Raw genomic sequence first — 57,671 nt, forward strand, 5'->3', positions numbered from 1 at the left:
CTGCGAGCGTTCCTCGATCTGGCGGACATGCACCTTTTCGGCGGTCAGGCGGCGGGCGAGGTTGACGTCGCGGCTGAGAAACACCGATTGCGCCAGTTCGAGGTTCAGCAGCGTCTGGCGGTAGAGCTCGCCGATCTCCTCCTCGCCGGCGGTCGAGAACTTCACCTGCCGGTCGGTTTTCTTGCGCGCCATTTCCGAAAGGTCGCGGTCGATGATATCGCCGATATGCTCCAGATTGATGGCGTAGGACAGGACCTCGCGCATGCGCGCGTTCTCGTCCTTGCTGAGGTCCGTGCGGCCGAGACGGGCGAAATAGAGCTTCAGATCGGTGAGCGCGGCGTCCACGCGGTCGTCGAGCTTGGAGATATCGCGCGCGGCATCAGGATCGTCGACCAGCAGCGAGCGCAGGTTCAGCTCCATCATCAACGCCACCTTGTCGCCGATGCGCAGCGCCTCGCGCGCAGCACCACCAATCGCAAGGGCGGGGGTCTCGAGCGCCGCGTCATCCAGATAGGAGGTCTCGCCCCGCTCCGTGGCGGGGTCGGGCCAGAGCAGGCGGCAGAGACGGTCGAGCGGGCCGAGCAGTGGCAGGAACAGCGCGAGAAGTATGGCGTTGAAGGCCAGGTGCGCGGCGATGGCGAGCCGGGCATCGGGCGGCATCAGGCCAGCGAGATAGGGTCCGGCGATGCCGGCGGTTGCCAGCACCAGCAGCGCGCCGATGCCGCGCACGGCCAGGTTGCCGCGCACGAGACGCCGCGCCTTGGGTCCATCGCCGGCAACCGCCAGGCAGGGCGGCACAGCGCCGCCGAGATTGGCGCCGGCCACCAGCACCAGCACCAGCGCCGGCGTGACCGCGCCGCTCTGGGCGAGCATCGAAATGAACAGCACGACGGCGAGGCTTGAGGACGACGCGAAGGCAAGCACTGCGGCAAGCAGCAGGCCGAAGATCAGGCCCTGATCGAGCGCCGAAAGGATCGCGCCGGTCACCTCCGCCGCCCGCAGCGGGGCCGTCGCCGCGCCGAGGAGTTCGAGCGCCAGCAGCATCAGCCCCAGCCCGATCAGCGCCTTGCCGATGCCGCGCCCGCGCGCCAGCCGGCTGCGGCCATGGGTAATGACGCCGCAAAGGATGAGCGCGGGCGCCAGCCAGTGCAGGTCGCGCACCAGGATGGCAGCGGTGAGCGCGGTGCCGAGATTGGCGCCCAGAAGAACCGCCTGCGCCATGCGCGGGGCGATGATGTTGCGCGACACGAAAGAGCCCGCGATCACGGCAGTGGCGGTCGAGGATTGCACGGCGATGGTGACGAACATGCCGGAGATCGCAGCGAACACGCGGTTGCCGGTGCCCTTCGCAATGCCCTGCCGCAGCGAAGCGCCGAAGCCGGAAAGCACGCCGGACTTGATCATGCGCAGCGCCCAGAGAACCAGCGCGCCTGCGCCGAGCAGATCAATGAGCTGGATGGTCGAGTTCATGCGGCTCCTTCCCGCCGTTTGCCTTGTCACCTTTTGCTTGAGCCGCGACGAGCAAGGCTTTACCGTGGCCAGTGTACATTTTTGCACTCATTTGCAAAGGCTTTGCATGACCGGATCGAGCGCGCCCCGCAGCGAAAGGGTGTCTTATGTCAGCGCCAATGAGGTGGCCGAACGCGCGGGCGTGTCCCGGTCGGCAGTATCGCGTACGTTTTCCGGCGCGGGCAGCGTGGCGCCCGCCACGCGGCGCAAAGTGCTGAAAGCGGCCGAGGAATTGGGCTATCACGCCAATCTCCTCGCGCGCGGGCTGGTCGGCGAGCCGTCGCGGATCGTGTGCCTGATCGCCGCCGATGTCGGCCAACCCTATCATAGCGCGATGATCGACAAGGTGACGCGCCAGCTTCAGCTCCACGGCAAGGTGGCGATGATGATCAATACCGCCGGCGACGATGACAGCGTCAGCCAGGCGTTGCGGCAGAGTTTGCACTTCCGTGCAGAGGCTTCGGTGGTGCTGAGCGGCTCGCCGCCGGCGAAACTGGTGCAGAGCTGTCTTTCGAACGGCCAGCGCGTGGTGCTGGTCAACCGCGACGACGATGCCGAGGGCGCCGCGCGCATCCGCATCGACAATCGCTCGGCCTGTCGCGAGGCGCTGGCGCTGCTCAGGCGGGCGGGCTGCACACGGTTGGCCTGCGTGTCGTCGCAGGCGCGCACCTCGTCCATGACCACGCGCGAAAGCGCCTTTGCCGCCGCCGCCGCCGAGGTCGGGGTCGAGATCGATGTCGTCCGGGTCGGTCCCACCAGCTATGAGACGGGGCAGGAGGCTGCGCGCGTCCTGCTCGGGCGGTCGAACCCGCCGGACGGCGTGTTCTGCGTGACCGACCTTCTGGCCTTCGGCTTCATCGATGCCGCGCGCACTATATTTGGCGTCGAAATCCCGCGCGATCTCTGCGTGATCGGCTTCGACGACGTGCCGCAGGCGCGCTGGTCGGGCTATGAGCTCACCACGTTCCGCCAGCCCATGGACGAGATGGTGGCGCGCATCGCCGAGATCCTGACGTCCGATACCAGCGGCAGCGATTCCGCCTTCGAGGCGCTGCCGGTCTGGCGCAAGACCGTGCGCATGGGATAGCGCGTGTGCGGGCTCTGAGGCTGCTGACGACCTCCGCTTTCCGTAGCCTCCGTCATGCCGGCCTTGAGCCGGCATCCGGGGACGCTTGTGTCGAAGTTCAGAAAAGCGTCTGCGCGCTGTCTCTCCGATTTTACGCAACCTGGGACGGAAGACCGGTATCGGCTTTTCCTGAAGCTGCTCTAGCACGGCACAAAGGCCTCCTTCAGCCGGTCGAGGGCCGTGCGTTTCGCGTCATTCCCGTTCAGCAGAAGGCCGAGCGTGCGCAGGAACACCGCCAGAATGGCGGCGTCGGAGCCTGGCGGGTCCTCCCTGCTGGCGCAGTCTCGCGCAAGCCCCGCGTAAAGCGCGCGGCGCTCCTTCGATATGCCGGCCGCAGCACCTCCGCCGGCCTCGCGCAGGCGGTACCAGTCGACGAAGATATCGGCGAGGGGAATGTCGGGAAGCCCGGCTTGCGGCAGCGACAGAAGGTCGGCGATCACGGGCAGGCGCGCCGTCTCGACCATGGCCTGCATGCGCGGCGGCCAATCCTCGGGCAGGCGGCGTTCAAGAACGATTGCGCGGAAGTGATTGTCGAGAAACGCGCGGTAATCCGCGACGGAAAGGATTGAGCCGCTCTGCCCCGTGCGGTCGGCCTCGGCGGCATAGCGGGCGAACCAGGCATCGAAACCGGGGGCATCGGAAACGGTGCGGTCCGATATCTCCATGCCTTCGGAGCCGATCTCAAGGCACTTCCAGCCGGCCGGATAGGCAACCGTAGAGGGAACGGAGACGTTCACAAGCCCGGCTTCGGCGGCGGTGGCGTCCACATGCCAGTGGCCGCTGAAATGGAGCGGAATGCCGGTGGCGGCGATGGCGGTGACGACATCCGGCGTCGGCATCCGCCGCGCGCCGGCGCGCGAGCCGGGCAGGGTCTTGAGCGCCGCCGTCAGCCCGCGAAAGATATCGGCGACGGGGTAGTGCGAAAAGGCGACGAGCCGCTTGTTTGCGGCCTGGGCTCGGCGAGCGACATCGCGCATCCAGTCGAGCAGATAGGGCTTGTGCCGGATTGCCGCATTCCAGCCTTCCTTGCTGCAGTCTTCATAGCCGCCATCCGCATTCGGCAGATAGACATTGGCGTCGATCGAAAGCAGCCACAGCCCCTCGACCGGCTCGACCAGATAGGACATGTCGCTGACGAGGGCGCTCTCGCCTCCTTCAACGGTGATCCGCGCCCTGCGTTCCGCCATCTCGGGCGATGTGCCGAAAGGGGTTTCAAAGTGGAGGTCGGAGGGCTGCGGGCAGTAACCGAACCGGGCGGCATAAGGCAGCGTTTCATCATAACCGACCATGCGCATCCCGAGACAGAGCTGCGCTCCGTTGGCGCGCGCCAAACCCTCGCCCGCCTGACGCTGAACATGACCGTCCGGGTCCACGAAATTCTTCGCCAGCGGCTTGCCGGTCATCGACCACTGGTCGTGGTTGCCGGGCGTGGCGAAGAAGCGGATGCCATGCCGGCGGCTATAGTCCGAAAGCAAATCCGAGACGGCCTGCCAGTTCGCGGGCTGGCCGTCATCCGTCAGATCGCCGGCGATGATGCAGAGCTTGATTCCCTCCGCCGCGACGGCATCGAGCGCCGCGCGAAACGCCGCCTCGCTTTCGTTGAAGATGCGGGTCGAATGCAGGCTGTCGGCAAGCGAGCGCACGAAAGGCGCCTCGGCGGTCGCGCTGCCGAAGTGGACGTCATGCAGATGCGGATCGGCGAGGACGGCAATGCGGATCATTGCGGCTCCCTGTCCGCCTCTTCGGGGTCGCGGTGGTCGATCCTGTCGATCCAGTCGGATGCCATGCGGGTGGCCTCGACCAGCATCGGCTTCGGCGCCTCGAACCATTCGTCCGGTCGCAGTTCGCGCCGCGTTCGGACATGGTCGAGCGCCGCCTCCAACGTCGGGTAGCGATCGGGCATCTGCTTGTGCAAGAGCAGCGCCACCAGCGCCACGGAGCGGCTGCGCCCGCCGCGGCAGTTCACCAGGAGGTTGCCGCGTTCGCGCAGCGGATAGGAGGCCCGGTTCGGCAGGATCTGCGACAGAGCGCCGAGCAACTGGTAATAGCCGGCAAGGATCATGGTTTCGGCATTGCCGGCGCCATCGACAAGGCCGAGCTTGTAATAGCGATAGGCGCCATGACCATAGATCAGATGACCTTCTTCCACCGCCGGATCGGGCGCGTCGACGACGTTGATGTCGAGATTAACGGCGCAGTTCACCACGGTGGTGATGTTGTGTTCGCGCAGCAGCGGCAGGTTCGACATGCCTTCGCGGCCGCCGACATAGACGGCGATGCCATAGGGCTCCAGCCGCTCCTCGATCAGGCTGATTTCGGGGCGGTCATAGCGGGGCGATTTGGGCATCGGGCTGGCGTGGTTCATGCGATCATCCTTGCACGGTCTGTTTCGTTCGAGAGCGATGCCAGCTTGATGCCGGTCGCGGCGCTGACTTCCGAGGCGAGCGCCGGCACGACGGCCAGCACCGGGCCGCCCTGGCCGAGGCCATCCTCCGGCAGATCGCTGACCCGCCCGCCGGCCTCTTCGACCAGAAGCAGGCCGGCAAGGCAATCCCAGGCATTCATGTGCAGCTCGGCATAACCATCCGAGCGGCCATCGGCAACATAGGCAAGCCCCAGCGCCCCCGATGCGCCCCGGCGGATATTCGCGCCATGATCGAGCAGCCGGTTCATCACCGTCAGATAATCCTTCTGCGGCCGGCGGTTGCTCCAGCCGAGCTCCAGGCATGCGGCGGAGAAGCTGCGGGTTCCGGCAACATGGATCGGCCGGTCGTTGCAGGTCGCGCCCGCGCCGCGCCGGGCAAACCAGAGTTCTTTCGTCGCCGGGGCGTAGATCGCGCCAATCTCGGTGATGCCGTCGCGCACATAGGCGATCGAAATGCAGAAATGCGGGATGCCGCGGGCAAAATTGGCGGTGCCGTCGATCGGATCGACGACCCAGACCGAGCGTCCGGAGACCGCGCCGCCGGTCTCTTCGCCAAGGAATTCGTCTGCCGGCAACGCTTCCGCGAGCCGCTGTTTCAGATGGGCTTCAACGGCGGCGTCGGTCTCGGTCAGGAAATCCTGCGATCCCTTCATCGCGATCTCCTCGGTTTCGCGGCGGCGAAAACCGTCGAGCGCGATCCGGCCGGCGCTTTGGGCAATGGAAAGGCACAACTCGGCGCGATCGAGAATTTGCTGGTCTGCGGGTTTGACTGCTTGGTTCATGCAGGAGTAACTCCATTCAAGAGATGGCGCGCGGGCGCCGGTGTGTTGGTATGTGCCGGACCGTCACAGGGCGGGGGCAAGCGCGCTTGCGCGGCGGCGGAAATCGATGGCGTCTGCAACCCGGTTGAGCGTCGGAAAATGGCCGCCGCGGCCGTGCGCGACATAGCCCGGGCAATGATGCGCCGGCGCGCCGTCGTGCTCTCTGCCGAGCGTCAGCGGGCGATAGCTGCCGCCGGCGCGCTCCAGAATCAGGATCGCGGCGGTGACGTCCCAGGCATTGACGCCGAAGCCGGCGGCCGCATCCGCCCAGCCGGCCGCGACATGGCAGAGGCTGAGCGCCGCGCTGCCGGGGCGGCGCAGGCACGAGAAGGCGGAAATCAGGTCGCCAAGTCCGGCAAGTGCGGCCTCGCGGCCTTCGAGGCGGAAGTCGCGCTGCACCGGATAGCCGGTGATCAGTGTCGCGCGCGCCTCTTCGCGGGCTTCGGGGCAGCTGAGCGGCGCGCCGTTGACAAAGGCGCCATCGCTGTCTGCGGAAAACATGGTGTCGGACATCGGGTCATAGACAGCGCCGGCGACGATCTTCCCGTCGACCACGGCCCCGATCGAGACGCACCAGAAGGCAAGTCCAGCGGCGAAGTTCGAGGTGCCGTCGATCGGATCGACGAACCATTTGACCGGGCCATTGCCGATCTCGCCGCCTTCCTCGCCGACAATCGCGGAGTTAGGCACCTCGGCCAGCAATTGCTCGCGAATGATCGCCTCGGTCCGCTTGTCGTGCACCGTTACCGGATCGTGCAGGTCGACCTTGTAATCCACGGTCATGTCGACGCGGAAAACGGAGGTCAGCGGAGCTCCCGCAGCGCGGGCCACAGTTTCGGCGACTGCGCGCAGACGGGCGGGCGAGGGGATCGCGGTATCGGCGATGGCGGTCATTGGGGCTTGTCCTTCATTGTCCTGTCCCCGGGCCCAGCAAGGGCCCGGGGTTTCGCGGCTTGGGAGATCAGCGGCTGTAGTGGATGCGCCAGAAATCCTGCCAGTCCTGGCGGGTGTCCCAGTCTTCCAGGCCGGTCGTGGAATCATAGGCCTGCAAATTGTCCCAGAGATCGACAATGCCGGATGGCTCGTCGGCGGGCATGGCGATCGTGGTGTTGGTCGGCACCTTGCCGTCAACCATCTGCGGCGCGATGCCTTCTTCCGTCAGGACGTAATGGACGAACAGCTTGGCCGCGTTCGGGCTGTCGGTGCCGGTCGCGATCAGCGCCAGCTTGGAATAGGTCCAGCCCACCCACGGCTCCAGCGTGTCGCAGATCGCCATAGCGTGGCCCTTGTCCTCGACATCGCGGAACTTGGCCGACGACATCAGTCCGATGAAAGGTTTCTCCTGGCCGGGCGCGCCGACGGCGGCGGAGGTGTTGTCGTCGCCTTCGGTCACCAGCGGCGCGTTTGCCCCGATCGCCGCGACCCAGGCCTTCGTGGCGCTGTCGAACTCGGTTTCCAGCGGCTTGCCGTAATGCGCCTCATAGGCGGCGCGAACCTCGTCGTCGTGGTGGCTTTCCATCTGGCTGAACCAGTCGGTGTAGCTCGACTTGGAAAGCGGGTCGATCATGGCGAAGCGACGGTTCCATTCCGGGTCCGTCAGCGCCCAGATATTGTCCACCGGGCAGGCGTCATAGACTTCGGTGTTATAGGCGAAGACGTTGGCGTTCGTGGTCGCGGTCAGCGGGTCCTGGTAGCTTTCCGGGATCACGTCGGCCATGTCCGGCGGCAGGTAGCTGTAGACGAAGTCCTCGGGAATAAGCTGAGCAAGTGCTGCCGGCGCGTCGGTGATCATCAGCACATCGCCCTGCACATTGCCTGCCTGCGATTCCCGGATCACCATTTCAAGCTGCGAGGTCGCGCTGACCTTCTGGCCGATGGCATCGATGCCGTATTTGTCCGAGAAGGCTTCGACCATCTCGACGATCTTGCCGGTGCTGTCATAGACGGTGAGCTGCGGTTCGCCCTTTGCCGACTCGACAAGCGCATCGAGGCTGGAATCCTGTGCCAGCGCCGGCGTTGTGAGCGCCGCGACGAGGGCCAGGGCTGTCATGCTCGTTTGCATCTGCGTCATTCTCTTCATTTCGGGTCTCCTCCCCTTGAGATGGCCGGGCGGTTGGCCCGCCCGGCCGAAACGGTCACCGCTCGTAGTTCAGGCGCCAAAAATCCTGCCAGTCCTGCCGCGTGTCATAGTCCTCGGCGGCGGTGGAAAGGTCGTAGGTCAGCAACTGGTCCCAGGCGGCGCCGATGCCGGAGGGTTCGTCGTCAGGCAGGCCAACTTCGGTATTGGCGGATTTCTTGCCGTCATCGGCCTGCGGCGCGATGCCTTCAGCGGTCATCACGTAGTGGATGAAAAGCTTCGCCGCGTTCGGGCTGTCGGTGCCGGTCGCAATCAGGCCGACGCCGGCATTGGTGAAGCCGAGCCAGGGCTGAATGCCCTCGCAAAGCCCGAGCTTGTAATCGGAATCCGCATTGTCGCGGTACTTGGCCGAGCTCATCAGCCCCATGAAGCCTTCCTTCTGGCCCGGTGCGCCCACGGCCTCGGCCGCATTGCTGTCGGAACCGCCCAGAAGCGGTGCATTGGCCGCAAGCATGGCGACCCACTGTTCTGTCGCGCTTTGTTCGGAGGTGTCAATCGGCTTGCCGAAGAAGTCCTCATAGGCGGCGGCGAGCGCGTCATCGCCGTGGGATTCCATCTGGTTGAACCAGTCGGTGTAGACCGACTTGTTCAAGGGGTCCTGCATGGCAACCTTGCCCCGCCATTCCGGCTGGGTCAGTTCCCAGACGTTGGAGACCGGGCAGCTATCATAGAGCTCGGTATTGTAGGTCCAGACATTGGCCATGGTGACCACGACCAGCGGGTCCTGATAGCGCGCCTCGATCACGTCTGCGAGATCCGGCGGCACCCAGCTCACGGCGAAATCGTTCGGCAGAAGCTCGGCGATCGCAGCCGGCGCATCCGAAATGATCGAGACGTCGCCCTGCACGTTTCCGGCCATCGCCTCGCGCGCCATCATCTCGAGCTGGGCATGGGCCTTAACCTTCTGGCCCACCGCGTCGACGCCGTATTTCGCGGAAAAATTCTCCGCCATGGTCACGATCTTGCCGGTGCTGTCGAACACTGTCAGTTGCGGCTCTCCCTTCGCCGCCTCGATCAGCACGTCGAGATCGAATTCCTCGGCCTGAGCGCCCATCGCCGTCAGGCAAAGGGCGATCGCGCCGGTGGCTTTCAACATCATCAGTCTCATGTCTTTCCTCTCCTCCCGTTGAAATGGTTGCGGCCCGCTCCTCCGGCGGGCCGGCAATTTATCGGCTGTAGTGAATGCGCCAGAAATCCTGCCAGTCCTGGCGTTTGTCGAAGTCTTCCGCAGCGGTGGCGGTGTCGTAGATCATCAACTCGTCCATGTAGTCCGCGACGCCCGATACTTCCTCCGGATTGGCCGGCACGGCGCCGTTGGACGAGACCTTGCCGTCGACCGACATCGGGGCGATACCCTCTTCGCTGAGCAAATAGTGGACGAACAACTTCGCCGCGTTGGGGCTTTCCGTTCCGGTCGCCATCACGGCAAGGCCCGGATAGAGCCAGCCGGCAAAGGGCTGCATGCCGCCGCAAATGCCGAGCGCGGTTTCGCCGCTCTCATTGGAGCGGAACTTGGCGGTGGACATGATGCCGAAGAACGGTTCCTCCTGCCCGACCGCGCCCACGGCCTCGGCGACCGATGTGCTGTCGCCGAGAAGTGGCGCGTTCTCGCCATACATCCGCACCCATTGCTGGGTCGCGCTTTCCTCGGAGCGGTCGATCGCCTTGCCGAAATGGGCCTCGTAGGCTTCGGCCATGGCGTCGTCGTGATGGGTTTCGAGCTGGTTGAACCAGTCGGCGTAGTTGGGCTTCACCAGCGGGTCGAGCATGGCGACCTTGCCGTGCCATTCCGGCTCGGTCAGCGCCCAGATATTGTCGACCGGGCAGGTGTCATAAGCCTCCGTTGAATAGGCCCAGACATGCGGGTCCGAGACCACGACCAGCGGGTCCTGCTGACCTTCGGGAATGTCGCCCGCAAGGTCCGGCGGCAGCCAGCTTATGACGATGCCTTCCGGAATCAACTGCGCCATGATCGAGCCGACATCGGCGGCAACGCTCAGATCGCCGACGATGTTGCCGGCCTGGTATTCGCGGATCATCAGGTCGATCTGGTCGGCCTCGTTCACCTTCTTGCCGGTGGCCTCGACGCCGTAGGCCGCGGTAAAGGCCTCGGCGGTGCGCACGATCTTGCCGGTGACGGCATAGACGGTGATCGGCGGTTCGGCCCGCGCGGCCTCGATGAGCGCGTCGAGGTTGAAATCGCTTTCCTGGGCCTGCGCTGCGCCTCCCAGCGCGATTCCTATCGCAAGCGTGGTGAGCGCGGTGGCGGGTTTGAGTTTGATGGTCAAGTGTTTCTCCTCCCTTTGAAACAGTGATTTAGGCGGCCGCGGCCAGAACCTCGTCCGCCGCGCGGATGCGGTCGCCCTTGGCGTCGAAGACGTTGAGCGCGCGGGCCGGAACGCGGAAATACATCCGGTCGCCCTCGCGCACGGTGGGCGCTACATGCGTGTTCATGAAGATCACCTCGTCGCCGGTCTCGAGCTCGATGATCCAGCTTCCGCCGGTGGGCAGGATTGCGGCCACGCGCGCCGGCGCGCCGAAATCGCTGTCGGCGAGGTCGTCCTTGCCGGCGACCAGCGAAATCGCCTCGGGTCTTATGCCGACGGAGCCGATGCCGGAAATCTCCGGGTGACGCCGGCCAAGGAAGCGCATCACGTTCTGGACCAGCTCGTCCTTGCTGTCGAAATCGAGGATGTTGATCGGCGGCGAGCCCACGAATTCCGCCACGAAGCGGTTGGCGGGCCGCTCATAGATGTCGTCGGGCGTGCCGAGTTGCTGCAGCGTGCCCTCGTTCATCACCGCGATCGTGTCGGCAAGCGTCATCGCTTCCCACTGGTCGTGGGTGACGAACACGATGGTGGTCGAGAACTGGTTGTGGATGCGCTTCAGTTCGGCGCGCATTTCAAGACGCAGGCGGGCGTCGAGGTTCGACAGCGGCTCGTCGAGCAGCAGGACGCTCGGGTTCACCGCCAGCATGCGGGCAAGCGCCACGCGTTGCTGCTGGCCGCCCGAAAGCTGCGAGGGGTAGCGTTTGCCGTATTTGCCGATGCCGAGCGCCTCCATCACCTCGGCGGTGCGCTTCTGGCGCTCGGCCTTGGCGACCTTGCGCAGCTTCAGACCGAATTCGACATTCTGCTCGATCGTCAGATGCGGCCACAGCGCGTAGCTCTGGAACACCAGGCCCATGCCGCGCTTTTCGGGTGCTATGAAGGTGGCGGTCTCGGGGCAATCGACCACGCGGTCGCCCACTTTCAGTTCGCCGCTGGAGAGGTTCTCCAGCCCGGCGATCATTCGCAGCGTCGTGGTCTTGCCGCAGCCGGATGGGCCCAGCAGGCAGAGGAACTCCCCGTCGGCGACCGAAAGGTCCAGCTTGTGGATCGCCTCATAGGCGCCGTAGCTCTTCTTGATGTTCTTCAGCGTAATTCCCGGCATGGCTTATCCTCCCAGGCCTTCGGCGAGATTTGTCTTGGTGAGTTTTTGTGCCGCGAGCGTGCCGAAATAGGCGAGCCCGGCGACGATCAGGACCACCGCATTGGCGGCCTGGGTGTAGTTGTAGTCGACGAGCCGCAGCGAATAGGTCGTCAGCACGTCGGTGGAAGGCACGGCCAGCACCACGAACAGGCTGAGGCCCTTGATGCCCGAGATGAACGGCAGCAGCACGCCGGTCACCAGCGATCCCTTCTGGATCGGCACGACGATGCGGGTCATCCGGTGGAACCAGCTCGAACCCGCGACCTGGGCGGCCTCCTCCGGCTCCTTGCCGAGCTGCATCATCGCCGAGATGCCGGCGCGCGAGGCATAGGGCATCTGGTCGGCGATCAGCGCCAGGATCAGGATCGCCATCGTGCCGTAAAGCGCCGGTATCGGGCCGCGTTGCACGGCAAACAGCGACAGATAGGCGGCGGCAAAGGCGATGCCCGGCACGAGATAGGGGAAGAACGTCACCTGCCGGAGGAAAGTGCCGAGCGGGCGCAGCGGCGTGCGCACCACGGCGTAGCCGACAAGCAGACCGAGGAGCCCCGAGACGACCGAGGCCGAGCCGACGATCCACAGCGTGTTCCACGCCGCGCTCCACAGTTCCGGCGTCAGCAGGATGCCCTGCTGCAGCGCGACCGTGTCCAGATTGGTGCCCAGCCAGTAATCGAGCGTGAAATTGTCCCAGGTGAAGCGCGCGGGAACGTGCATGACGGTTGAAAGGAACAGGGTCAGAACCGGCAGGCCGACGCTGATCAGGAAGATGAAGGCGGCGAAACCGGTCGCCGGCAGGCGCAGGCCGCGCAGCCGGCTCAGCCGGTTCATCGAACCCTTGGAGCCGACGGTGACGAACCTGCGAGCCTCGCGGATCAGATAGGCGTCGATCAGGAGCGTCATGATGCCAAGCAGCATGATCGAGGCGGCGAGCACGCCGGCAACGCCGGTCTGGCGCGAGCCGAGATTGCGGTAGAGCGAGGTAGCGAGCACATCGAACTTCACCGGCAGGCCCAGTACATAGGCCACGCCGAATTCGCCGAGGCATTTTGCGAAGATCAGCACGATCGCCGAGATCAGCGCCGGCTTCATCAGCGGCAGCACGATCGACCACGCGATCCGGCCGCGGCTGGCGCCCAGCATCCGGGCGCTGTCCTCGAGCTGGCTGTCGAAGCGGCGGAGCGCGCTGCCGAACAGCAGGATGATGAAGGGGGTATAATGCAGCGCCAGGATGATGGTGATCGGCACCTGACCATAGGCGAGCCAATCCGGCGGCGAGAAACCCATCGCCTCGACCCAGCCCTGCTGGCCGCCGACCGTGCGGTTCTTGAAAAGCGTGGTCCAGGCGAGCGCGAAGGTCCAGGCCGGCAGCATGTAGGGCACGATCAGCGCGGTGGCGAACCAGCGCCTTGCAAACATGTCGGTGCGGCTGATCAGCCAGGCGAGAATGCCGCCAACGATAACCGATACGATGATCGCGCCGAAGGCGACGCTGAGCGTGTTGCGCAACGGCTCCCAGAACATGTCGCGGGCGACCGGGGAGAAGAAGGTTCTGTGCAGGTAGTAGGAGGTCCACTCACCGACGGCAGAGCCGGTGCGCCGTGAATCGCCGAACTGGGTCTGCACAGCGTCGAGCAGGATCGAGATGATCGGAACGACGATCAGATAGGTGAACAGGGCCGCCATCAGTAAGCCGATCACCGTGGTCGGCTCCCGCATCGCGATCCGGGTGCGGTACTTCAATCGTGTGGTCCAGCTCGAACCGGCCGGCCGGCTTGCGGGCTCTGCGGCATGGGTCATCGGGCTGGCCTCGCATGCGCAAGTGTGCGCGGCGAAAGGTTTTGATTCATCTGTTTCCTCCCAAGCATGACGGATCTAGCAGGCCATTTGTACGCTCCAATTCGATGCACTCCCTTGCATCCATGAAGATCACGCGGCTGCCGCCCGACAATCTGAGCCTCACATTTGCATCATTAATTGGGGATGTCAAAGAGGAAAATGATAGATTCGGCACTTGAGTGCATTGCTTGTAATAGTGTAAATTATTGATTTTTAAATCAAATTTTGATAGATAAAAATAATATTAGAGACAAATTGCACATATGTGCAAGAGGGTCGTCGATGACCGAAGCTGCCTCCCTGGTTTCAGTATTCCATCGTGCGAAGGAGGGGACGGCCTTCATGATCATGATCCGCAAGGATCGCTGGAAACTGGTCCATTTCGTCGATTGCCCCGATGGTCAGCTTTTCGACCTTGGCGAGGACCCATGCGAAGCCATGAACCTATGGGGCGATTCTGACTATCGTGTCATCCGCGACCAGCTGATCACCGATATTTTAAACTGGCGCATCGAAAGCGATCGCATAACCATCGGTTTCCCGCCGCGGTAAATGCCCGGGCAGCTTAACTGAGTGAATCGCGCTTGGTTTCGGCGATCAGCTGTTCGACCTGGTCGGGCAACTGGTTGGCGTAGCGCACCGGACGCCGCGAGCGATCGCAAAGAGCATCCAGACTTTCTTCCTTGGAGCGGTTGAAAATCTTGTAGCCGGTCTTGGGAAGCCTTGAATCGGCTCAGATATACTCAACTTCCCGTACGCCTCAGCGGTCGCGTCTTCCTCAGCCAGCATAAGGAGGCTCGGTGTTGCGCCGAATGAAGACGCCCATGTCCGATCTTGTCAAATTCGTTTGAAACACGCAGACTTGCTAAAATACCGGAGACGCGACGAGCTATACCGCGAAAAGGAGGGGAGTTGCGCATGCCTGTCGATCGTATTGAAGAGACAATTGCATGGCAGTCGGACAACCCTCATCTCAGCGGCAATTTCGCGCCGGTCGGCCGGGAGATCGACGCAAGCGCGCTGGAGGTGATCGAGGGGCGGATACCTGAAGAGCTTTCCGGCGCTTACATACGCAACGGGCCCAATCCGCGTTACGAGCCTGTGTCATACAACTATCCGCTCGAGGGCGATGGCATGCTGCATGCGGTCCGGTTTTCGGGCGGGCGGGCAAGCTATCAAAACCGTTATGTGCGCACACGCAGCTTCGAGATCGAAGACAAGGCAGGGCATGGCGTTTACGGCGGGATCATGACGCCGCGCCCGATCGAACCTGGTCTGTTGGGCCCGCATGACGATCCGGATAACCCTTTCAAGGCCTCCGCCTTTATCGGCGTGATGCAGCATGGCGATCACCTTCTGGCGCTTGGCGAAGTCGAACCGGCGTGGGAGATCGGGCCTAATCTGGAAACACTCGGCCCATGGACCGCCGGCACGGACGAGCCTATTACGCTTGGCGCCCATAACCGTGTCCATCCGGTCACCGGCGATATGTTCGCGCTCAGCTACGATCTGATCTCCCCGACGGTGAGGATTCACCATATCGGACCGGATGGCATTCTTCGCCGTAGTTTTGATATCGCACTGGCCGCGCCCAGCATGATCCACGATTTTGTGCTGACCGAACGTCATATCGTGCTTTTGATCGGACCCGCTGTGTTCGATATGGAGGCGATGATGCAGGGCAAGTCCTTCCTGCAATGGCGCGAGCAGCTCGGCACACGCATTGCGGTGATGCCGCTCGACGGCGGCAGCGTGAAATGGTTCGAGGCAGAACCCTTCTTCGTGTTTCACTTCGCCAATGGTTTCGAGCGCGGCAGCGACATCGTGATCGACTATGTTCAGCATGAGAAGCTTTATGTCGGCTATGGAAAGCGCAACACTAAGCCGCCGACGCTGCGGCGGCTCGTGCTCGACACCGCCTCCGGCCGCGTACGCGGTCAGGCATGGTTCGACAAGGTTGCGGAGTTTCCTCGTATTGATGATCGCCGCACGGCCCTTGCGTCGCGCTATGTCTATGCGCCGACGCTGACGGAAGCGCTGACGGGCGGTAATGGCGCTTCCGGCACATTCAACTGTCTTCTGAGGATCGACACCGAGACCGGCGACGTGACCAGCCATGATTTCGGCAATCGTATTGCGGGCGAAGCGGTTTTCATTCCCAGGGGCGAAAGCGAGATATCGGGCTGGCTCGCCACCTATCTCTATGATCCTGAAACCGAAAGCAGTGAATTCGTCCTGCTCGACGCCAAAGGCATCGAGGATGGGCCGGTCCTTCGCCTGCGCTTGCCGCAGCGCGTGCCGCAAGGGCTCCACGGAGCATGGATTCCGGCCTGAGGCTGGAGGGTTGGGTCTCGTTTCGCGGCTGCCGCCTGTTTGCAGCTGATCATCGGCATCCCATGTCTCGGCAGTGACAATTTCCCACGTTGATGCCTATCAAAGCCGGCAGCCAGGTTTGCTCATCTTCAGGACATTTCATTTCGCGCTGGGTGCCTATTCTCGCGGCACCGCTCAAATTTTAGGTCGCAAAATAATGCGACTTATTGACAGATATAATATATATTATTACCAATGATGGCATGGTAGATGTCATTCCCCTCATACTGGAGCCTTTCGCGGCCAGCGACGGCAAGCCGAAATATCAGCGTTTGCTGGATGTGATCATTCAGCTCATTTCGGCTGATGCGCTGCCCAATGGCACACGGTTCCCGCCTGATAATGTCATGGCCGCCGAGCTCGGCGTGAGCCTGGGCACCGTTCAGAAAGCGCTTGTTCGGCTTGAGGCGGAGGGTTTCGTTTCGCGCGCGCCGCGGCGCGGGACCGTAGTCGATGCCTCGCAGGTGGCCAGCGACGTGATCTACATTTTCCGCTTTCGCGATGCGAGGACCGGTGAACTGATCCGCCCGCAGGTGCGGATGCTGGGCATCACCGCGGATGACGGCCCGGGACCATGGCGCGATCCTCTCGGCGTCGAGCAGGCGGTGCGTTTCGAGCGCCTGCTGCGCATCGATATGGAGCCGCCGGTCTATTCCGAAGTCTTCGCGCCGCGGGCCTTCGCCGAGGACCTGCTCGATATGCCTCCCGAGCAGTTGAACGGCAGTTCGCTGCACCGGCAGATCGAGGAAAAGACCGGCGCGCCGATCCTGCGCAGCCGCCAGTTCGTCCATATGGCGCCGCTCTCACGGGCGGCCTGCCGCCACCTGATGCTCGACGAGGAAACGGTGGGCCTGATCTGGGACATCGTGACCTTCAGTTCCGACGGCTCTCCGGTGACATTTCAGCGCATCCAGCTTCCGGCCAACCACCGGCCGGTCGAATTCGACATAGAAACCAATCTCGGCGCCAACAGATCGGCAAGAATCTGATGCGCTTTCCGACTTCCAAAGGAGAACGACATGCCATCTTTTTGTAAATCACTTGCCCTGCTGTGCGGACTGAGCCTAGTCGCAGCGCCGGCCTTCGCAGATGAATGGCAACCGGAGGGGCCGATCCGGTTGCTCATCGGCTTTGGCGCCGGCGGGGGAACCGACACGCAGGCGCGCGCGCTGGCGAGCGAGCTTTCCGAGAACGAAGGCTGGGACATCGTTCCGCAGAACGTGCCGGGCGCGGGCGGCGCGGTCATGGCCGCGCAGTTGAAGGACGAACCGGCCGATGGTCTGACGCTGGGGCTTGCGCTCAACACGACCTTTACCTTTCCCACCCAGTCGAATGCCGGCTTCGGCCTCGACGACTTCACCTTTCTGACGACGACGGCGGCCTCGCAGACCGGCGTTCTGGCGCGCACCGATTCCGGCTGGACCTCGCTCCAGGACATGGTTGACGCGGCCAAGAACGGCACACGGATCGTCTGGACGAATTACGACCCGCTGACCCAGCTTGCATCGGACGTCATCGCCGATCATTACGGCATCCAGGTCAACAATGTCATGGGGTCGGGCGGCCGGTCCGGCGTGGATTCCCTGGTCGCGCAGGATGCCAATGTCGCCTGGGGCGGCGGCGCCCAGCAGGCGCTGGTGGAAGCCGGCGTGTTGCAGATTCTCGCCTCCGCCGAGGGGGCGCCGCTGGCGCAGGCGCCGGAACAGCCGACCCTGAAGGATCTGGGCATGGACTATAATTTCGGCTTCAAATTCGTGCTCGCCGCGCCGGCCTCCCTGCCGGAGGAGGCCCGCAAGGCCATAACAGAGGCGGTCGCCGAAATTCTCGACGATCCCCAGTCTGAGACCGCCCAGTTCATCCAGCGGCAGTACCCGCCGGCGCCGGTCGTGGTTTCGGGGGCCGCGCTTGAAGACCAACTGAGCGCGGACCGCAAATCCTTCGAAGCCTTGCAGGCAAAGTTCAAGGCCAACTGAGCAGGCTGCGCGCACGATGAACCGTCCATGGGAATTCATGATCGGTGGGTTTGGCTTGGCGCTCGCCATAGTCGCGGTCACCGTGTGGTTTCCGTACGACATCGCAGGCAGCTTCATGCAGAAAACGCTCACCGGGCGCATACAGCCCGGTGATGCCTTCTATCCCACTGTCCTCGCGGCGATCCTTGGCTTGCTCGGCGCGATCCAGATGCTTGCCAGCCTGCGCCGGACCGGCGACAGGTCCGCAGTCGGGCTCTCGTTTGAAAACCTGCGCTTTCTCGTTGTGCTCTGCGCACTGCTCGGGCTTTCGGGGCTGCTTTGCTACGGGCTCGCGCCATGGCTCGCGGAGACCTTGAACGGCGGGCGCGCCTATCGCCTGCTGCGCGATACCGCGCCCTGGAAATTTCTCGGCTTCGTTCTCGCGGCGCCAGCGCTGATCTGGCCGATGGTGGCTCTGAGCGAGCATCGCGTGAGCCTCAGGGGCGTACTATTCGTCGGGGGATTTGTTGCCATTCTGCTGGTCGTTTTCGGCATTGCGCTGCCCGACACATTCCTGCCGCCCAACGCCGAGTATTGATCAATGGAACTCGTTCTCGACTACGTTCTGCGCGGCATACACGCGGCGCTCTTCACCCCCGATGGCGCTGTCGCCTGGATGACCCTCGTCATGGTCGTTTCGGGCTTGATCGGCGGCATCGTCGTGGGCGCGGTTCCGGGGCTCAACGGCCCCTTCGCCATGGCCATCGCCCTGCCGGTCCTTATTTCCTCCTTCGGCACGGGCAATGATGCCCTCCTGCCGGTTCTGGCCTTTCTGATTGGCGTGATGAAGGGATCGACGCTCGGCGGCGCCGTGCCGGCTGTGCTGTTCAATACGCCGGGCACGCCCGATGCGCTGATGACAACGCGTGACGGCTACCCCATGGCGCAACAGGGCCGCGCTGGAGAGGCTCTGCAGACGGCACATTACGCCTCCGTTCGCGGCGACACGTTCTCCGACATGGTTTTGTTCGTCGCGGCGCCGACGCTCGCCGTTCTGGTCGAGCGGGTGCTCGATCTGCCCGAAAAGGCGGCGATCATCCTCCTCTCGCTGTCCTTCATGGCCGCGGTTTCGGGCAGCGCCGTGCTCAAGGGGCTGATGGCCGGCGTTCTTGGCATGCTGCTGGCGCTGATCGGTTCCTCCGTTTCGGGTTACGGTCCCCGGATGACGCTGGGGCTTGCCGAACTCAAACCGGGCATTCCGGCGACTGCGGCGATCATGGGCATGTTGATCCTATCGGAAGCCTTCGCCCAGCTGGAGAGCCTCTGGCGCCGCCGCGCGGACGGGCCGGCCGGCGAGCGAACCGTTACGGGTGAGCACACCCGCATGACGCGCTCAGGCAAAAGGCTGTTGCGCTGGGTGATCCTGCGTTCGGCCGCGATCGGCACGGCAATAGGTTCGCTGCCGGGCATCGGCACAACTCTTGCCGCCACGCTTGCCTATGAAGCCAGCAGGGCGCGGGCAGAGAACAAGGAAAATTTCGGCAAGGGCGACCCGCGGGGGCTGGCCTCCTGCGAGGCCGCGAACTCCGCGGTGTCGGGCGCAAATCTTATTCCTGTGATGAGCCTCGGCATCCCCGGAAACCTCGCCGCGGTGTTCATTATCCTGGCGGTCGATTCCGTGGGGGACTTCACCTTTGGCCCACAGGTTTTCCGTTTCACCGAAATCAAGGAGGTCGCGGGCTACGGCACGATCCTGAACGCCTCCCTGGTTATCGCATTCTCGATCTTCACCCTGATGTCGATCGCAAACCTCGTGAACTGGCTGGTCGGCGGGCGGATCATGGTGTTTCTCGGCGTGCTGAGCCGGATACCCGCGGCCATGGTCGCGCCGGCGGTGGTGCTGTTGACCCTGACGGCGGCCTACGCCCAGGATGGCGGCGTCATCGCCGTCGCTACGGCCTTCGTCTTCGGCGTCATCGGCTATGTGATGATGCGGCTGCATGTTCCGCTCCTGCCCTTCATCATCGGCTTCATCCTGTCGCCCAATCTGGAGCAATTGCTGCGCGGGGGCTTTTCCGCCTCCGGCGCCGATCCCCTGTTTCTTCTCAAATCGCCGCTTGCCTGCGCGTTCCTGCTCATCGCCGTGGCGATCGTCGTTACCTCCTTCCTGAAATCTTCCGGAGCCAGAACAGAATGAAAATCACCTTGCTTGGAACCGGCACGCCTGCGCCATCGATCAAGCGTCAAAGCTCGGGCTATGCCGTCGAGATCGGCAACGACCTGCTGGTCTTCGATCACGGTCCCGGCGCTCATCAGCGCCTGCTGGAGGCCGGCTACAGCGCGACCGATGTGACGCATTTCTTCTTCACCCATTATCACTACGACCATCTGATGGACTATCCGCGGCTGCTCCTGACGCGCTGGGACCATGGCGCGGCGGACCTGCCGCAGCTGAAGGTCTACGGCCCCGCGCCCCTGGCCGAAATCAATGACCGCGTGATGGGAGCAAACGGGCTGTTCGCGCTCGATATCGCGGCCCGCATCAACAGCCCGGCAAGCCAGGCGGTCTACCAGGCGCGGGGCGGGGTGGGGGGCCGGCCCGGACCTCAGCCAAATCTGCGCGAAGTGGCTGTGGGCGAGCGTATCGAGGGCAATGGCTGGACCGTAACGGCGGGACCTGTGCGCCATGTTCAACCGGATCTCAACTGCCTCGGCTATCGTATCGAAACCGCCGAAGGCACGCTCGTCTATTCGGGCGACAATGGCGGCGTCTACGAGCCCTTCATCGCTTTCGCCGAAGGAGCAGATATCCTCATTCACATGAACCATTTCCTGTCGGGCACGGAAGCCACCCCGGAATACCGGCAAATGTCGGGCTCGCATCTCGACAATGCCGAAACGGCGCGTCGCGCCGGCGTCAAGACGCTGGTGCTCACCCACTTCCTGCCGATGCTGGACCGGCCGGGCGTCAAGGAACGCATGGTTGCGGAGATGCACGAAATCTTCGGTGGCACCATCATCCTGGGAGAGGATCTGATGCAGATCCCGCTTGATATCGAGGGCCCGACGACAGCGGACTGATGATTGCCACCAGAGCAAATTAGGTCCTGCCTAACCATTAATATCGGAATTGATTTTTTATTCCGGCGATCACTGCCTCTATGTTTTCCGCACGCCGAGGGGGATCGGCGACGGTTTTTGCGCGTCAGCCCGATCGGTAACGCCCTTCGAGCGCATGCTCGAACGCTTCTGAGGCACGTCGTCTTACCTGGCCTCGCGGCCGATTTCGAAGGCGCGGGGACATGCCCCTTTCGAAGTGAATGGGCCAGCAGCTGGTCGCGGCCACGACTGGCGCACAACGACAGGGGAAAAGTACATGGCTTTGGATCACGTCATCATCATCGGTACCGGTCAGGGCGGTTTTCAGGCTGCCGCAAGCCTTCGGCAGGAAGGCTATCGCGGCCGTATCACGATGATCGGCGAAGAGCCCGGACTTCCCTACCAACGCCCGCCGCTGTCAAAAGCCTATCTGAAAGGGGCCGACCCGGAGCGGTTGCGGCTTCGCCCTGTTGGCTTCTACGAACAGAACGAAATAGATGTGATTGACGGGACTCGAGTTGACGGGATCGACAGGCACGCCCGCACGGTGACCACGGCGTCGGGTCAGGTCCTCCGCTATGACCATCTCATCCTGGCGACCGGCACACGAAACGCCGTCCCGCCCGTCAGAGGCATCGGAAACGATCATGTTTTCGGCCTGCGCACCATGGCCGACGCCGATCTTCTGGGCCGTTCATTGGACGCCGCCAAGCGCATCATCATCATCGGTGGCGGCTTCATAGGGCTTGAGTTTGCGGCGGTTGCGCGCGCGGCAGGCTGCGAGGTGGTGGTTCTCGAGGCGGCAGGCCGCTTGATGGAACGCGCGGTCAGCCCGGAGATGTCGCAGCATTTTCACGAAATCCATTCGACGCGTGGCAGCGTGCTGAGACTGGGCCAACCCGTCGTCGAAGTCATAGGCGACCCGCGCGGAAAGTCCTGCTGCGCGAGGCTCGCCGGCGGCGCGGTTTTCGAAGGCGACTTCATTCTGCTGGCTGCCGGTGTCCGGCCCAACCAGGAACTGGCCGCCGCGGCCGGCCTCGAAACGGAAAACGGCGTCGTCGTCGATCGCTTTCTTCTGACCTCCGACCCGGCGATCTCCGCGCTGGGCGATTGCGCCGCGTTTCCGGATCCTTTCACGGGCGCGCGCATCAGGCTGGAATCCGTGCAGGCGGCCACCGACCATGCCAAGACCATCGCGAAGAGGCTGACCGGAAACCGGCTTGCCTATGAGGCCACGCCCTGGTTCTGGAGCGACCAGTTCGACGTGAAGCTGCAGATTGCCGGGCTTGCGCCAGAAAACGGCAGAAACGTCGTGAAACGCGGGGAGGGGAGCGCGTATCGTGTCTATCGTTTTGACGAGGACCGGCTCGTCTGCGTCGAGACCGCAAACGCAGCCAGGGAACACATGGCCGCGCGCAAGCTACTGACGCCCTCTGCCGATCCGATTTCCTGGCAGGAACTGAACAGGCATGACTTTCAGCTTGCCGCCCTGATGAAGCGGCCGCAAAAGATCAGCGCCTGACCAACAGGAGCCATGCTCTCAATCCGTCCCCTTTCAACAACGCCCTGAGCTCGGCCATTCTTGTGCGTCGTCAACAGCTTACGGACATTGACTGCCTGGCAAACAAAAAGAGCGATTTCGATAATAGTTGTTAGGAGAGACCTAACCGCACGCGGCAGTGCACCATGCCGGAGTGTATCTGGCTTCTCGCGGTATCATTAGCTTGGGCCTAAGTCCTGACTTGGATTTTTGTAATTTACCTTTTGCAGCGCAACATCTCACTTTTGATAAATGCTATTTCGGCCTCTGCATCTGCCAATGGGCGACTGTTGAAGGAAAAGGCAGGCGGCACGATTGGCGATACGCCCGGATTTTCCGGCGCTGTTCATGTCTTTGGCGTTTTGCCGATATCGCAGTTCGGCAGAGCGAAGATCGAAAAGGAAATTGTCTTGGACCACTCTGTTGTCGACGAAAATCAGGCGAGGATCGATCTTGCGGCCGCGTTGAGAATGACCGCACGCGCAGACATGCATGAAGCCGTCGCGAACCATTATTCGATCGCGTTGTCCGCAGACGGAAAGCGTTTCCTGATCAACCCGAAATGGGTGCATTTCGCGCGCGTCAAGGCCTCCGATCTCATCCTGGTCGACATGAACGATCCGGACGCGACGCGCGAACGCAATGACCTCGACACCACGGCCCGGGTCATCCATGGCCAGGTCCACAGCCTCTGCCCCTCAGCCCGGGTCATCATGCATCTGCACCCGATCATGACGACGGCGCTTGCGAGCATCGATCCGCCGGAAATGCCGGCGATCGACCAGAATTCAGCACGCTACTACAACCGTATCGCCGTCGACCTGCATTACGGCGGCATGGCCAATTCCGAGGAAGAGGGGCAGCGCCTCGCCGGCTTGATGGGTAACAAGAGCCGTCTCCTGATGGGAAATCACGGCGTCATGGTCACTGCCCCGACGATCGGCGAGGCCTGGGACGATATCTACACATTCGATCGCGCGTCCAAGATCGTGATCGCGGCAATGTCGACGGGACGCCCGCTCAAGCTTCTTTCGCCCGAGGCCGCCGAACAGACGGCACAGGACTGGGAGTCGATTCCGGATTTTTGCATCCAGCATTTCGAGGAGATGAAACGGACCCTCGACGCGGAATGCCCGGACTACAGGGACTGAATGCAAGGCGATCGCATGTAGATAAAAGCCTGGAAGACGTCTTCTTTCGAAGACTTGCGTGAGGACGTCCCATGGTGGGGCGCCTGAAAAATAAAAAGCCCAAAAGGGCAATCAAAACCGATAAAGAAGGGAACATAACTTTGGTATTTAACGGCTCTCTCGACCGCCGCGGCTTCCTGGCCGGCCTCGGCGCCGCCGGCGCGGCTCTTGTCCTCAACCCTCAGCTTGGGCGCGCCAGCGAGCCCAAGAGCGGCGGCCATTTCCGCGTCGGCATCGGTGATTTCAAGACCACCGACACGCTGGACACAACCTCCAACGACACCAAGTTCTTCAATATTTCCCAGTATCTGGTTCGCAACTGTCTCGTAGAGGTTGCGCCGGGCGGCAAGCTTATTCCGGAGCTTGCCACATCCTGGGAAAGCTCCGCGGATGCGCAGACCTGGGTGTTCACGCTGCGCGATGGCGTCACCTTCCACAATGGCAAGGCCTTCACCGCAGACGACGTGGTCTACACGCTCGGGCGGCACATTGCCGAAGGCTCCACCTCGGCGATCAAGCCATTCCTGAAAGATGTCGAAAGCATCACCGCCACCGGTCCGCTGGAGGTCACGATCAAGCTCAAGCAGGGCAACGTCAACCTCCCGGCCATTCTCACCGTCCCGGCCGCCGTCATCCTGGCTGACGGCACGGTCGATCCGCTGGATGGCAATGGCACCGGACCCTACAAGATGGAGCGCTGGCAGCCCGGCGTGTCGGCAAGCTTTTCCAAGAACGGGAACTACTGGAAGGAAGGTCGCGGACATTTCGACAGTGTCGAACTCATCGCCATCGCAGATCCTTCCGCGCGGACCTCGGCCCTGATGGGCGGACAGATCGACGCCTATAATCAGGTCAACCTGAAAACCGTGGAACTGCTCAAGCGCAATCCGCGCATCCAAATCCTGTCCCTGCCCTCCAAGGCCCACTACGTCTTTCCGATGATGCAAACCATGGCGCCGTTCGACAACCCGGACCTCGCCAAGGCCATGCAATACGCGATCAACCGCGACGACATGGTCAAGCGGATTCTCAACGGTTACGGAACCGTGGGCAACGATCAGCCGATTTCATCGGCCTATACCTATTTCAACCCGGATCTGCCGCAGCGCGAATACGACCCGGACAAGGCGAAGTCGCTGCTCAAGAAGGCCGGCCTCGACAGTTTCGCGGTCGATCTCGAGGTCTCGGAAGTGCCGTTCTCCGGCGCGGTCGATGCGGCGGTCCTCTATAAGCAGCATGCTGCCCCGGCGGGGATCGACATCACCGTCAAGCGCGTGCCGGACGACGGCTACTGGGACAAGGTCTGGACCAAGGTGCCGCTGTGCGCATCGCGCTGGTCGGGGCGGCCGACCGAAGACCTGATGATCGGCGGCGCCTACACCACTAGCGCGGCGAATGCCGGCTGGAACGAGACCGGCATGAGGGACGAGCAGCTCGACCAGCTCGTCGTTGCCGCGCGCAAGGAGGTGGACGAGGCCAAGCGCCGCCAGATGTATTACGACATGCAGGAGATCATCTACGCCCGCGGCACTGCCAACATCTTCGCCTTCGCCAACTTCGTGGACGCGACGAGCGACAAGGTCGCCCATGGCGAGGTCGGCAACAATTGGGATCTGGACGGTTTCCGGGCTCCCGAGCGCTGGTGGTTCGCCTGAGACAGGGCAATTGTCAACGCGGGTTCGCCCGCGTTGGCCCGAATAGGAAAGCATAAATCTTGTCCGTCCTCGCCAGAACCATCCTCGTGCGCTTCATCGCCGGCATTCTCATGCTGGCGATTATCTCCGCAGTGATCTTCTTTGCCGTCGACCTTCTCCCCGGCGACGTCGCGCGGGCCGTCCTCGGCAACTCGGCCTCCACGGAAGCGCTTGAGGCTTTCCGGGTCAAGATGGGCATGGACCAGCCCTCTGTCATCCGCTTCGGCAACTGGGTCTGGGGCGTGTTTCAGGGCGACCTCGGAACCTCCATCACCACGCAGGAGCCGGTGACCAAGGTCATTTCCTTTCGTCTCATGAATACGCTCGCCCTTGCGGGCATGGCGGCGCTCATTTCCGTGCCGATTGCGCTTTTTCTCGGGATCGGTGCGGCCCTTCGCCACGGGAAGGCCTTCGACCGGATCGCGAGCCTTGTGACGCTCGGCGCCATTTCGATGCCGGAGTTCTTCGTCGCCTATACGCTGGTGGCCCTGTTTGCGCTGCATTGGCCGATTTTCCTGCCCATTTCGACATTCGGTTACGGCAGCACCTTCCTTGAGGACGTGTGGGTCCTGGTCCTGCCGTCGATCACGCTGGCCTTCGCGGTCGTCGCGCATATGATGCGCATGATCAGGGCCGCGATCATCGACGTGCTCGATCAGCCCTATATGGCGATGGCGGAACTCAAGGGCGTGCCGCTCAGGGTTCGCATCCTGCGGCATGCGCTGCCCAACGCGATTGCCCCCATCATCAACGTGATCGTGGTGAACCTCGCCTATCTGATCGTCGGCGTGGTCGTGGTCGAGGTGATTTTCGTCTATCCGGGTCTCGGCCAGCTTCTCATCGACAGCGTGACCCAGCGCGACCTGCCGATCGTGCAGGCGGGAGGGCTGATCTTCGCCGGGCTCTACCTGTTCCTGAATACCGTCGCCGATGTGGTGGCGATCGCCTTCAATCCGCGCTTGCGCTTTCCGAGGTGAAAGAGATCATGGCCACCATTTTCAGACTTGTCGGATGGGTTTTCTTCGTCATGGTCGGGCTCTTGCTGCTTGCCTCCCTGGCCGCCGAGTTTGTTGCTCCATTCCCTCCCAACGATATCGTCGGTTCAATGTGGACCGGCGCCTTCTGGCAGCAGACCTCCGAGCATACCGGCAACCTTCTGGGCACCGACCAACTCGGCCGCGATCTGCTCTCGCGCCTGCTCTACGGGACCAGAAACACGATGATCATCGCGCTTTCTGCGGCGGCGGCGGCGTTTGCGCTGGGCATTTCCTTCGGCTTCCTGGCCGCGATCGCCCGCGGCAAGGTCGATATGATCCTGTCGCGCGTCGTCGACCTGATCATCGCGATCCCGACCCTGATCGCAACGCTCCTGGTGATTGCGGCGGTCGGTCCCTCGATCGGCATCCTGATCGCGATCATTGCCGTGGTGGACGGAGCGCGGGTCTACCGTCTCGCGCGCCTCGTTGCGATGAACGTCACGGCGATGGAGTATTTCGAAACCGCCCGGTTGCGCGGCGAGCGCCTGCCGTGGCTTATGATCCACGAGATCTTGCCGAATGTGCGCATGCCGCTGATCACCGAGTTTGGCCTGCGCTTCTGCTATATTTTCCTGTTCATCGCCGCCTTGAGCTTCCTCGGGCTGGGGATTCAGCCGCCGGCGCCCGATCTCGGCTCGATGGTCCGCGAGAATGCGGCTGCCATCAGTTTCGGCGTGCTGGCGCCGTTCTTTCCCGCCCTCGTCATTTCGGCTCTGGCGATCGCCACGAATTTTTCCGTCGAATTTGTAGCGCGGCAGAAACGGTGATTGCGATGACGCTTGATGACCTCACACTTCGACCGCGGGTGACATGAATGGACACGATGCCGCTTCTCAAAATTGAAAACCTTCGCATCGAAGTCGAAAAGGACAATGTCTGGACGGAAATCCTGCATGGCGTGTCGCTGGAGCTCGAGCGTGGCGAGATGCTGGGCGTGATCGGTGAGAGCGGGGCTGGCAAGTCCACCATCGGCATGGCCGCACTCGGTTACGTGCGGCCGGGCGGGCGGTTTTCCGGCGGGACTGTCCTTGTCGACGGCGTCGAGATGACGTCCGCCTCGATTGCGACCCTGGAAAAGATGCGCGGCATGAAAGTCGCCTATGTCGCGCAGTCGGCCGCGAGCTACTTCAACCCGGCCCACACCATCGGCGACCAGTTTGCCGAAGTGTTGCGCCTGAAGTCGAACGAACGCCGGTCCGACATCGACCGCAAGGCAGCGCGGCTTTACGGCGAACTCGGCCTGCCGGACCCGGACAGGATTGGCCGACGCTATCCGCACCAGTTGTCGGGCGGTCAGTTGCAGCGGGCGATGATTGCCATGGCGATGGCCACAGACCCCGACCTGCTGATTTTCGACGAGCCGACAACGGCGCTTGACGTGACGACGCAGCTCGATGTTCTGGCCTGCATCAAACGCGCGCTCGCCCGCACTGATACTGCCGGCCTCTATATCACCCATGATCTGGCGCTGGTCGCGCAGATCGTGGACCGAATCATGGTCATGCGCCATGGCAACGTGGTCGAAACCGCGCCGACGCGCGAGATCCTGGCCGCGCCGAAAATGGCCTATACGCAGCAATTGCTGCGCGGTTTCGCAAGCGGCGGCGTCGAGGGGCCGGGCCCCGACATGAACGAGCGCCCGCTTCTCAGCATTGACGGCCTGAGCGCGAGCTACGGCGGCGACGTGAAGGTGCTGGACGATATCACCCTTCATGTGCGCAGGCGCGAGACCGTGGCGATCGTCGGTGAAAGCGGTTCGGGGAAATCAACCCTGGCGCGGTCGATCTGCGGCCTGTTGCCGCCGACGCTCAGCACCATGGTGTTCGACCGGCAGGAGCTCCTGCCGCATCTCGACACGCGCGACAAGGAAACGCTGCGCCGGATTCAACTCGTGCATCAACTTCCCGATCTCGCGTTGAACCGGGCGCATACGGTCGGCAAGATCATCGGGCGTCCGCTGCAGTTCTTTCATGGCCTGAAGGGCAAGGCCCGGGCCGAACGGGTGGCGGACCTGCTGGCCACACTCGAATTGCCGGCGGCCTATGCCAGCCGTTATCCCGATCAGCTTTCGGGCGGCGAAAAACAACGCGTCGCGATCGCCCGCGCGCTTGCTGCGGGACCCGAGCTGCTGATTTGCGACGAGGTGACGTCGGCGCTCGATCAGCTTGTGGCGGCCGAGGTGCTGCGCACGATCAAGAAGCTGAAGCAGGAACTGGGGCTTGGAATCATCTTCATCACCCATGACGTGGCCACCGTGCGCGAGATTGCCGACACTGTCGTCGTCATGCGGCACGGCCGGATCATGAACAAGGGGCCGGTTCATGAGGTGCTCGATGCTCCGAGCGAGCCCTATACCAGATCGCTCGTTGATGCGACGCCGGAGCTCGATCCCGACTGGATCGCGCGCGTCAGGCCCGACATGGCGCTTCACGCGGCCCATCACCCTTGAACAGACGACCAAAAACAAAAAGGAGGAAACCAGCATGGGACAGGCCAGTAATCTGCTGATCATCATGTCGGACGAGCACACCTCGGCCGCTCTGGGCGTCGTTCAATCGGATGTCACCGTTCACACGCCCAATCTGGACGCGCTCGCCAAACGCGGAGTGCGCTTTTCCCATGCCTATACGCCTTGCCCCATCTGCGTGCCGGCGCGGGCCTCCTTCGCCTCGGGTCAATACGTGCATCAGAACCGCCTCTGGGACAACGCCATGCCCTATACCGGGACGCCGCGCGGCTGGGGGCATGCGCTTCAGGAGATCGGGGTCAGGGTCGAGTCCATCGGCAAGCTGCATTACCGTTCGAGCGAGGATCTGGCCGGGTTTGATGTCGAGCACATTCCCATGCATGTCGCCGGCGGACATGGCATGGTCTGGGGATCAATCCGGCGCGAGGACGAGCGTATCGTCAAGGACGAGCGCATGCTCGGCGACTATATCGGACCCGGCGACAGTCCCTATACCCGCTATGACGCATCTGTGGTGGAGCGCACCGAAACGTGGCTGAGCGAAACAGCCGCGCTTGGCGAAACAGCCCCCTGGTGCCTCTATGTCGGGCTCGTCGCCCCGCATTTCCCGCTGATCGTGCCGCAGGCATTCCTCGACCTCTATCCGGAAGGCGCGTTGCCGCCGATCAAGCTCCATCCGCGCGACGGCTATGTTCAACACCCCTGGGTGGCCCGGCAGGCTGCCTGCTTCGGCGGGGATGAGGCCATGCGCGACGAGGGCGAAAGACAGCTTGCACGCCGCGTCTATTATGCGCTGTGCAGCTGGCTCGATGATAATGTCGGCAAGATCGTAACGGCGCTCGAAGCCAACGGGTTTTCCGAGAACACGACGGTGATCTACACCTCCGATCACGGCGACAATGTCGGTGCCCGGGGGTTATGGGGCAAGGGGAATATGTACGAGGAATCCGTGACCGTGCCGATCTTGCTCGCGCCGCCGCAAGGCGAGGCGAAGGTGTGCGCGACGCCGGTCAGTCTCGTCGATGTCTCCGAGACCATCCTCGATCATTTCGGCGCGCGTCTGGAGGGCGACCGCCCCGGGCGTTCACTATATGAGATCGCTGCCGAGAAGGACGATGCCGAGCGCGTCGTGTTCAGCGAATATCACGCCGTCGGCGCGGTCTCGGGCTGCTTCATGGTGCGCAAGGGGCCTTGGAAGTTGATCCATTATCATGGCTTCAAGCCGGAGCTCTTCAATCTCGATATAGATCCTGAGGAAACGGACAATCTGGCGGAGAACCCTCGTTTCGGTTGTGAGCTGGCGGCCATGTACAAGGCACTTCGCGGCATTTGCGACCCGGCAAAGGTCGATGCCCAGGCCTTTGCCGATCAAAGCGCGCTTGTCGCCGGTTATGGCGGGCGCGAAGCCGCGCTCGCGATCGGCTCTGCCACGGCCACCCCGCCGCCGGGGGATGCGGCACCTGACGGCCCGTAGCGCCTTGGTCTGAACATCGGAACCGGTTTCGCCGCGCACGGCGCCTAGGTTTAATTGCCTACAGTGCGATTTTCTTCAAGAAGGCAGGTTCGACGATCGGCCTCGGCCTCTATGTGGCGATGGTGCCTGCTGAGGAGATCGGAGTGTCAGTCCAAACGCGCCGACCCAGACCCCGCCCGGAGCTCAAGTGCGCGGACGTCCCGGGAAAAGTCGAACAGATGCATCAGGGTCTTCAGTCTGACGTCGGCTCAGTGTCCGATCATCCATGGTCTGGTGGAGGGGAAAGACTTGGAGCCGTCTGCCCGGTAGACGGTCTTGGCGTTCTTCTTGCCGCTCCCGCAGCATCCGCAGCCCGGGCCGTGGCCGAGCGATTTCGAGGTCTTGGGCGCATTGGCCGAGCGCTCGTTGGTGGCGAGTGCTGCGCGGGTTGCGCCGTCCATCATCGCAAAGAATGGCGTGGTGAAGAAGGCCCTCGGCGATGCCGTTCCGCATTCCGGGCAGGCGCAGGGCTCACCCGAAAGCGCCATCGGCCGGGTTTCGGTGAAGGACCCGCAATCGGGGCAATTGTAATCGTAGTTCGGCATTTTCTGGTCCTTGAGCTTTTGTTTAGGCCACATGGCAATCCTGCGAAGACGAAGGTCTTGCCGCACAGCCTCCAAATCTTCTCGCCCCGGAGGAGAGAGATGTCGCGACAGCGACAATGAGGGGGGAGTCCATCCCCGCGGACGCCCTCGCAACTTGACAGGCTGCTTCACCCTCACTGCCCCTTTCGGGGCATCTCTCCCGCAAGCGGGAGAGAGTATTGGGTGCAAGCTTCGACGCTTTTGTTCAGCCGTCAGCGTCTTCCGTGCGAATGACAGACGGACAAAACAACCGGGGGCAGCCAGTGTGGCCGCCCCCGTCCTCCCATCAGAGATCCGGCGCGAGCGGCACGTCGATCGAGCCATCGAGGAACTTCTTCGGTCCGTCGGAGCCCGGCGACATGTCGAATTCGAAGATGTCGAGCGGCAGCCAGAGCGTGGCGCAGGAGTTTGGAATATCGACGACGCCGGAGATATGGCCCTGGACCGGCGCGGTTCCGAGGATCGCATAAGCCTGGGCGCGGCTGAAGCCGAACTTGGTCATGTATTCGATCGCGTTGAGGCAGGCTTGGCGGTAGGCGACATTGACGTCGAGATAATGCTGCTTGCCGCTTTCATCGACCGAAATGCCCTCGAAAATCAGGTAGTCGTCATATTTCGGCACGATCGGCGACGGCTTGAAGATCGGGTTCTTGATGCCGTATTTCGCCATGCCGCCCTTGATCAGGTTGACCTTGATATGCAGCCAGCCGGCCATTTCGATGGCGCCGCAGAAGGTGATCTCGCCATCGCCCTGGCTGAAGTGCAGGTCGCCCATGGAAAGGCCGGCGCCGTCGACATAAACGGGGAAGTAGATTTTGGAGCCGCGCGACAGATCCTTGATGTCGCAATTGCCGCCATGTTCGCGCGGCGGCACGGTGCGCGCGCCCTCGGCTGCCGCCTTGTCGCGTTCCTCGCCCTTGAGCTTGCCCATATGGGCGGACTTGGTGTTCGGCAGTTCGCAAAGTGCGGGCACGCGGTTCGGGTCGGTATCCTTCAGCGCCTTTTCGCGGGAATTCCACATGTCCAGCATCGGGCGGTCCGGCAGGCAGCCGATGAGGCCCGGATGGATAAGTCCGGCATAACGCACGCCCGGCACGTGGCGCGACTTGGTGAACATGCCCTCGAAATCCCAGATCGACTTCTGCGCTTCGGGGAAATGCTCGGTCAGGAAGCCGCCGCCATTCTGCTTGGAGAAGAAGCCGTTGAAGCCCCAGAGCATGTCTTCCTTGGTGCCGATATCGAGAATATCGACCACCAGAAGATCGCCGGGCTCAGCGCCTTTGACGCCGATCGGGCCGGAGAGATAGTGGACCTGTTCCAGTTCGACGTCGCGCACGTCGGCGGCATCGTCGTCGTTCTTGATCTGGCCGCCGGTCCAGTCATAGGTCTCGACCTTGAAGTCGTCGCCGGGTTCGACCCAGCACGCCATCGGAATATCGGGATGCCAGCGATTGTGGATCTGCTCGTTGGTGTGGGGCGATTGGCTGAGATCGACCTTGATCAGCGTATCGGTCATGTTCGCTACTCCTTCGATGTTTTGGGCAGTGGTTGGGGTCAGACGGAAAGGAAGCCGGCAACGCGGGCTTCATCGATGCCTGCGCGCGGGCTTTCGTGGACGATCTCGCCCTTCTCGATGACGAGCACGCGGTCGGCCATGTCGAGGGCGAAGCTCAGCACCTGTTCGGATACGAGAATGGAGAGGCCCATCTCATCGCGGATGCGGCAGAGCGTGCGGGCCATTTCCTTGATGATCGAGGGCTGGATGCCTTCGGTTGGCTCGTCGAGCAGCAACACCTTGGGCTTGGAGGCGAGCGCGCGGGCAATCGCGAGCTGCTGCTGCTGGCCGCCGGAAAGATTGCCGCCGCGCCGGCCCTTCATTTCAAGCAGCACCGGAAAGAGCTCGTAGATATGGTCGGGCACGGTGCGTTCATCGGTCACGGTCAGCCCGGTCTCGATGTTTTCCTTCACCGTCATCGACGAGAAGATCATCCGCCCCTGTGGCACGTAGGCGAGACCGGCGGCGACCCGCTGATAGCTTTCCATCTTCTCCACCGGCTTCTCGCCGATGCGGATCACGCCCGAAGACGAGGGCACCACCCCCATCAGCGATTTCATCAGCGTGGTCTTGCCCATGCCATTGCGGCCCATGATGGCGACGATTTCGCCGGGCTGGAGCGCGAAATTCATGCCGTGGATGACTTCGCTCTGGCCGTAGCCGACATGCAGGTTCTCGATTGCTAGCATTGTGGTGCCTCCTAGTGGCCGAGATAGACTTCGATGACCTTGGGGTCGTTCTTCACGTGCGCCATCGAGCCCTCCGACAGCACCTTGCCCTGGTGCATGACCGTCACCCGGTGGGCGATGTCCTCGACGAACTTCATGTCGTGCTCGATCACGATCACCGACTGGTTCTGGATGATGGTGTTCAAAAGCTCGGCGGTCTTGATGCGCTCGGCAACGCTCATGCCGGCAACGGGCTCGTCGAGCATCAGGAGCTTCGGGCTCTGGATCAGCAGCATGCCGATCTCCAGCCACTGTTTCTGGCCGTGGCTGAGGATGGCGGCCTCGGTATCGAGGTGATCCTTGAGGAAGATCATATCGGCCACCTCCTCCACCCGGTCGCGCACTTCAGCGTCACGGCGGAAGAACAGCGCGCCGAACACATTGCGCCCGCGCGGGAAGGAAAGCTCCAGGTTCTCGAACACCGTCAGGTCCTCATAGATCGACGGGTTCTGGAATTTGCGGCCGACGCCGGCGTGGACGATCCGGTGCTCGGCCATGCCGGTCAGCTCGTGGCCGTCGAAGTTGATGCTGCCCTCGGTCGCCCTGGTGCGGCCGCAGATCAGGTCGAGCACGGTGGTCTTGCCGGCGCCGTTGGGACCGATGATCACACGGATCTCGCTTTCATCGACATAGAAGGAGAGGTCGTTGACCGCCTTGAACCCGTCAAAGGAGACGGTGAGGCGTTCGACACTCAGGAGGAAGTCTTTCTGCGCTGTAGGGGCGTTCATGGTCGTCGTCCTCACTGGGCCGGTTCGGTGGCGGGGGTATCGTCGGAACGGGAGGAGCGGAACCTGCCGAAGGCGCGGCCGAGTGCGGGCTCCACATGATCGTGGAAGAGACCGGCAAGACCGTTGGGGAAGGCCATGACGACGCCGATGAACAGGCCGCCCATGGCAAACAGCCAGAGTTCCGGGAAGCTTTCGGAAAAGGTGGTCTTGGCGTAGTTGACGATCAGCGCGCCGTAGATCGCGCCGAACAGCGACACGCGCCCGCCGACCGCGCAGAAGATCACCATTTCGATCGAGGGCACGATGCCGACGAAGGAGGGCGACATGAAGCCGACCTGAAGCGTGAACATCGCCCCGCCGATGGCCGCAAGTCCGGCGGACAGGCAGAAGATGAAGATCTTGAAGTTGGCGACCGAATAGCCGGAGAACCGCACCCGGTCCTCCCGGTCGCGCATGGCGACCAGCAGCCGGCCGAATTTCGAGATGCGCACGCCCTGGGCCAGGATCAGGCAGGCAAGAAGAAGAAACGCGTTGACGAAATAGAGCACGACCTTGGCATCGTCGGTGCGGATGTCCCAACCGAGCAGTGTGCGCAGGTCGGTGATGCCGTTGACGCCGCCGGTATAGCCCTGCTGACCGATGATCAGGATCGTCAGGATCGCGGCGATCGCTTGGGTGATGATCGCGAAATAAACCCCGCCGACGCGCCGCTTGAACATCGCGGCGCCGATGATGAAGGCGAAGATCATTGGCACGGCGACGATCGCGACGAGGGTGAAGGCGAGCGAATGGAAGGGCTGCCACCAGAAGGGCAGTTGCGTGATCTGGTTCCAGTCCATGAAATCCGGGATGCCGGGCGTGGACTGGATCGCGGTCGCTTCCGGCGTCGAGGCCTCGAGCTTCAGGAACATCGCCATGCAGTAGCCGCCGAGACCGAAGAAGATGCCCTGTCCGAGGCTCAGGATCCCGCCCATGCCCCAGCAGAGCACAAGGCCGAGCGCGACGAAGGCATAGGTGAGATACTTGCCGATCAGGTTGAGGCGGAACACATCGAGCAGGCTTGGCAGCACCACGAGGATGAGGGCGGCGAGGATGAAGAAGGCGACCCACTCGCGCTTGGAAAACAACACGTCAAAGGCTTTCATGGCTTATCTCCTCAGCGGCGGATCTTGAGGGTGAACAGGCCCTGCGGACGGATCATCAGGATGCAGACCACGGTGAGCAGGGTGAGAACCTTCGCCATCGAGCCCGACAGGAAGAATTCGAGCGTCGACTGGGCCTGGCTGATGGTGAAGGCGGAAGCGATGGTGCCGATCAGGCTGCCCGCGCCGCCGAAGACGACCACGAGGAAGGTATCGACGATATAGAGCTGTCCGGCGGTTGGCCCGGTGGAGCCGATCATGGTGAAGGCAGCGCCGGCAATGCCGGCAATGCCGCAGCCAAGGCCGAATGTCATGCGGTCAGCGCGCTTGGTGTTGATGCCGACGGCGCCGGCCATGACGCGGTTCTGCAGAACGGCGCGCACCTGCTTGCCCCAGGACGAGCGGAACATGATGAAATAGACGACAAAGGCGACGATGAAGGTCAGCACCATGACGAACAGCCCGTTGATCGGGATTTCGATGATGCCGGTGAGCGCCAGCGAGCCCATCATCCAGTCGGGTAGCGTGACGCCGACCTCTCGTGCGCCGAAGACGGAGCGGTAAATCTGCTGCAGGATCAGCGACAGGCCCCAGGTGGCGAGCAGCGTATCGAGTGGCCGCCGGTAGAGATGGCGGATCATTGCCCATTCCACCAGCACGCCGAGTGCAAAGGTGGCCATGAAGGCGAGGATCATCGCGATGAAGAAGTAGATCGGAAACAGCGCCGGCGCATAAGCCGTCACCACATGCGAGCACATATAGGTGACATAGGCGCCAAGGATCATGAACTCGCCATGGGCCATGTTGATGACGCCCATCTGGCCGAAGATGATGGCAAGGCCCAGCGCCATGAGCACGAAAACGGAGAACAGGCTGAGGCCCGCAAATCCCTGCATGGCCAGGATGGAAGAAAATTCGCCAATCGTATAGTCGCCAATCATCGTGGCCTCACGGGTTGGAAGCTTGGGTCTTAAGGTCGGAGGAAAGGCGCTGCCCGATTTTCCAGGCAGCGCAGGCAAGGCTTATTGGTAGCCTTCGGGGAACGGGTTCGGTTCCATCAGCTCTTCGGTCTCGTAGACCACTTCATACTGACCGTCCGGCAGGGCGTGGCCGACGCGGGTCTTGGACCACAGGTGATGATTGTCGTGGATCTTCACATAGCCTTCCGGCGCGGAGGTGAGTTCGATACCGGGCGAGGCTTCCTTGATCTTGTCGATGTCGAAGGAGCCGGCCTTTTCAACCGCGGCCTTCCACAGCCAGGGGCCGAGATAGGCGGCCTGGGTCACATCGCCGATGACGATATCGTCGCCCCACATCTCCTTGAAGGCGGAGACGAATTCGGCATTGTTGTCGTTGTCGAGGCTCTGGAAGTACTTCATCGTGGCATAAGCGCCGGTGATGTTTTCGCCGCCAATGCCGAGGATTTCGTCTTCGGTCACCGAGATGGTGAGCAGCAGCGGATCTTCTTCGGTGAGGTCGATGCCTGCGGCTTTCAGCTGCTTGTAGAAGGCAACGTTGGAGCCGCCGACGACGATCGCGTAGATCACATCAGGCTTCTTCAGCTTGATCTTGTTGATGACCGAGTTGAACTGGGTGTGGCCGAGCGGATAATATTCCTCGCCGACGACTTCCAGACCGAGCTTTTCTATATGCTTGCGGGCGATCTTGTTGGAGGTGCGCGGCCAGATATAGTCGGAGCCGAGCAGGTAGAAGCTCTTGGCGCCCTTTTCCTTTGTTACCCAGTCGATGCCGGCGATGATCTGCTGGGTCGCTTCCTGACCGGTGTAGATCACGTTCGGGCTTTCTTCGAGACCCTCGTAGAAGGTCGGGTAGTAGAGCATGCCGTTATACTGCTCGAACACCGGCAGAACGGCCTTGCGGGAGGCGGAAGTCCAGCAGCCGAACACGGCGGCAACCTTGTCCTGCACCAGCAGCTTCTTCGCCTTTTCGGCGAAGGTCGGCCAGTCTGATGCGCCATCTTCCTGGATGTACTCGATCTGGCGGCCAAGCACGCCGCCCGATGCGTTGATCTGTTCGATGGCAAGCTTTTCCGCCTGAACGGAGCCGGTCTCGCTGATCGCCATCGTGCCGGTGACGGAATGGAGGATGCCGACCGTGACGGTATCGTCGGTGACGGCAAGCCCGGTCGTGTTGACCTCGGCGGTGGGGTATTCCTGCGCCGCGACCGGGAACGCCGAAGTGGCGATCAACGGCAGCGCCGCAAGCCCGGCGAGCAGGGCCCGTCGCGCTATCGATAGCGTATGTTTGTGAAGTTCATCCCTCATGGCAGAGCCTCTTCGTGTCTCTAGGTTTCGGAACTCGCGCTGGCTCATCGCCAACTGAGGGGAAGTGTCGCCAGGAATGATGCGGCGCAACAATGGAGCGTTTGACGTATTGGCCCTGGAGCGTTTTGCCCGTAGCGTCAGGCCAGATGAGCAGGGGATGCGATTATCGGCCTGGAGCGGCGGCAATATTCGGGATGGGGCAAATGACCGGACCGCCGAAACGATACCGCAAACTTTTTTAGACTGCCGCCAGGGCAGCATGTGGAACGGAACTTGCGTCCGCAAAGACGTGGGCCGTGCCGATGAAGGGGATCTGATGACGGGGGATACCGCAGCTTGACCACCGCCGAGCGCATACCGCGCAATCGCCGGACCTATAACAAATGGGTCGCCAACCAGACGCTGGAAGACTACGCGCTCCGCTTCACCGCCTATAAGGTCAGGCGGTTTTCGAGCTGGCGCATCGCCAATACGGCGATCGGGGCGATCTCGTTTCTGGCGCTGGAGGCGATCGGCGGCGCGATAACGCTCAATTATGGCTTCGCCAATGCGGTGACCGCGATCGTGGTGAGCTGCGTGATCATCTTCCTGATGGGCGTGCCGATTGCCTATAATGCCGCCAAATACGGCGTCGATATCGACCTTCTGACGCGCGGCGCGGGCTTCGGCTATATCGGCTCGACGGTCACATCTCTGATCTACGCGACCTTCACCTTCATCTTCTTCGCCATAGAGGCTGCCATTGTCGCGACAGCATTGCAGCTTTGCACCGGGCTGCCGCTCTCGATCGGCTATATCCTCAGTGCGCTGGTGATCATTCCGCTCGTGACTCACGGCGTCACCTTCATCAGCCGGTTCCAGGCATGGACCCAGCCGTTCTGGGTGATACTGCAGCTTGCGCCCTTCATCTTCATCGCCACCCAAAGTCACACCGCGGTCCGGCAATGGACCGGCTATTCCGGCCTGTGGGGCAATTCGGACGGCAGCCCGGACATCGTCCATTTCGGCGCCGCTTCTGCTGTCCTGTTTTCGCTTGTGGCGCAAATCGGCGAGCAGGTCGACTTCCTGCGCTTCCTGCCGCGCCGCAAGAAGGGGCAGCACCTGCGCTGGTGGGCCGCACTTTTGACGGCGGGCCCGGGCTGGATCGTGATCGGAGGGCTGAAGATCCTCGGCGGCTCCTTCCTTGCCTTCTTCGCCTTCCAGCACGGCGTGCTGTTTCACGATGCCTCCGACCCAACGCAAATGTATCTGAGCGTGTTTCGCGAAATGCTGGGTTCGCCGGAACTCGCGCTCGGCCTTGCCGGCATCTTCGTCGTGATCTGCCAGATGAAGATCAACGTCACCAATTCCTATGCCGGCTCCATCGCCTGGTCGAACTTCTTCTCGCGCCTGACCCACAGTCATCCCGGCCGCGTCGTGTGGCTGGTCTTCAACGTCATGCTCGGCCTGCTTTTGATGGAGTTCGGCGTCTACAAGGCGCTCGAACAGACGCTCGGGCTCTATTCGATCGTCGCGGTTGCCTGGATGGCGGCGATCGTCGCCGATCTCGTCATCAACAAGCCGCTCGGGCTTTCACCCAAGGGCATCGAGTTCAAGCGCGCCCATCTCTACGACATCAATCCTGTCGGTTTCGGATCGATGTGCATGGCGGTCCTTGCCGGACTTGCGGCCTATTTCGGCTTCTTCGGCGAAACGCTTGCCCATGTCTATATCTACGTCGCGCTGATCTCCGCCTTCGTGCTCTCACCCGCCATCGCGCTTGCCACAAGCAGCCGCTACTACATCGCCCGCGAGCCGCCATCCGACTGGCAAAGCGGGGCAATGATCCAGTGCTGCCTGTGCGAGCACCATTTCGACAGCGAGGACATGGCGCGCTGCCCCGTCTATTCCGGCCCGATCTGCTCGCTCTGCTGCACGCTCGATGCCCGTTGCGGCGATGCCTGCAAGACCGACGCGCGGCTGAAGGATCAGGTTCGTTCGTTTGCGACAGCCTTCCTGCCGCAGAGCCTCGCCGCCTTCGTCGAAAGCCGGCTGGCGCGCTATATCGCGGTCCAGACCATCGTCACGGCGCTGATCGGAACGGTGTTCTGGCTGATCTATTTCCAGTCGACCTTCGATCCGGCGCTGCCCGCCCAGCATATCGCGGCGGTGATGTGGAAGCTGTTCGTCATCCTGTTCATCATCTCCGGCATCATCGTCTGGCTGTTCGTGCTCGCGCAGGAGAGCCGCAATTTCGCCGAGGACGAATCCCGCAAGCACACCCGCATGCTGATGGACGAAATCATCGCCCATGACGAGACCGGCAAGCTTTTGCAGAAGGCCAAGGAGCAGGCTGAATCCGCCAATCAGGCGAAGAGCAAATATGTCGTCGGCCTCAGCCACGAACTGCGCACGCCGCTTTCCGCCATCCTCGGCTATGCGCAATTGCTGGAGCGCCAGAAGGGGCTGCCGGTCTATATCCACAACGCTGCGCGCACCATCAAGCGCAGCGGCGAGCATCTCGCCGATATGATCGAGGGCCTGCTGGACATTTCGAAGATCGAGGCCGGCAGGCTGGAGATCTTCCGCCACAAGATTGCGCTGCGCCCCTTCCTCGACCAGATCGTCGACATGTTCTCGCTGCAGGCGCAGGCCAAGGGCATTGGCTTCGAATTCAACGCCACGTCCAACGTGCCGGATTACGTCTTCACCGACGACAAACGGCTCAGACAAGTGCTAATCAACCTCCTGTCGAATGCCATCAAGTTTACCGATCACGGCGAGGTGCGCCTCACCCTTTCCTATCGCGGACAGGTGGCGACATTCGAGATCGAGGATACCGGGATCGGCATCTCCGAAACCGATATCGAACGCGTGTTCCTGCCGTTCGAGCGTGCCGAGCAGCCAGCCAACTCCTCGCGCCCGCCGGGCACCGGGCTGGGGCTGACCATCACCAAGCTTCTGGTCGAGATCATGGGCGGGGAGCTGGTGGTGCGCTCGACCGTCGGCAAGGGCACTTACGTGGCGATCCGGCTGATGCTGTCCTCTGCCAAGGAGCCGGTCGAGAACTCTTCGTCGATTTCCGCGATCAGCGGCTATGAAGGCCCGCGGCGCACCATTCTTGTCGCCGACGACGATCCGGCCCAGCGCGCGCTGCTGGAGGACGTGCTGCGGCCGCTCGGTTTCAGCGTGATCACCGTTTCCGATGGACCTGCATGCCTTTCGGCACTGGCGCTTTACGCCCCCGACCTCGTCATTCTCGATGTCGCCATGCCGACCATGACGGGTTGGGAGGTGGCGCGGCAGGTGCGCAAGCGCTTCGACCGCGAGCTGCCGATCCTGATGGTCTCCGCCGATGCCGGCAATGAACGCACGCGCCCGGAATATTCCGGCCTGTGCGACGCCTATCTGGTCAAGCCTTTCAGCTTCGAGGAACTGTTCGAGCATTTCTCCACGCTGATTCCGCTCGTCTGGACGGATGATGACCGCAAGGCGGACCTGCTCGAAGTCCGCACGACGTTTCTGCCCGAGGAACTGCCGGAGGCGAACAAGCTGAAACAGCTCCACACGCTCGCACGGATGGGCTTTATTCGCTCGATCGAGGCGATGCTGAGCGAGATCGAGATTTCCACGCCGGCAACCGCGCCGTTCTGCAGCCATATTCGCCAGCTGCTGAGCGATCATCGGCTGCAGGATTTTCTGTCTGTCCTTGATGAGGTGACCCATGCCTGAGAAAACGGAAACAAGCCGCGTTCTGGTGGTCGATGACAGCGCCGACGCCCTGTTCATGCTGTCGGATGCACTGAAGCTCGAAGGGATGGATGTGCTGACCTGCAACAGCGGCCGGCAGGCAATCTCGCTTGCCAACAGCTCCGCCCCCGACATCGTGCTGATGGATGCGATCATGCCGGGGTTGGACGGGTTCGAGACCTGCCAGATTCTGAAGGCCGAGCAGGGTTTCGAGGACACGCCGGTGATCTTCATGACCGGCTTCAACGAGAGCGAACATGTGGTGAAGGCGCTGACGGCGGGCGGCGTCGACTTCATCAGCAAGCCGATTGTGCTCGATCAGCTTTTCGCCCGCATGCGGGTGCATCTCGGCAATGCACGACGCGCCCGCTCCGCCCGCAAGGCGCTCGATTCCACCGGGCGCTGGATTGTGGCCTGCGACCGCAACGGCAAGATCTTCTGGTCGACGCCCCAGGCCGCCGAGCTGATGCAGCGCGCCGGCATCCGCGCCGACCAGAACGCCTACCTGCCCTGGGAGATCGTCGAGTGGCTGTCGGGCGTCGAGGGGCAGAATGCCGTCGGCAACGAGAGCACGCGGTTTTCCCGCAATGGTCACGACATGGAGTTCCGCCTGCTCTCCGACGACGACAATGAGGAGGTTCTGCTGCGGCTGGTGGACCGCCAGCGCGGGACCGACGAGGAGCAGCTCGCCAAGGCCTTCGGCGTGACGCTCAGGGAGGCGGAGGTGCTGCTCTGGATCGCCCACGGCAAGACCAACAAGGAGATCGCCGACATCCTCGCCATGTCGCCCCGCACCGTCAACAAGCACCTGGAGCAGATCTTCAACAAGCTGATGGTCGACAAGCGCACTTCGGCCGCGACCATGGCTGTGAGGGTGCTGTGGCGCGACAGCTAGCAAAGTGGCGGTAGCGAACGCTTATTCATCAGCGTGGTCTTCAACAACTCGCCCTAGGGAAAACACTGGCGTCCACCCCTCTGCCACACGCTCATAGCACATCTTTCGGATGCAGGGGAAATTGCCTTTGGCGGGCCGCAGTGACGCGTAGCGACCCCTCGACAAAACTCAGCTTTGTTCAGATCGCGTAAAGAAAAGACCCGGTCCGTAATCACCTATTGTTCTCACACCAATTGGGCCAAGCTGCTGTCCGTGTAGTAGAATTTTGACGCGGAACTATGTGATTTCGACGGGGTCGAAGATCCCAATCCCTTCAAGACCTTTGATGCTGATGTGTGTACAGCCCGAAGACATAGGTAACAGAATGTACCTAAGACATGGGTGACAACCTCGTGCCGAACGGGTTGTCGATGGTCTGCAATGTTCTCTGTTCCAAATCGATATATCCCAGATCATAGCGGATGAAGCTGATCAGCCAAATGCCGTCGTCGACTTCCTTGATGCCGAGCTTCTGGCCGGCGAGCACGGTCGAGATATTGATCTTTTTTTCACGCCATGCAGATACGGCCGCATGCCGTGACGATGATATCGCGGTCGTGGAAGGGGTATTCTACGTCCGGCAGGCCCTCATAAGGTATTGAGGAAGGCGCATAGTGTTCGGCCGGGGTTCTCATGTCGAGCGCCTCGTGAGCCCGTTCTTCATTGAATTCGCAGATGAAGTCGTCAAACCTGGCCTGCTGCTGGAGGGCGTTCATGCCGGGCGGGCGGGCCGTCTCCTGCTTCAGGGTCCGGTGCATGCGCTCGTGGCGTCCGTTCTGCTGCGGGTTGCCCGGCTTGATGCGCTCGATGGCGATACCGAGCCTGAGCCAGAAGACCGAGAGCTTTGACAGGTTGTAGAGACCGTTGGGACTGGCAAAAGGCAAGCCATTGTCGCTCCTGATCGCCGATGGCTGGCCGCGATCCTTGAAGAGCCGGACAAACCGCATGCACAGTCGACTTCGCCGGGATGCGAACCTCGCCAGCCAGCCTGCGCACCAGAAGCTCGCTGATCTTTCTCGCACCCCAGTGCGGCTTGTCGCGCTTGGTCTCGACGATCAACCGCTCGATCTGGTCGGGCAACTGGTTGGCGTAGCGCACCGGACGCCGCGATCGATCGCAAAGAGCATCCAGACCTTCTTGCCTGTAGCGGTTGAAGATCTTGTAACCGGTCTTGCGGGAAATCCCGAAATCACGGCACACATCGCTCATGCCTTCTCCTTCCAGAAGGCGGGCAACAAATCGTAGACGTTCTTCCATAACCGAACTCTCTCTCCACGGCATCGACACCTCCCGCAAAGCGAAAAGTGTTACCAATGTGTCCGGTACAAAACGTCACCTATCTCTCGGGTCGCTCACATTTATTGGTCTTCGCCGACAGGCGTTCCTGTCATGTGCTCGGCATATTGAGCGAAAGCTACATGCTTCCTCGCCATGCCGAGGCACTGGAGAAAATCGAGCGGGACATCAACGGGCTTCCTTCAAAGCCTGCCAGCCGCAGTTGAGATCGGGAGGCCTGAGATTTTGACCAACTCCGGGATATCTAAAATTGTTGCCAAAATCCGATTTGTTCCTAGTAATTGCGCTTCGGCCTTCGGATGGCAAATATGCCATTCGCATGCTCGAACGTGTTGACCTATGCATCGGCACTTCCCTCGCTAGTCTGCCTGCGAGCGGGCTTGCGCCTCAGGATAGCCCAGGCGAAAAACGCGGTCAGCGCGAGGAAGAAAATGCTGTCCAGGCTGATCAGGAACACCATCGGGTTGCCGTCGTTCAGCGATAGCGAGCGCCTGAGGTATTCCTCAAGATCGGGGCCGAGGATGAAGCCCAGCAGCATCGATACGGTCGAATAGTTCTGCTTGCGCATGAAGTAGGCGAGAATGCCGAAGAGGACCGCCAGCGACATCTGAAAGATCGAGTAAGTTGCCACGTAACTGCCAACCAACGCCACGACTGCGATCCCGGTATAGAGCAGACCCTTGGGGATCGAGACGATCTTGATGAACCACGGCCCGAAGAGCCACAACGTCAGCGGGATCAGGATCAGCGCGGAAAAGAACAGTGAGCCCAGCATCGGACCCAGCAATTCAGCCTGGTTTTCGAGCAGGCGCGGGCCGGGTTGCAGGCCGTTGATCACCAGCACGCCCAGAACAATGGCGGTGGTCGGATCGCCCGGGATGCCGAACATCAGCATGGGCACGAAGGCGCCGCCGCACATCGCGTTGTTGCCGGCCTCGGCAGCGGCGATGCCTTCGCGCGAGCCGTGACCGTAGTCCTGCGGCTTTTTTGCGGACGAGCGCGCCAGGGCGTAGGAGACGAAGGCGGCCATCGAGCCGCCGGCACCGGGCAGGATGCCGATGCCGTAGCCGACAAGCGATGAGCGCAGATAGGTGAAGAGGCCGATTTCGCGAACCTCCGCGCTTGCCGGCAGGAAGTCGCGGCGGCGGATTTTGAGGTCCTTGACCTGCCTTAGGGTCGAACTGAGGTTATCCTTCCAGTTCTCCGACTGCATGAGCACCTCGGAGATCGCAAAGGCGCCTATGACGAGGGGCATGAGATCGATGCCTTCGACCAGCGTCTCCGTGCCGAAGTTGAAGCGCGGGATCGGCTGCAGAACGTCGATGCCGACTGTGGCGATCATCATGCCGAGCAGAGTCGCGACAAAGCCCTTGGCGATGTTGCCCTTGTCGACAATGACGATGACGACGAGCGCAAACAGGACGAGGGAAAACTTTCCCGGCGTGCGGATCAGCAGCGAGACTTCGGCCGCAATCGGCATGAAGGCCATGAGCAGCACCGCGCCGATCGCGCCGCCGATCATCGATCCGAGCGCGGCGTGGCCGAGAGCATTGGCTCCAAAGCCCTTTTTCATCAGCGCATTGCCTTCGATCGCGGTCATCATCGATGACGGCGCGCCGGGAATATTGATTGTCGTTGCGGTGATCGAGCCCGAATACATGCCCGCCATGAAGATCGAGGCGCACATAACCAGCGCTGGCACGACGTCGATCGTGTAGGTGATCGGCAGCAGCAGCGCGATGGCCAGCACCGATGTAAGGCCCGGCATGGCGCCAAAGAAGGTGCCGACCAGGAAGCCGCCCACCATGAAGGCGAGGACGTAGGGATCGGCAAGCGCGCTCATGCCGCTCAGAATGTCGACAAAGATGTCCATCAGAAGAACCCGTCGGTCAGGGTGGGCAGCCGGACGCCGAAGATACCTGCGAAAAGCCCGTAGAACAGGGCGGTGACGCCGATGGCGCAGATCGCGAATATGTGCGGCTTGCGGATCTGAAAGTGGAAGATGGCAAACAGGACGCAAGTGAAGGCGAGCGTTGCCAACCAGTAGCCCAGCGGGCGAAACAACGCGATGTAACCCGCCGTCGCGACGATCACCAGCATCGGACGCAGCAATTCGCGTACGGGACCATCAGCCGTGGGCTTGCGGAACTCGATGACGAACACCACCGCCAGGGCGACATACATCAGGCAGGCCAGAAGGATCGGCACGGAGCGCGGACTCATCTCGCCGGGACCCGCAAACTGCGAGCGGATATCAAAGGCGGCGGCGAGGTAGACGCTTGTGACGACGAGTAAGAAGAGCGGCAGCAGGACGCCTGTCCTGAAAATTGGCGCACGGTCGGCCATCATGGTCTCCGGATTGGGGCGGCGCCGGAACGGGCCTGGCGCCGCCAGTCTTGCCTGCGGTACGGTGGGTGCCGGTTACTTCGACAGTACGCCGGTCTCGACCAGTGCGTCCATCTGGTCAAAGAGGCCCTGCGCGGTGTCCTCGGCCCAGATATCGAGCTCTTCGCCCGCCAGCCAGTTCGGTGTCACGCCGATGGTAGCGAGCCAGTCCTGGAACTCGGCACTTTCATAGGCCTCCTGATAGGCGGCCTCGATCTTGGCCACCACGTCCTCGGGGGTACCCGCCGGGGCCACCAGCACGATGAAGGAGCCGTTCAGCAGATCGACGCCAGCCTCTTCGGCGGTAGGCACGTCATAGGTCGGGTTCTTGGCGTCCGAAAATTCGACGATGCCGCGCGCGGTGCCGTCCTCGATCAGGTTGGCGAAGTCGCCCAGCGAGGTGAGAACCACGTCCACTTCCCCCGAGAGCAGAGCTTCCTTCTGCGGGGCCGCGCCGCCCGGGTAGGAAACGATGCGGAACTCTGCGCCGGTGAGCTGCTGCAGCTGCAGCAGCGTGAGGTGCACGCGGCCGCCGAGGTTCTGAACGCCCACGCGTATATTGCCCGGGTCGGCCTTGGCCGCCTCGATCAGGTCATCCAGCGACTGGTAGTTCGAATCGGCGTCTACGATAATGGCGTCTGCCTCGCTGGTGATGCGGGCGATAAGGTCGAGCTTGTCCATCTGGTAGCTCGGAAGCATACCCTGCCATGGCACAGTCACGATGCTGTCATAGGTCAGCGCGCCGACGGTGTAGCCATCGGGACGTGCGCTCATCACCTGGCCGACGCCGGTGGCCGAATTGCCGCCCTCGATGTTCTCGACATAGATCGTGCCGCCAAGATTATCCTCGGCCAGCGTGGTTACCTTGCGCACGATGCCGTCGGTACCGCCGCCGGCGCCCCACGGCACCACCATGCGCACGTCACGCTCGGGGTATTCCGCAAGGGCTGCAACCGGCACAAGGGCCGTGGCGATGGCGGCAAGGGCGCCGATGAAGCTGCGTTTCATGATCTGTTTCCTCCTAGACTTTTCGGGGGTCGGCAGGTGCCTCCCCTGTCCTCCCAGTGTCCTGACGCCCGCGCAGTGGCGCTTGCGCGCGGCACTTGCCCTTTCGCAGGGCCCGGCCTCCCCGGGGCAGGATTTGCTGGCGGCGCTTGCGCCCCGACCAACTAATACATTACTATATGAATTTGCGACTGGTTGGCAAGCCTCCTTGGGGCAGCCATCGCGCGATCGAGACAGGTTATTGAAATAAATGGAGAAAATCGGAATGATTTATGACCACCGCACCTATTCCTGCCGTCCCGGCACCATCAGGAAACACCTCGCGCTCTACGGCGAGCATGGGTTCGAGGTGCAGCGTCGTCATCTGGGTGAGCCCATTGTCTACGGCGCGGTCGAGACCGGCGATGTCAACTCCTACGTGCATATCTGGTGCTATGACGATGCCGCCGACCGGGCGGCGCGGCGCGCGGCGCTGGCGGCGGACCCGGAATGGCAGGCCTATCTCAAAAAGAGCGCCGAGGCGGGTTACCTTGTCTCGCAGATCAACCAGATTTTGACTCCGGTTCCGTTCTTCACGCCAAAGCGTGGCTGAGCGGCTTATTCATCCACCCCATGATCTTCGTATCGGCCCGAAAATCGACTCAGGCTTTCGGGCCGATGCGCCCTCGGCGGCGCCGGCTGTCATCCGTCACGCTTCCGGCAGATCCATGCGGCTAATGAGGAAGTCGAGTTCGGCGAGGTCGATGTCGGTCAGCTTCGGCCCCGGTCCGCGCAAGGCGCTTGAGGTCAGCGCGCCGCGGCGGCGCATCATCTCCTTGCGCAGGGCAATGCCCCACTGGCCTTGTGCCTCGTGCTTGAGCAGCGGCAGGAAGCGGTTGAAGAGGTCGTGCGCCTCGGCCCGCTTTCCCGCGGTCATCAGATCGTAAACGCCTGACAGCATCTCCGGGTAGGAGAAGCCGGCCATCGGGCCATCGGCGCCGCGTTCCATCTCCTGCACCAGGAATTGGCCGTTATTGCCGGTCAGGATGCGCACCGGGCGCGACAGCTCCGCCCGCATTCGCGTGATCTTGATGGGGGAGGGGAAATCTTCTTCCTTGATGACGCCGATCTGGGGAAAGGCGCTGATCAACCGATCGATGGCGGGCACCGACATCACGACGCCGGAGGCGGCGGGGAAATCCTGCAGGACTGTCGGCACATCGCCGATCCGGGCGTAGACCGCCTCGAAATAACGCAGCAGGTCCTCATCGGTGCGGATGCCGGCGGGCGGGCAGATCATCACCGCGTCGGCGCCCTCGGCCATGACCTGGGCCGTGACCTCGACCAGCGTGGCGAGGTTCGGGTGCGACACGCCGGCGATGATCCGGTGGCCGTCCGCCGCCGCGACGTAGCGAGCGGCCACAGCTATGGTCTCGTCCACGGTCAGTTTCTGCGCCTCGCCCGAGACGCCGAGCACGGTCAGGCCCTCAGCGCCGTGGCGGTAGTAAAAGGCTGACAGCGTGTCGATGCTCCCAAGGTCGAGCGTTCCGTCATTGAGAAACGGTGTCTGCGCAACCACGTGAAGGCCGCAGGTATCGGCGAGTTTTCTGGACATGATCTCTCCCTGCGCGAACCGGGTTGAACCGCGCTCTCCTCGGTAATTCTGGCCTGTTTGGCGACGTCCGGACGGACCGGATGCGTCAGGTGAAGTATTCCTCGTGCAGGGCGCGATACTCGTCGGCCCAGTCGTCGGGTTTGTGGGTGTGAAAGCGAATTTCGCGGATCGCGTCCTCGACTACGCCCGACTCGATCGCGTCCACGATGCGCTCGTGACCCTGTAGAATCAGCCCGAGCCGTTCTTCGGAGTGGGCCTGCAGGCGGCGCACGCGGTCCATGTCGCCGGTCTGCGAACGAAGCAGGGCATGCAGGTTCGGATGGCCCGCTCCCTCGAACATGATGTAGTGGAAGTACTCGTCAAGCTCCTGGAAACGGCGCAGCTTGGTCTTGTCGGCGGCGACCAGTCGCTGCATGGCGATGACTTCGCGCAGCCGGTCGATGACCGCCCGAGAAGGGTTGCTGGCGAGCTTCATTGCTACCTCGGTTTCAAGCGCCTGGCGCAGGAAAAGCGCCTCGCGGATCTGGTCGAGATTGATGCGCGTCACCAGCGTCTTGGATTGCGGGTAGATGCGGAGCAGCCCGTCCTGTTCGAGCCGCTGCATCGCGTCGCGCAACGGCGTCTGGCTGACGTCGTATTCGCGTGCGAGGTCGGCGCGCGTCAGCGCGGTGCCCGGGGGGAGGTCGAGCGACAGAATGCGCTGTCGCAGATCGTTATAGATCCGCGAGGACGCCATCGGGCGTCCCATCGCCGTCTCCTGCCGCATCATATCGAACGCGAGTGTCATTGGTGGTGTCTGCATGCCGAGATTCTTGTCCGTGCCGTTGTGGCCTACATATAACCGCATTTTCGCGCCTGTTGACCATACTGATAAACTAAAATATTAGTGCATGACAAGTCCACGACGATGCGGTTGCCGCCCCATTGCCCGCAGGGCTTCGCGGTATGGACGCGTGATTCGCGCCGGATCGGGGCATCTTAGACAGGCGCGGTCGGGTGGCCGGCCGCATGACGCAGGAGGGTTAAGAATATGGATGACAACAAGTCCGGCTTTGTTCCGCACGGCAAGCACCTGATCGCGGGCGATTGGGTGGCGACAGAGGCGACCTTCCGCTCGCAGCCCGCGCATGGCGATGCGCATGATTTCGGTGTTGGAACCCCGGAACTGGTGAACGCGGCGGCCGAGGCCGCGGAAGAGGCATTCTGGACCTATGGCTATAGCGATGTCGAAACGCGCGCGCGTTTCCTTGAAGCCATCGCCGACGAGATCGAAGCCCGCGCGGAGGCGATCACCCTAATTGGCACCCAGGAAACGGGCCTACCGGAGGCGCGCCTTCAGGGCGAGCGCGGCCGCACCGTCGGCCAATTGCGTCTGTTCGCCAGTCACATCCGCGCCGGCGAGTGTCTCGACCGCCGCCACGACGAAGCGCTGCCCGACCGCGCGCCGATGCCCCGCCCCGATCTCAAGCTGATGCAGCGCCCGATCGGCCCGGTGGCCGTGTTCGGCGCCTCGAATTTCCCGCTGGCCTTCTCGACCGCCGGCGGCGACACCGCATCGGCTCTGGCGGCGGGTTGCCCCGTCGTGGTCAAGGGCCACTCTGCCCATCCCGGCACTGGCGAGATCGTGGCCGAAGCCATCAGGGCGGCCATCAAGGCCTGCGGCCTTCCGGGCGGGGTGTTCAGCCTCGTGCAGGGCGGCAAGCGGGATGTCGGCACTGCGCTGGTGCAGCACCCGCTGATCAAGGCTGTGGGCTTCACCGGCTCGCTTGGCGGCGGCCGGGCGCTGTTTGATCTCTGCGCGCAGCGCCCCGAACCGATCCCGTTCTTCGGCGAACTGGGCAGCGTCAATCCGATGTTCGTGCTGCCGGAAGCCGCAAAGGCCCGGAGCGCCGAGATCGGCAGGGGCTGGGCGGGCTCGCTCACCATGGGAGCCGGCCAGTTCTGCACCAATCCCGGCATTGCCGTGATCGGCGCGGGCCCGGAGGGCGACGCTTTCGTCTCGGCCGCCGCCGAGGCGCTGAAGGACGTCCCGGCCCAGGTCATGCTGACGGACGGCATCGCCAAAGCCTACCGTGACGGCAAGGACCGCTTCGATGGTCGCAACGCGGTCAAGCCGGTGTTCACCACCGAGCAGGAAGGCCGCGCCGCAAAGCCCAACCTCTATGAGACCACCGCCGCGACCTATCTGCAGGATCACGCGCTCGGCGAGGAAGTCTTCGGACCGCTCGGCCTGGTGATCCGCGTCAGCGATACCGCGCAGATGGTGAAGCTTGCGAAGGGATTCGAGGGGCAGCTCACCGCGACCCTGCATATGAACGATGGCGATATCGACGACGCCCGCGCGTTGATGCCGGTGCTTGAACGCAAGGCCGGCCGGGTGCTGGCTAATGGTTTCCCCACGGGAGTCGAGGTGGCCGACGCTATGGTGCATGGCGGACCCTACCCGGCCTCCACGAACTTCGGCGCGACCTCGGTCGGCACCATGGCGATCCGCCGCTTCCAGCGCCCGGTGAGCTACCAGAACCTGCCGGACGCGCTAATGCCGGCCGGCTGGCAATAACATTCAGCCCCGCTTCGACCGGACATGCTCCGCGTCAGGCGGGCAAGATATCAAAATTGAGGAGATACACACCATGATCGCACCCGACGCGCTGCGCGAAATCATCCGCCACGGGCTTCTGTCCTTCCCCGTGACGCCATTTGATACAGAGGATCGTTTCGCGCCGAAGCCGTTCCAGGCGCATCTCGAATGGCTCAAGCCCCACAAGGTGGCAGGACTGATCGTCGCGGGCGGCACTGGCGAGATGTTCTCGCTCGCCCCGGAAGAGATCGTCAGCGTGGTGCGCGCCGCGCGCGAAGTGGCCGGAGACGGACCGGTGATCGCGGGCTGTGGCTATGGCGTGCGCATGGCCTGCGATCTCGCCCGCGAGATCGAGGCGGCCGGCGGCGACGGCATCCTGCTTTTGCCACACTACCTTACCGAGGGCCCGCAGGAGGGCGTGGCCAACCGCATCCGCGCAGTTTGCAAGGCCACGAACATGGCGGTCATCGTCTACAACCGCGGCCAGGCGCGGATCTCGGCCGAGACGCTCGAGCGCCTTGCCGACGAATGCCCCAACCTCATCGGCTTCAAGGACGGCACTGGCGACATCGACAATGTCCGCCGCGTGACCGTGCGCCTCGGCGACCGGCTGGCCTATATCGGCGGCATGCCGACGCACGAGCTTTTCGCGCAGGCCTATCGCGGCGCGGGAATGCCGACCTACTCCTCGGCGGTGTTCAATTTCGTTCCCGAGACCGCGCTGGAATTCCACGGCGCCTTCCTTGCCGGTGACGACGCGAGGTGCGAGCAGTTGCTGAAGGAGTTCTACTACCCCTTCGCGAAGATCCGCGACCGCAAGCCGGGTTACGCCGTCTCGGCGATCAAGGCCGGCGTCGCCCTGCGCGGCTTCGAGACCGGGCACGTGCGCGCGCCGCTCACCGACCTGACCGGCGAAGAGGTCGAGATGATGCGCGACCTGATCAAGGGACGCGGCTGATGCCCATCGGACCCGTTGCCGTTCTCGAACCCGCCAGTGTGGAAATGCGCGCCCGCATCGAGGAACTGTGTGACGGTTTCGACCTGCGGTTCGTCAGCAGCATCGAGACCGACGAAATGCGAAGTGCGCTTGAGGGCGCGACCTACGCCGTGACGCGTGGATTGCGCTTTCCGGCCGAGCTTCTGGCCGGTGCCGAGGCGTTGAAGATGGTGCACCAGTGGGGAACCGGCGTTGACGGCATTCCGCTGGACGTCGCCCGCAAGCGCGGCATCACCGTCGCGCGTTCTCCAGGCGTGAACGCGCCAACGGTGGCCGAGGCGACGCTGGCGCTGATGCTGGCGACGCTGAGGCGCTTGCCGCAGGTGCAGCAGAGCTTCCGGAACGGCGCCTGGAACCAGCCGGACCTCTGGCGCAGGGCGCGCGATCTCGGCTGCTGCCGGGTCTGTCTCGTGGGTATGGGCGCGATCGGCAGGGAGGTGCTGAAACGCCTCTCGGGATTTGGCTGCGACATCGCCTATACCAGGCGCTCCGGGCCGGACGCTTCGGTTGACGCCTCATTCATGGCCTTCGACGAGATGATCGGCTGGGCCGATGTGATTTCGCTGCACCTGCCGCTGACGGCCGGGTCTAAGCACCTGATCGGTAGAGACGCCATTGCGGCTATGAAACCTGGCGCAGTGCTCATCAACACGTCGCGCGGCGGGCTGGTCGACGAGGCGGCGCTGATCGAAGGGCTGCGCTCGGGACAGATCGGGGCTGCGGGGCTCGACGTATTCGAGACCGAGCCGGTGACCGGGCCCAATCCGCTGCTGGACATGCCGAACACGGTGACGCTGCCGCATGTGGCGGGGCGCACGCTTGACAATTTCGACCGCATGGTGCGGCACTGGGCGGGCAATATCCGCGCGCATGCCGAAGGCGGGGCCATCGACCCGGACTGCATCGTGCTGCCCTGAGGGCAACAACGTTCCACAATCATGGGAGGGAGAATACATGTCCGAGACCGTCAAGCGCACCGGCGGGCAGGTGCTGGTCGACCAGCTTCTGATCCACGGCGCCGACTGTGCCTATTGCGTGCCGGGCGAGAGCTATCTCGAGGTGCTCGACGCTCTCTACGACGTGCGCGACCGGTTTACGCTCTACAATGCGCGGCACGAGGCCGGCGCCGCCGACATGGCCGAGGCCTATGGCAAGCTGACGGGCAGACCCGGCATCTGCTTGGTCACACGCGGGCCCGGCGCCTGTCATGCCGCGGTGGGCGTGCACATCGCTTATCAGGATTCAACCCCGATGATCCTGCTTGTGGGGCAGGTCGGCCGCGAAACCATGGATCGGGAGAGCTTTCAGGAAATCGACTACCGCCGGATGTTTGCCCCTGTGGCCAAGTGGGCCGCGCAGATCGACAGCGCCGCGCGCATCCCCGAATACATGGCCCGGGCGTTCCGCGTGGCGACCTCGGGCCGGCCCGGCCCCGTGGTGCTGGCGCTACCCGAGGACATGCTGAGCGACGTTGTCGAGGTCGCAGACGCGATGCCCTACGCACCCAGCATCCCGGCGCTGAGCTCCGGTGACGCCGCCGCCGTGATGGCTGCCCTGTCGAAGGCCGAGCGGCCGCTGCTGCTGGCCGGCGGGCCCGGCTGGAGCGATGAAGGCTGCGGGGCGTTGCTGCGGTTTGCCGCCGACAAGCGCCTGCCGGTTGCCACAAGCTTTCGCCGGCAAGATCTTATCGACAACCGCTCCGACGTCTATGTCGGGGACTTCGGGACCGGCGTCGCGCCAAACCTCGTCAAGCGGCTGGCCGAGGCTGACCTGCTGTTGGTCATCGGCGCGCGTCTAGGCGAGATCACGACGAAGACCTATTCCACGCTGTCCGTGCCGACGCCGGCGCAGACCCTGGTGCACATTCATGTCGACGCCGACGAGATCGGCCGGGTCTATTCGCCCGCCGTCTCGGCGGTGTCGGGACCCGATGCCGCTCTGGCGGCGCTGGCCGCCCAGCCGGCCGCCGCAGCGCCCGAGGGCTGGTGCGCCAGGCTGCGGGCCGAGTATCTGGCCGACAGCGAGCCGCCGCCGCACGACTACCCGCTCGACATGGGCCAGGCGATGGCGGACGTGCGCGATCTGATCCCGGCGGACGCCGTTATCACGCTCGATGCCGGTAACCACACCGGCTGGGCACAGCGTTTCCTGCGCTATGGCCGACCCGGGCGGCAGATCGGTTCGACCTGCGGTTCGATGGGCTATGCCGTGCCATCCGCCGTGGCGGCCTCGCTTGCCGACCCGCAGCGGCAGGCCATCGCGTTTGTCGGCGACGGCGGTTTCATGATGTCGGGAATGGAGATCGCCACGGCCGTGCAGCATGGCGGACGGCCCATCGTGCTGGTTTTCAACAACGGCACTTACGGCACGATCCGCATGCATCAGGAGCGCGAACACCCCGCCCGCGTCTCGGGCACGGACATCGCCCCTTCCGACATCGGGATGATCGCGCGCGGGCTCGGCGCCGCGCATGAGCGGATCACCGAGACGCCTGAGTTCAGGCCCGCCCTTTTGCGCGCTTTCGAGCATGACGGCCCAACGGTCATCGAGTTGATGACCGACCCCGAGCAGATTTCCACGCGTATGACGGTCAGCCGTCTGCGCGGTCAGCAAGCCAGGACAAACCCATGACGACCGAGAAGACACCCGAAACCCTGCGTTCCTCGCGCTGGTTCGCGCCCGACGACCTGCGCAGCTTCGGCCATCGCTCGCGGATGATGCAGCTCGGCTACGCCGAGGAGGATTTCCGCGGCAAGCCGGTGATCGGCATCCTCAACACCTGGTCCGAGCTCAACACCTGCCACGGCCACTTCCCCGAACGGGTGCAGGACGTGAAGCGCGGCGTGCTCGCGGCGGGCGGTTTCCCGGTCGAGATGCCGGCGCTGTCGGTGGACGAGAGCTTCACCAAGCCGACCTCGATGCTCTACCGCAACATGCTGGCGATGGAGACCGAGGAGATGATCCGGTCCCACCCGCTCGACGGCGTGGTGCTGATGGGCGGCTGCGACAAGACCACGCCCGGCCTCGTGATGGGAGCGACCACCGCCGGCGTGCCGATGATCTTTCTGCCCGCCGGCCCGATGTTGCGCGGGCATTACAAGGGTCGCATCCTGGGCAGCGGCTCGGACGGCTGGAAATACTGGGACGAGCGCCGCGCCGGCAATGTCACCGACGAGGAGTGGCTGGGCATCCAGGGCGGCATCGCGCGCTCGGTCGGCACCTGCATGACCATGGGCACCGCCTCGACCATGACCGCCATCGCCGACGCCCTGGGCCTGACGCTGCCCGGCGCCTCCTCGATCCCCGCCGCCGACAGCGGGCACAAGCGCATGGGCTCTGTCTGCGGACGGCGCATCGTCGAGATGGTCTGGGAAAACCTGACGCCCGAGAAGATCATCACCGAGGTCGCCGTGCGGAACGCCGCCATCGTCGCCATGGCCACCGGCTGTTCGACCAATGCGGTGGTCCACCTGATCGCCATGGCCCGCCGCGCCGGCGTGGAACTGACGCTTGACGATCTCGACGCGCTGGGGCGCGTCACGCCGCTCATCGCCAATGTGCGGCCTTCCGGCAAGGATTACCTGATGGAGGACTTCTACTACGCCGGCGGCCTGCTGGCGCTGATGAAGCAGATCGAGGAACGGCTCGACACCACGGTCACCGGCGTCACCGGCAAGCCGCTTTCGGCTGCGCTGGCAACCGCCGAGGTCTACAATGACGACGTGATCCGGCCGCTGTCGAATCCGGTCTATCACCAGGGCTCTCTGGCGCTGCTGCGCGGCAATCTCTGCCCCGACGGCGCGGTGATCAAACCCGCCGCCTGCGATCCGAAGTTCCATGTGCACGAGGGGCCGGCGCTTGTGTTCGACAGCTATCCCGAGATGAAGGCAGCGGTCGACGACGAGGATCTCAACGTCACCCCCGACACGGTGCTGGTGCTGCGCAATGCCGGGCCGAAGGGCGGGCCGGGTATGCCGGAATGGGGCATGCTGCCGATCCCCAAGGCGCTGATCAAGCAGGGTTACCGCGACATGCTGCGCATTTCCGACGCGCGCATGTCGGGCACGTCCTACGGCGCCTGCGTGCTGCATGTGGCCCCGGAAAGCTTCGTCGGCGGACCGCTGGCGCTGCTGAAGACCGGCGACATCGTGCGCATGGACCTGCCGAACCGCAGCCTTAACATGCTGGTGGACGAAGCGGAACTCGCGCGCCGACGCGCCGCCTGGTCGCCGCCCGAACAACGCTTTCAACGCGGCTGGGGCTACATGTTCTCGAAGCATGTGACCCAGGCCGACAAGGGCTGCGATTTCGACTATCTCGAGCGCGGCTTCGGCAAGACTGCGGGCGAACCCGATATCTTCTGACGCCAGGATCAAGGCGACCATAGCCAGCATCCCGCCGCGAATTTCCGCGCGTGAGTTGTCGGAGGGTGACGCTTCGGCCGCGCGCAGCAAGCGCTCGGCCCTCGCAATAGGCCCTGTTTCGGCGACTGCCTCGCCGCTCGTTCGATGCGTAATGTTGTGGTGACTGGGGTCTATACAGGGGTTGGAAGGGGAATAGTCGAAATTCTGATTCAAGAAGGCTGGAGGGTGTTCGGAAGTGTTCGCCGCAAAAGAGGACGGCGAAAAGCTTCAACAGACATTCGGCGACGCCTTCACTCCGCTCCTCTTCGACCTGGAGGATGAAGAGGCAATCGCCACCTCCGCGGAAATAGTGCGATCGGAACTGGGCGGTGCAAACCTGCTCGGCCTCGTCAACAACGCCGGCAGCTCATTCCCCGATCCTTTGTTTGTCCAGTCGGTGGCGGATTTCCGAAAACAGATCAACATTAACTTAGTCGGGCTGTTCGCGGCGAGCCGACAACTAGGATGCCCGCGTCGAGATAGGGCATAGAGGAGTGGTCGAAACGGTAGGGCAGTGACGCAAAATGAACGCCGACCATGGTTGCGATGACCGCAGTTGGAATTTGCGCAGCGGCGTTTCTTATCGGCTGCCCCAGCGCGCGAATGATTGCCAGAATTGTTTCATGCCCCATGGTGTTACCTTTCTTCAACAGTTTCGGCCAGCTGTCTTCGATAGGCGCGAAAATCGGGTTCTTGTCATGCTCCAGCGCCCACCGGAAGGCTCCCTTTGCGGGGATACGGTTCAAGCGGGCTCCTGTGTTGGATGTTGTAACCGGTGACGACCCGCACCGGCTTTTGAGCATATAATGAAACAACCCTAGATTTATGAACGCGCAGTGAACGAAACGCCAAGAGCGAGATAAAAAAGCTGTAATTCTCGTTTAGATTGAGGTTTACGACCGGAGATTTGCTTGTATAAATGCATCAAGACATCCTATGAGAGTTATTATTGATGATGCTGATGCGTTACCTTGTTGCGGTGGGTCTGGTTTGCGGGATTGTGGAAATAGCCCATGCTGATACCGATGGCGGAATAGAGAAGCTTGAGGCCGGCGATATTCAAGGCGCTGTAGAGGCCTTTGAAAATGCTTACGAATCGGGGGACCCGGATGGTGCATTCTATCTTGGACGGCTCTTCGAGATGGGGCTTGGTACGGATCAGGATATGCGCCGCGCCGCCGCGCTATATGCCGTTGCCGCTGACAAGGGAAGTGCCAACGCACAGAATCGGCTCGGCCTGATGCATCTGAACGGTACCTTTGTCCTGCAGGATTATGTGCGCGCTGCGCAACTTATCTGCCAGTCGGCTGAAAGCGGAAACCCCAATGGGTTCTTCAATTGTGGATTGCTTTACGCCGAAGGCAGGGGCGTCGGCCAGGACCCCGAAAAGGCCGTTGGCTACTGGCGTGAGGCTGCGATGGCGGACCATGTGGCAGCGATCAACTATCTGGCGATGGCCTATCGCGATGGCGAGGGCGTGGCTGCCGACCCGGAAGAAGCGTTCCGGCAGTTTTCGATAACGGCCGCGGCGGGCA

At 62.8% G+C, this 57,671-nt stretch carries 48 protein-coding genes and 2 pseudogenes (2 of these 50 only partly in view); 25 read left to right on the forward strand and 25 right to left on the reverse strand.

Features of this window, described 5'->3' with window-relative positions:
- On the reverse strand, window positions 1–1,470 hold the 5' portion of the coding sequence (locus V6765_RS03635; protein WP_448426508.1) for a Na/Pi cotransporter family protein. 186 nt of this gene lie to the left of the window's left edge; the window shows 1,470 of its 1,656 coding nt (coding positions 1–1,470); its start codon is at window positions 1,468–1,470; its stop codon lies beyond the left edge, outside the window.
- Between the two features lie 106 nt (window positions 1,471–1,576).
- Here V6765_RS03635 and V6765_RS03640 point away from each other — a divergent pair, with 106 nt between their 5' ends.
- Window positions 1,577–2,596, forward strand: coding sequence for a LacI family DNA-binding transcriptional regulator (locus V6765_RS03640; protein WP_448426510.1), 1,020 nt, complete (start codon window positions 1,577–1,579; stop codon window positions 2,594–2,596).
- 179 nt (window positions 2,597–2,775) lie between these two features.
- Here V6765_RS03640 and V6765_RS03645 read toward each other — a convergent pair whose 3' ends face one another.
- The 9 genes from V6765_RS03645 to V6765_RS03685 all read right to left on the reverse strand — a co-directional run bounded on the left by V6765_RS03645 (window position 2,776) and on the right by V6765_RS03685 (window position 13,286).
- Window positions 2,776–4,356 carry a metallophosphoesterase family protein gene (locus V6765_RS03645; protein ID WP_448426512.1) on the reverse strand — a complete coding sequence of 527 codons (1,581 nt, stop codon included), beginning with the start codon at window positions 4,354–4,356 and terminating at the stop codon, window positions 2,776–2,778.
- Complete coding sequence (locus V6765_RS03650; RefSeq protein WP_448426514.1) at window positions 4,353–5,000, reverse strand: dual specificity protein phosphatase family protein; 648 nt, start codon at window positions 4,998–5,000, stop codon at window positions 4,353–4,355. The genes V6765_RS03645 and V6765_RS03650 overlap by 4 nt, the downstream gene beginning before the upstream one ends.
- Window positions 4,997–5,842, reverse strand: coding sequence for an inositol monophosphatase family protein (locus V6765_RS03655; RefSeq protein ID WP_448426515.1), 846 nt, complete (start codon window positions 5,840–5,842; stop codon window positions 4,997–4,999). Before V6765_RS03655 ends, V6765_RS03650 begins: the two co-directional genes overlap by 4 nt.
- A gap of 63 nt (window positions 5,843–5,905) precedes the next feature.
- Window positions 5,906–6,775, reverse strand: a complete 870-nt coding sequence (locus V6765_RS03660; RefSeq protein WP_448426517.1) for an inositol monophosphatase family protein — start codon at window positions 6,773–6,775, stop codon at window positions 5,906–5,908.
- Between the two features lie 67 nt (window positions 6,776–6,842).
- Complete coding sequence (locus V6765_RS03665; protein ID WP_448426519.1) at window positions 6,843–7,961, reverse strand: substrate-binding domain-containing protein; 1,119 nt, start codon at window positions 7,959–7,961, stop codon at window positions 6,843–6,845.
- A gap of 55 nt (window positions 7,962–8,016) precedes the next feature.
- Entirely contained in the window at window positions 8,017–9,117 is a 1,101-nt protein-coding gene (locus V6765_RS03670) for an ABC transporter substrate-binding protein (RefSeq protein WP_448426628.1), read from the reverse strand.
- A 67-nt stretch (window positions 9,118–9,184) separates the two neighbouring features.
- Complete coding sequence (locus V6765_RS03675; protein ID WP_448426520.1) at window positions 9,185–10,306, reverse strand: ABC transporter substrate-binding protein; 1,122 nt, start codon at window positions 10,304–10,306, stop codon at window positions 9,185–9,187.
- Between the two features lie 28 nt (window positions 10,307–10,334).
- The gene (locus V6765_RS03680; protein ID WP_448426522.1) at window positions 10,335–11,450 is read right to left on the reverse strand and encodes an ABC transporter ATP-binding protein; all 1,116 of its coding nucleotides are present in this window, start codon (window positions 11,448–11,450) and stop codon (window positions 10,335–10,337) included.
- A gap of 3 nt (window positions 11,451–11,453) precedes the next feature.
- Complete coding sequence (locus V6765_RS03685) at window positions 11,454–13,286, reverse strand: ABC transporter permease (RefSeq protein ID WP_448426523.1); 1,833 nt, start codon at window positions 13,284–13,286, stop codon at window positions 11,454–11,456.
- A 321-nt stretch (window positions 13,287–13,607) separates the two neighbouring features.
- Here V6765_RS03685 and V6765_RS03690 point away from each other — a divergent pair, with 321 nt between their 5' ends.
- The gene (locus tag V6765_RS03690; RefSeq protein WP_448426525.1) at window positions 13,608–13,877 is read left to right on the forward strand and encodes a sulfatase/phosphatase domain-containing protein; all 270 of its coding nucleotides are present in this window, start codon (window positions 13,608–13,610) and stop codon (window positions 13,875–13,877) included.
- A gap of 25 nt (window positions 13,878–13,902) precedes the next feature.
- Here the strand turns inward: V6765_RS03690 and V6765_RS03695 are convergent.
- Window positions 13,903–14,040 (reverse strand): annotated as a pseudogene (locus tag V6765_RS03695) (leucine zipper domain-containing protein); the annotation flags it as partial.
- Between the two features lie 203 nt (window positions 14,041–14,243).
- Between V6765_RS03695 and V6765_RS03700 the strand changes: the two are divergent.
- From V6765_RS03700 to V6765_RS03760, 13 genes are all read left to right on the forward strand, one after another.
- Window positions 14,244–15,659 (forward strand): carotenoid oxygenase family protein, encoded by a 1,416-nt coding sequence (locus V6765_RS03700; protein ID WP_448426527.1) that lies wholly within the window; start codon window positions 14,244–14,246, stop codon window positions 15,657–15,659.
- Window positions 15,660–15,901: 242 nt separating this feature from the next.
- On the forward strand, window positions 15,902–16,687 hold the full coding sequence (locus V6765_RS03705; RefSeq protein ID WP_448426528.1) for a GntR family transcriptional regulator: 786 nt from the start codon (window positions 15,902–15,904) through the stop codon (window positions 16,685–16,687).
- Window positions 16,688–16,717: 30 nt separating this feature from the next.
- Window positions 16,718–17,671 (forward strand): tripartite tricarboxylate transporter substrate binding protein, encoded by a 954-nt coding sequence (locus tag V6765_RS03710; RefSeq protein WP_448426530.1) that lies wholly within the window; start codon window positions 16,718–16,720, stop codon window positions 17,669–17,671.
- 37 nt (window positions 17,672–17,708) lie between these two features.
- The gene (locus V6765_RS03715) at window positions 17,709–18,248 is read left to right on the forward strand and encodes a hypothetical protein (protein ID WP_448426531.1); all 540 of its coding nucleotides are present in this window, start codon (window positions 17,709–17,711) and stop codon (window positions 18,246–18,248) included.
- A 3-nt stretch (window positions 18,249–18,251) separates the two neighbouring features.
- Window positions 18,252–19,847: a tripartite tricarboxylate transporter permease gene (locus V6765_RS03720; protein WP_448426533.1), complete on the forward strand. Its 1,596-nt coding sequence runs from the start codon at window positions 18,252–18,254 to the stop codon at window positions 19,845–19,847.
- Window positions 19,844–20,731: an MBL fold metallo-hydrolase gene (locus V6765_RS03725; RefSeq protein ID WP_448426535.1), complete on the forward strand. Its 888-nt coding sequence runs from the start codon at window positions 19,844–19,846 to the stop codon at window positions 20,729–20,731. The genes V6765_RS03720 and V6765_RS03725 overlap by 4 nt, the downstream gene beginning before the upstream one ends.
- Before the next feature lie 295 nt (window positions 20,732–21,026).
- Window positions 21,027–22,271, forward strand: a complete 1,245-nt coding sequence (locus V6765_RS03730; RefSeq protein WP_448426537.1) for an NAD(P)/FAD-dependent oxidoreductase — start codon at window positions 21,027–21,029, stop codon at window positions 22,269–22,271.
- A gap of 428 nt (window positions 22,272–22,699) precedes the next feature.
- Window positions 22,700–23,440, forward strand: coding sequence for a class II aldolase/adducin family protein (locus tag V6765_RS03735; RefSeq protein ID WP_448426539.1), 741 nt, complete (start codon window positions 22,700–22,702; stop codon window positions 23,438–23,440).
- Between the two features lie 140 nt (window positions 23,441–23,580).
- Complete coding sequence (locus V6765_RS03740) at window positions 23,581–25,134, forward strand: ABC transporter substrate-binding protein (RefSeq protein WP_448426540.1); 1,554 nt, start codon at window positions 23,581–23,583, stop codon at window positions 25,132–25,134.
- A 59-nt stretch (window positions 25,135–25,193) separates the two neighbouring features.
- Window positions 25,194–26,150, forward strand: a complete 957-nt coding sequence (locus V6765_RS03745; protein ID WP_448426541.1) for an ABC transporter permease — start codon at window positions 25,194–25,196, stop codon at window positions 26,148–26,150.
- A gap of 8 nt (window positions 26,151–26,158) precedes the next feature.
- On the forward strand, window positions 26,159–26,977 hold the full coding sequence (locus V6765_RS03750; protein ID WP_448426543.1) for an ABC transporter permease: 819 nt from the start codon (window positions 26,159–26,161) through the stop codon (window positions 26,975–26,977).
- 56 nt (window positions 26,978–27,033) lie between these two features.
- Window positions 27,034–28,659: an ABC transporter ATP-binding protein gene (locus V6765_RS03755; protein WP_448426545.1), complete on the forward strand. Its 1,626-nt coding sequence runs from the start codon at window positions 27,034–27,036 to the stop codon at window positions 28,657–28,659.
- Window positions 28,660–28,693: 34 nt separating this feature from the next.
- Window positions 28,694–30,151: a sulfatase-like hydrolase/transferase gene (locus V6765_RS03760; protein ID WP_448426546.1), complete on the forward strand. Its 1,458-nt coding sequence runs from the start codon at window positions 28,694–28,696 to the stop codon at window positions 30,149–30,151.
- A 248-nt stretch (window positions 30,152–30,399) separates the two neighbouring features.
- Here V6765_RS03760 and V6765_RS03765 read toward each other — a convergent pair whose 3' ends face one another.
- From V6765_RS03765 to urtA, 7 genes are all read right to left on the reverse strand, one after another.
- Window positions 30,400–30,735, reverse strand: a complete 336-nt coding sequence (locus V6765_RS03765; RefSeq protein WP_448426630.1) for an FmdB family zinc ribbon protein — start codon at window positions 30,733–30,735, stop codon at window positions 30,400–30,402.
- A gap of 325 nt (window positions 30,736–31,060) precedes the next feature.
- Entirely contained in the window at window positions 31,061–32,290 is a 1,230-nt protein-coding gene (gene fmdA, locus V6765_RS03770) for a formamidase (protein ID WP_448426548.1), read from the reverse strand.
- A 38-nt stretch (window positions 32,291–32,328) separates the two neighbouring features.
- Entirely contained in the window at window positions 32,329–33,018 is a 690-nt protein-coding gene (gene urtE / locus V6765_RS03775) for an urea ABC transporter ATP-binding subunit UrtE (RefSeq protein ID WP_448426550.1), read from the reverse strand.
- Window positions 33,019–33,029: 11 nt separating this feature from the next.
- Complete coding sequence (gene urtD / locus V6765_RS03780; RefSeq protein WP_448426552.1) at window positions 33,030–33,785, reverse strand: urea ABC transporter ATP-binding protein UrtD; 756 nt, start codon at window positions 33,783–33,785, stop codon at window positions 33,030–33,032.
- A gap of 11 nt (window positions 33,786–33,796) precedes the next feature.
- Window positions 33,797–34,930, reverse strand: coding sequence for an urea ABC transporter permease subunit UrtC (urtC, locus tag V6765_RS03785; RefSeq protein ID WP_448426554.1), 1,134 nt, complete (start codon window positions 34,928–34,930; stop codon window positions 33,797–33,799).
- An 11-nt stretch (window positions 34,931–34,941) separates the two neighbouring features.
- Window positions 34,942–35,868, reverse strand: coding sequence for an urea ABC transporter permease subunit UrtB (gene urtB / locus V6765_RS03790; protein ID WP_018067188.1), 927 nt, complete (start codon window positions 35,866–35,868; stop codon window positions 34,942–34,944).
- An 81-nt stretch (window positions 35,869–35,949) separates the two neighbouring features.
- Entirely contained in the window at window positions 35,950–37,212 is a 1,263-nt protein-coding gene (gene urtA / locus V6765_RS03795) for an urea ABC transporter substrate-binding protein (RefSeq protein ID WP_448426555.1), read from the reverse strand.
- A 336-nt stretch (window positions 37,213–37,548) separates the two neighbouring features.
- Between urtA and V6765_RS03800 the strand changes: the two genes are divergently transcribed.
- Together V6765_RS03800 and V6765_RS03805 are read left to right on the forward strand one after the other, a co-directional pair.
- Entirely contained in the window at window positions 37,549–40,923 is a 3,375-nt protein-coding gene (locus tag V6765_RS03800) for an ATP-binding protein (protein WP_448426557.1), read from the forward strand.
- The gene (locus tag V6765_RS03805) at window positions 40,916–41,836 is read left to right on the forward strand and encodes a response regulator (RefSeq protein WP_448426559.1); all 921 of its coding nucleotides are present in this window, start codon (window positions 40,916–40,918) and stop codon (window positions 41,834–41,836) included. Before V6765_RS03800 ends, V6765_RS03805 begins: the two co-directional genes overlap by 8 nt.
- 370 nt (window positions 41,837–42,206) lie before the next feature.
- Here V6765_RS03805 and V6765_RS03810 read toward each other — a convergent pair.
- The 4 genes and pseudogenes from V6765_RS03810 to V6765_RS03825 form a co-directional block, all read right to left on the reverse strand.
- A pseudogene (locus V6765_RS03810) lies at window positions 42,207–43,156 on the reverse strand (integrase core domain-containing protein).
- 352 nt (window positions 43,157–43,508) lie between these two features.
- The gene (locus V6765_RS03815) at window positions 43,509–45,044 is read right to left on the reverse strand and encodes a tripartite tricarboxylate transporter permease (RefSeq protein WP_448426560.1); all 1,536 of its coding nucleotides are present in this window, start codon (window positions 45,042–45,044) and stop codon (window positions 43,509–43,511) included.
- Window positions 45,044–45,517, reverse strand: a complete 474-nt coding sequence (locus V6765_RS03820) for a tripartite tricarboxylate transporter TctB family protein (RefSeq protein WP_448426562.1) — start codon at window positions 45,515–45,517, stop codon at window positions 45,044–45,046. The genes V6765_RS03815 and V6765_RS03820 overlap by 1 nt, the downstream gene beginning before the upstream one ends.
- A 75-nt stretch (window positions 45,518–45,592) precedes the next feature.
- Window positions 45,593–46,564: a Bug family tripartite tricarboxylate transporter substrate binding protein gene (locus V6765_RS03825; protein WP_448426563.1), complete on the reverse strand. Its 972-nt coding sequence runs from the start codon at window positions 46,562–46,564 to the stop codon at window positions 45,593–45,595.
- 262 nt (window positions 46,565–46,826) lie between these two features.
- Between V6765_RS03825 and V6765_RS03830 the strand changes: the two genes are divergently transcribed.
- Window positions 46,827–47,153, forward strand: a complete 327-nt coding sequence (locus tag V6765_RS03830; RefSeq protein WP_448426565.1) for an NIPSNAP family protein — start codon at window positions 46,827–46,829, stop codon at window positions 47,151–47,153.
- A gap of 96 nt (window positions 47,154–47,249) precedes the next feature.
- Here V6765_RS03830 and V6765_RS03835 read toward each other — a convergent pair whose 3' ends face one another.
- On the reverse strand, window positions 47,250–48,155 hold the full coding sequence (locus V6765_RS03835) for a dihydrodipicolinate synthase family protein (RefSeq protein WP_448426567.1): 906 nt from the start codon (window positions 48,153–48,155) through the stop codon (window positions 47,250–47,252).
- Between the two features lie 85 nt (window positions 48,156–48,240).
- A complete protein-coding gene (locus tag V6765_RS03840) occupies window positions 48,241–48,942 on the reverse strand; it encodes a GntR family transcriptional regulator (RefSeq protein WP_448426569.1) in 702 nt (233 codons plus the stop codon).
- Window positions 48,943–49,185: 243 nt separating this feature from the next.
- Here V6765_RS03840 and V6765_RS03845 point away from each other — a divergent pair, with 243 nt between their 5' ends.
- The 6 genes from V6765_RS03845 (at window position 49,186) to V6765_RS03870 (ending at window position 56,626) form a co-directional block, all read left to right on the forward strand.
- Window positions 49,186–50,715: an aldehyde dehydrogenase (NADP(+)) gene (locus tag V6765_RS03845; protein WP_448426571.1), complete on the forward strand. Its 1,530-nt coding sequence runs from the start codon at window positions 49,186–49,188 to the stop codon at window positions 50,713–50,715.
- Window positions 50,716–50,788: 73 nt separating this feature from the next.
- The gene (locus V6765_RS03850) at window positions 50,789–51,694 is read left to right on the forward strand and encodes a 5-dehydro-4-deoxyglucarate dehydratase (RefSeq protein ID WP_448426573.1); all 906 of its coding nucleotides are present in this window, start codon (window positions 50,789–50,791) and stop codon (window positions 51,692–51,694) included.
- Window positions 51,694–52,650 carry a 2-hydroxyacid dehydrogenase gene (locus V6765_RS03855; protein ID WP_448426575.1) on the forward strand — a complete coding sequence of 319 codons (957 nt, stop codon included), beginning with the start codon at window positions 51,694–51,696 and terminating at the stop codon, window positions 52,648–52,650. Before V6765_RS03850 ends, V6765_RS03855 begins: the two co-directional genes overlap by 1 nt.
- A 37-nt stretch (window positions 52,651–52,687) precedes the next feature.
- Entirely contained in the window at window positions 52,688–54,364 is a 1,677-nt protein-coding gene (locus V6765_RS03860; RefSeq protein WP_448426576.1) for a thiamine pyrophosphate-dependent enzyme, read from the forward strand.
- A complete protein-coding gene (gene araD, locus V6765_RS03865; protein ID WP_448426578.1) occupies window positions 54,361–56,097 on the forward strand; it encodes an L-arabinonate dehydratase in 1,737 nt (578 codons plus the stop codon). Before V6765_RS03860 ends, araD begins: the two co-directional genes overlap by 4 nt.
- A gap of 235 nt (window positions 56,098–56,332) precedes the next feature.
- The gene (locus V6765_RS03870; protein ID WP_448426580.1) at window positions 56,333–56,626 is read left to right on the forward strand and encodes an SDR family NAD(P)-dependent oxidoreductase; all 294 of its coding nucleotides are present in this window, start codon (window positions 56,333–56,335) and stop codon (window positions 56,624–56,626) included.
- On the opposite strand, the gene V6765_RS03875 is transcribed toward V6765_RS03870, so the two are convergent.
- Complete coding sequence (locus V6765_RS03875; RefSeq protein ID WP_448426634.1) at window positions 56,562–56,882, reverse strand: hypothetical protein; 321 nt, start codon at window positions 56,880–56,882, stop codon at window positions 56,562–56,564. The genes V6765_RS03870 and V6765_RS03875 overlap by 65 nt on opposite strands.
- A 206-nt stretch (window positions 56,883–57,088) precedes the next feature.
- On the opposite strand from V6765_RS03875, the gene V6765_RS03880 reads away from it, so the two are divergent.
- A protein-coding gene (locus V6765_RS03880) for a tetratricopeptide repeat protein (RefSeq protein WP_448426631.1) crosses the window boundary here: on the forward strand, window positions 57,089–57,671 show its 5' portion. 227 nt of this gene lie beyond the right edge of the window; 583 of the gene's 810 nt are visible here — the first part of the coding sequence; its start codon is at window positions 57,089–57,091; its stop codon lies beyond the right edge, outside the window.

The organism is Martelella sp. FOR1707 (genome assembly GCF_053484265.1).

Excerpts from the sequence above, each read along its gene's own strand:
- V6765_RS03640 (WP_448426510.1), top strand. The coding sequence starts at position 1,577 with ATGACCGGATCGAGCGCGCCCCGCAGCGAAAGGGTGTCTTATGTCAGC.
- V6765_RS03645 (WP_448426512.1), bottom strand. The coding sequence starts at position 4,356 with ATGATCCGCATTGCCGTCCTCGCCGATCCGCATCTGCATGACGTCCAC.
- V6765_RS03650 (WP_448426514.1), bottom strand. The coding sequence starts at position 5,000 with ATGAACCACGCCAGCCCGATGCCCAAATCGCCCCGCTATGACCGCCCC.
- V6765_RS03655 (WP_448426515.1), bottom strand. The coding sequence starts at position 5,842 with ATGAACCAAGCAGTCAAACCCGCAGACCAGCAAATTCTCGATCGCGCC.
- V6765_RS03660 (WP_448426517.1), bottom strand. The coding sequence starts at position 6,775 with ATGACCGCCATCGCCGATACCGCGATCCCCTCGCCCGCCCGTCTGCGC.
- V6765_RS03665 (WP_448426519.1), bottom strand. The coding sequence starts at position 7,961 with ATGAAGAGAATGACGCAGATGCAAACGAGCATGACAGCCCTGGCCCTC.
- V6765_RS03670 (WP_448426628.1), bottom strand. The coding sequence starts at position 9,117 with ATGATGTTGAAAGCCACCGGCGCGATCGCCCTTTGCCTGACGGCGATG.
- V6765_RS03680 (WP_448426522.1), bottom strand. The coding sequence starts at position 11,450 with ATGCCGGGAATTACGCTGAAGAACATCAAGAAGAGCTACGGCGCCTAT.
- V6765_RS03685 (WP_448426523.1), bottom strand. The coding sequence starts at position 13,286 with ATGACCCATGCCGCAGAGCCCGCAAGCCGGCCGGCCGGTTCGAGCTGG.
- V6765_RS03690 (WP_448426525.1), top strand. The coding sequence starts at position 13,608 with ATGACCGAAGCTGCCTCCCTGGTTTCAGTATTCCATCGTGCGAAGGAG.
- V6765_RS03700 (WP_448426527.1), top strand. The coding sequence starts at position 14,244 with ATGCCTGTCGATCGTATTGAAGAGACAATTGCATGGCAGTCGGACAAC.
- V6765_RS03705 (WP_448426528.1), top strand. The coding sequence starts at position 15,902 with ATGGTAGATGTCATTCCCCTCATACTGGAGCCTTTCGCGGCCAGCGAC.
- V6765_RS03710 (WP_448426530.1), top strand. The coding sequence starts at position 16,718 with ATGCCATCTTTTTGTAAATCACTTGCCCTGCTGTGCGGACTGAGCCTA.
- V6765_RS03715 (WP_448426531.1), top strand. The coding sequence starts at position 17,709 with ATGATCGGTGGGTTTGGCTTGGCGCTCGCCATAGTCGCGGTCACCGTG.
- V6765_RS03720 (WP_448426533.1), top strand. The coding sequence starts at position 18,252 with ATGGAACTCGTTCTCGACTACGTTCTGCGCGGCATACACGCGGCGCTC.
- V6765_RS03725 (WP_448426535.1), top strand. The coding sequence starts at position 19,844 with ATGAAAATCACCTTGCTTGGAACCGGCACGCCTGCGCCATCGATCAAG.
- V6765_RS03730 (WP_448426537.1), top strand. The coding sequence starts at position 21,027 with ATGGCTTTGGATCACGTCATCATCATCGGTACCGGTCAGGGCGGTTTT.
- V6765_RS03750 (WP_448426543.1), top strand. The coding sequence starts at position 26,159 with ATGGCCACCATTTTCAGACTTGTCGGATGGGTTTTCTTCGTCATGGTC.
- V6765_RS03755 (WP_448426545.1), top strand. The coding sequence starts at position 27,034 with ATGCCGCTTCTCAAAATTGAAAACCTTCGCATCGAAGTCGAAAAGGAC.
- V6765_RS03760 (WP_448426546.1), top strand. The coding sequence starts at position 28,694 with ATGGGACAGGCCAGTAATCTGCTGATCATCATGTCGGACGAGCACACC.
- V6765_RS03765 (WP_448426630.1), bottom strand. The coding sequence starts at position 30,735 with ATGCCGAACTACGATTACAATTGCCCCGATTGCGGGTCCTTCACCGAA.
- fmdA (WP_448426548.1), bottom strand. The coding sequence starts at position 32,290 with ATGACCGATACGCTGATCAAGGTCGATCTCAGCCAATCGCCCCACACC.
- urtE (WP_448426550.1), bottom strand. The coding sequence starts at position 33,018 with ATGCTAGCAATCGAGAACCTGCATGTCGGCTACGGCCAGAGCGAAGTC.
- urtD (WP_448426552.1), bottom strand. The coding sequence starts at position 33,785 with ATGAACGCCCCTACAGCGCAGAAAGACTTCCTCCTGAGTGTCGAACGC.
- urtC (WP_448426554.1), bottom strand. The coding sequence starts at position 34,930 with ATGAAAGCCTTTGACGTGTTGTTTTCCAAGCGCGAGTGGGTCGCCTTC.
- urtB (WP_018067188.1), bottom strand. The coding sequence starts at position 35,868 with ATGATTGGCGACTATACGATTGGCGAATTTTCTTCCATCCTGGCCATG.
- urtA (WP_448426555.1), bottom strand. The coding sequence starts at position 37,212 with ATGAGGGATGAACTTCACAAACATACGCTATCGATAGCGCGACGGGCC.
- V6765_RS03805 (WP_448426559.1), top strand. The coding sequence starts at position 40,916 with ATGCCTGAGAAAACGGAAACAAGCCGCGTTCTGGTGGTCGATGACAGC.
- V6765_RS03815 (WP_448426560.1), bottom strand. The coding sequence starts at position 45,044 with ATGGACATCTTTGTCGACATTCTGAGCGGCATGAGCGCGCTTGCCGAT.
- V6765_RS03820 (WP_448426562.1), bottom strand. The coding sequence starts at position 45,517 with ATGGCCGACCGTGCGCCAATTTTCAGGACAGGCGTCCTGCTGCCGCTC.
- V6765_RS03825 (WP_448426563.1), bottom strand. The coding sequence starts at position 46,564 with ATGAAACGCAGCTTCATCGGCGCCCTTGCCGCCATCGCCACGGCCCTT.
- V6765_RS03830 (WP_448426565.1), top strand. The coding sequence starts at position 46,827 with ATGATTTATGACCACCGCACCTATTCCTGCCGTCCCGGCACCATCAGG.
- V6765_RS03835 (WP_448426567.1), bottom strand. The coding sequence starts at position 48,155 with ATGTCCAGAAAACTCGCCGATACCTGCGGCCTTCACGTGGTTGCGCAG.
- V6765_RS03840 (WP_448426569.1), bottom strand. The coding sequence starts at position 48,942 with ATGACACTCGCGTTCGATATGATGCGGCAGGAGACGGCGATGGGACGC.
- V6765_RS03845 (WP_448426571.1), top strand. The coding sequence starts at position 49,186 with ATGGATGACAACAAGTCCGGCTTTGTTCCGCACGGCAAGCACCTGATC.
- V6765_RS03850 (WP_448426573.1), top strand. The coding sequence starts at position 50,789 with ATGATCGCACCCGACGCGCTGCGCGAAATCATCCGCCACGGGCTTCTG.
- V6765_RS03855 (WP_448426575.1), top strand. The coding sequence starts at position 51,694 with ATGCCCATCGGACCCGTTGCCGTTCTCGAACCCGCCAGTGTGGAAATG.
- V6765_RS03860 (WP_448426576.1), top strand. The coding sequence starts at position 52,688 with ATGTCCGAGACCGTCAAGCGCACCGGCGGGCAGGTGCTGGTCGACCAG.
- araD (WP_448426578.1), top strand. The coding sequence starts at position 54,361 with ATGACGACCGAGAAGACACCCGAAACCCTGCGTTCCTCGCGCTGGTTC.